Annotated in this window: 58 protein-coding genes and 5 pseudogenes (2 of these 63 running past the window's edge); 47 read left to right on the top strand and 16 right to left on the bottom strand. The window is 45.4% G+C overall.

Annotated elements, in window-relative coordinates; translation table 11 throughout:
• On the bottom strand, positions 1-314 hold the 5' portion of the coding sequence (locus SK32_RS21575; protein ID WP_007372203.1) for a hypothetical protein. The gene continues 193 nt to the left of window position 1, outside the view; 314 of the gene's 507 nt are visible here — the first part of the coding sequence; it begins with the start codon at positions 312-314; its stop codon lies beyond the left edge, outside the window.
• 160 nt (positions 315-474) lie between these two features.
• Here SK32_RS21575 and SK32_RS21570 point away from each other — a divergent pair, with 160 nt between their 5' ends.
• The 3 genes from SK32_RS21570 to SK32_RS21560 all read left to right on the top strand — a co-directional run bounded on the left by SK32_RS21570 (position 475) and on the right by SK32_RS21560 (position 2,400).
• Positions 475-873: a hypothetical protein gene (locus tag SK32_RS21570; RefSeq protein WP_016241897.1), complete on the top strand. Its 399-nt coding sequence runs from the start codon at positions 475-477 to the stop codon at positions 871-873.
• A 112-nt stretch (positions 874-985) separates the two neighbouring features.
• Positions 986-2,176: a hypothetical protein gene (locus SK32_RS21565; RefSeq protein WP_048213848.1), complete on the top strand. Its 1,191-nt coding sequence runs from the start codon at positions 986-988 to the stop codon at positions 2,174-2,176.
• 35 nt (positions 2,177-2,211) lie between these two features.
• Positions 2,212-2,400: a hypothetical protein gene (locus tag SK32_RS21560; protein ID WP_007372207.1), complete on the top strand. Its 189-nt coding sequence runs from the start codon at positions 2,212-2,214 to the stop codon at positions 2,398-2,400.
• A 37-nt stretch (positions 2,401-2,437) separates the two neighbouring features.
• Here SK32_RS21560 and SK32_RS21555 read toward each other — a convergent pair whose 3' ends face one another.
• Positions 2,438-3,412, bottom strand: a complete 975-nt coding sequence (locus SK32_RS21555) for a hypothetical protein (RefSeq protein ID WP_048213847.1) — start codon at positions 3,410-3,412, stop codon at positions 2,438-2,440.
• A 310-nt stretch (positions 3,413-3,722) separates the two neighbouring features.
• Here SK32_RS21555 and SK32_RS21545 point away from each other — a divergent pair, with 310 nt between their 5' ends.
• From SK32_RS21545 to SK32_RS26135, 8 genes and pseudogenes are all read left to right on the top strand, one after another.
• Positions 3,723-4,703: an IS5-like element IS5 family transposase gene (locus SK32_RS21545; protein ID WP_000019402.1), complete on the top strand. Its 981-nt coding sequence runs from the start codon at positions 3,723-3,725 to the stop codon at positions 4,701-4,703.
• Between the two features lie 176 nt (positions 4,704-4,879).
• A pseudogene (locus SK32_RS21540) lies at positions 4,880-5,116 on the top strand (DDE-type integrase/transposase/recombinase); the annotation flags it as partial.
• A gap of 343 nt (positions 5,117-5,459) precedes the next feature.
• Complete coding sequence (gene tnpA / locus SK32_RS21535; protein ID WP_003031976.1) at positions 5,460-5,864, top strand: IS66-like element accessory protein TnpA; 405 nt, start codon at positions 5,460-5,462, stop codon at positions 5,862-5,864.
• The gene (tnpB, locus tag SK32_RS21530; protein ID WP_000612626.1) at positions 5,861-6,208 is read left to right on the top strand and encodes an IS66 family insertion sequence element accessory protein TnpB; all 348 of its coding nucleotides are present in this window, start codon (positions 5,861-5,863) and stop codon (positions 6,206-6,208) included. Before tnpA ends, tnpB begins: the two co-directional genes overlap by 4 nt.
• A 48-nt stretch (positions 6,209-6,256) precedes the next feature.
• Complete coding sequence (locus SK32_RS21525; RefSeq protein ID WP_048213845.1) at positions 6,257-7,795, top strand: IS66-like element ISKpn24 family transposase; 1,539 nt, start codon at positions 6,257-6,259, stop codon at positions 7,793-7,795.
• On the top strand, positions 7,788-8,879 hold the full coding sequence (locus SK32_RS21520; RefSeq protein ID WP_048213844.1) for an IS110 family RNA-guided transposase: 1,092 nt from the start codon (positions 7,788-7,790) through the stop codon (positions 8,877-8,879). The genes SK32_RS21525 and SK32_RS21520 overlap by 8 nt, the downstream gene beginning before the upstream one ends.
• Before the next feature lie 16 nt (positions 8,880-8,895).
• Positions 8,896-9,172: pseudogene (locus SK32_RS25390) on the top strand (IS3 family transposase); the annotation flags it as partial.
• A 114-nt stretch (positions 9,173-9,286) separates the two neighbouring features.
• Positions 9,287-9,439 (top strand): annotated as a pseudogene (locus SK32_RS26135) (recombinase family protein); the annotation flags it as partial.
• Between the two features lie 27 nt (positions 9,440-9,466).
• Here SK32_RS26135 and fghA read toward each other — a convergent pair.
• From fghA to SK32_RS21480, 8 genes and pseudogenes are all read right to left on the bottom strand, one after another.
• Complete coding sequence (gene fghA / locus SK32_RS21515) at positions 9,467-10,303, bottom strand: S-formylglutathione hydrolase (RefSeq protein ID WP_012561110.1); 837 nt, start codon at positions 10,301-10,303, stop codon at positions 9,467-9,469.
• 64 nt (positions 10,304-10,367) lie between these two features.
• Positions 10,368-10,766: a VOC family protein gene (locus SK32_RS21510; RefSeq protein ID WP_012561111.1), complete on the bottom strand. Its 399-nt coding sequence runs from the start codon at positions 10,764-10,766 to the stop codon at positions 10,368-10,370.
• A gap of 43 nt (positions 10,767-10,809) precedes the next feature.
• Positions 10,810-11,919, bottom strand: a complete 1,110-nt coding sequence (gene frmA, locus SK32_RS21505) for an S-(hydroxymethyl)glutathione dehydrogenase (RefSeq protein ID WP_017384070.1) — start codon at positions 11,917-11,919, stop codon at positions 10,810-10,812.
• 34 nt (positions 11,920-11,953) lie between these two features.
• Complete coding sequence (gene frmR, locus SK32_RS21500; protein WP_017384071.1) at positions 11,954-12,229, bottom strand: formaldehyde-responsive transcriptional repressor FrmR; 276 nt, start codon at positions 12,227-12,229, stop codon at positions 11,954-11,956.
• A gap of 113 nt (positions 12,230-12,342) precedes the next feature.
• Positions 12,343-12,624, bottom strand: a pseudogene (locus SK32_RS21495) (IS1 family transposase); the annotation flags it as partial.
• A gap of 8 nt (positions 12,625-12,632) precedes the next feature.
• Positions 12,633-13,784 carry an IS30-like element IS30 family transposase gene (locus SK32_RS21490; RefSeq protein WP_001254932.1) on the bottom strand — a complete coding sequence of 384 codons (1,152 nt, stop codon included), beginning with the start codon at positions 13,782-13,784 and terminating at the stop codon, positions 12,633-12,635.
• Between the two features lie 64 nt (positions 13,785-13,848).
• A pseudogene (locus SK32_RS25840) lies at positions 13,849-14,097 on the bottom strand (transposase); the annotation flags it as partial.
• Between the two features lie 75 nt (positions 14,098-14,172).
• The gene (locus tag SK32_RS21480; protein WP_016241598.1) at positions 14,173-14,943 is read right to left on the bottom strand and encodes a hypothetical protein; all 771 of its coding nucleotides are present in this window, start codon (positions 14,941-14,943) and stop codon (positions 14,173-14,175) included.
• 170 nt (positions 14,944-15,113) lie between these two features.
• Between SK32_RS21480 and SK32_RS21475 the strand changes: the two genes are divergently transcribed.
• The 7 genes from SK32_RS21475 to SK32_RS26525 all read left to right on the top strand — a co-directional run bounded on the left by SK32_RS21475 (position 15,114) and on the right by SK32_RS26525 (position 21,061).
• Entirely contained in the window at positions 15,114-15,530 is a 417-nt protein-coding gene (locus tag SK32_RS21475) for a hypothetical protein (RefSeq protein WP_016241597.1), read from the top strand.
• 4 nt (positions 15,531-15,534) lie between these two features.
• The gene (lepB, locus tag SK32_RS21470) at positions 15,535-16,263 is read left to right on the top strand and encodes a signal peptidase I (RefSeq protein WP_007372211.1); all 729 of its coding nucleotides are present in this window, start codon (positions 15,535-15,537) and stop codon (positions 16,261-16,263) included.
• 6 nt (positions 16,264-16,269) lie between these two features.
• Positions 16,270-16,905: a hypothetical protein gene (locus SK32_RS21465; RefSeq protein ID WP_016241596.1), complete on the top strand. Its 636-nt coding sequence runs from the start codon at positions 16,270-16,272 to the stop codon at positions 16,903-16,905.
• Positions 16,902-17,210 carry a hypothetical protein gene (locus SK32_RS21460; protein ID WP_016241595.1) on the top strand — a complete coding sequence of 103 codons (309 nt, stop codon included), beginning with the start codon at positions 16,902-16,904 and terminating at the stop codon, positions 17,208-17,210. Before SK32_RS21465 ends, SK32_RS21460 begins: the two co-directional genes overlap by 4 nt.
• Positions 17,211-17,669: 459 nt before the next feature.
• Positions 17,670-18,749: a restriction endonuclease gene (locus tag SK32_RS21450; protein ID WP_007372212.1), complete on the top strand. Its 1,080-nt coding sequence runs from the start codon at positions 17,670-17,672 to the stop codon at positions 18,747-18,749.
• A gap of 232 nt (positions 18,750-18,981) precedes the next feature.
• Positions 18,982-20,310 carry a prolipoprotein diacylglyceryl transferase gene (locus tag SK32_RS21445; protein ID WP_007372213.1) on the top strand — a complete coding sequence of 443 codons (1,329 nt, stop codon included), beginning with the start codon at positions 18,982-18,984 and terminating at the stop codon, positions 20,308-20,310.
• A 58-nt stretch (positions 20,311-20,368) separates the two neighbouring features.
• Positions 20,369-21,061: a hypothetical protein gene (locus SK32_RS26525; protein WP_016241592.1), complete on the top strand. Its 693-nt coding sequence runs from the start codon at positions 20,369-20,371 to the stop codon at positions 21,059-21,061.
• Between the two features lie 35 nt (positions 21,062-21,096).
• Here the strand turns inward: SK32_RS26525 and SK32_RS21435 are convergent, their stop codons facing one another.
• Positions 21,097-21,669: a phospholipase D family nuclease gene (locus tag SK32_RS21435; protein ID WP_016241591.1), complete on the bottom strand. Its 573-nt coding sequence runs from the start codon at positions 21,667-21,669 to the stop codon at positions 21,097-21,099.
• A 261-nt stretch (positions 21,670-21,930) separates the two neighbouring features.
• On the opposite strand from SK32_RS21435, the gene traA reads away from it, so the two are divergent.
• The gene (gene traA / locus SK32_RS21430; RefSeq protein WP_007372215.1) at positions 21,931-22,266 is read left to right on the top strand and encodes a TraA family conjugative transfer protein; all 336 of its coding nucleotides are present in this window, start codon (positions 21,931-21,933) and stop codon (positions 22,264-22,266) included.
• 48 nt (positions 22,267-22,314) lie between these two features.
• Here traA and SK32_RS21425 read toward each other — a convergent pair whose 3' ends face one another.
• A complete protein-coding gene (locus SK32_RS21425; protein ID WP_007372216.1) occupies positions 22,315-22,602 on the bottom strand; it encodes a DUF1294 domain-containing protein in 288 nt (95 codons plus the stop codon).
• Positions 22,603-22,777: 175 nt separating this feature from the next.
• On the opposite strand from SK32_RS21425, the gene SK32_RS21420 reads away from it, so the two are divergent.
• A complete protein-coding gene (locus SK32_RS21420) occupies positions 22,778-24,253 on the top strand; it encodes a UvrD-helicase domain-containing protein (RefSeq protein ID WP_007372217.1) in 1,476 nt (491 codons plus the stop codon).
• A gap of 39 nt (positions 24,254-24,292) precedes the next feature.
• On the opposite strand, the gene SK32_RS21415 is transcribed toward SK32_RS21420, so the two are convergent.
• Positions 24,293-25,192 carry a DsbA family protein gene (locus tag SK32_RS21415; RefSeq protein WP_016241590.1) on the bottom strand — a complete coding sequence of 300 codons (900 nt, stop codon included), beginning with the start codon at positions 25,190-25,192 and terminating at the stop codon, positions 24,293-24,295.
• 22 nt (positions 25,193-25,214) lie between these two features.
• Positions 25,215-25,784 (bottom strand): hypothetical protein, encoded by a 570-nt coding sequence (locus tag SK32_RS21410; RefSeq protein WP_016241589.1) that lies wholly within the window; start codon positions 25,782-25,784, stop codon positions 25,215-25,217.
• A gap of 149 nt (positions 25,785-25,933) precedes the next feature.
• Here SK32_RS21410 and mobH point away from each other — a divergent pair, with 149 nt between their 5' ends.
• The 18 genes from mobH to SK32_RS21320 all read left to right on the top strand — a co-directional run bounded on the left by mobH (position 25,934) and on the right by SK32_RS21320 (position 45,348).
• On the top strand, positions 25,934-28,636 hold the full coding sequence (gene mobH, locus SK32_RS21405; RefSeq protein WP_048213843.1) for a MobH family relaxase: 2,703 nt from the start codon (positions 25,934-25,936) through the stop codon (positions 28,634-28,636).
• Positions 28,629-30,605 (top strand): conjugative transfer system coupling protein TraD, encoded by a 1,977-nt coding sequence (gene traD, locus SK32_RS21400; RefSeq protein WP_007372220.1) that lies wholly within the window; start codon positions 28,629-28,631, stop codon positions 30,603-30,605. The genes mobH and traD overlap by 8 nt, the downstream gene beginning before the upstream one ends.
• Positions 30,606-30,607: 2 nt before the next feature.
• Positions 30,608-30,994, top strand: a complete 387-nt coding sequence (locus tag SK32_RS21395; RefSeq protein ID WP_009654243.1) for a hypothetical protein — start codon at positions 30,608-30,610, stop codon at positions 30,992-30,994.
• Positions 30,979-31,629, top strand: coding sequence for an IncC plasmid conjugative DNA transfer DtrJ family protein (locus SK32_RS21390; protein ID WP_007372221.1), 651 nt, complete (start codon positions 30,979-30,981; stop codon positions 31,627-31,629). Before SK32_RS21395 ends, SK32_RS21390 begins: the two co-directional genes overlap by 16 nt.
• Positions 31,630-31,713: 84 nt before the next feature.
• The gene (locus SK32_RS21385) at positions 31,714-32,007 is read left to right on the top strand and encodes a hypothetical protein (protein WP_007372222.1); all 294 of its coding nucleotides are present in this window, start codon (positions 31,714-31,716) and stop codon (positions 32,005-32,007) included.
• Positions 32,004-32,822 carry a DsbA family protein gene (locus SK32_RS21380; protein WP_007372223.1) on the top strand — a complete coding sequence of 273 codons (819 nt, stop codon included), beginning with the start codon at positions 32,004-32,006 and terminating at the stop codon, positions 32,820-32,822. Before SK32_RS21385 ends, SK32_RS21380 begins: the two co-directional genes overlap by 4 nt.
• A 49-nt stretch (positions 32,823-32,871) precedes the next feature.
• Complete coding sequence (traL, locus tag SK32_RS21375; protein ID WP_007372224.1) at positions 32,872-33,156, top strand: type IV conjugative transfer system protein TraL; 285 nt, start codon at positions 32,872-32,874, stop codon at positions 33,154-33,156.
• Positions 33,153-33,779, top strand: a complete 627-nt coding sequence (locus SK32_RS21370) for a TraE/TraK family type IV conjugative transfer system protein (RefSeq protein WP_007372225.1) — start codon at positions 33,153-33,155, stop codon at positions 33,777-33,779. Before traL ends, SK32_RS21370 begins: the two co-directional genes overlap by 4 nt.
• A gap of 159 nt (positions 33,780-33,938) precedes the next feature.
• Positions 33,939-35,057, top strand: coding sequence for a TraK domain-containing protein (locus SK32_RS21365; RefSeq protein ID WP_016241588.1), 1,119 nt, complete (start codon positions 33,939-33,941; stop codon positions 35,055-35,057).
• Between the two features lie 4 nt (positions 35,058-35,061).
• Positions 35,062-36,459: a TraB/VirB10 family protein gene (locus tag SK32_RS21360; RefSeq protein ID WP_007372227.1), complete on the top strand. Its 1,398-nt coding sequence runs from the start codon at positions 35,062-35,064 to the stop codon at positions 36,457-36,459.
• Positions 36,456-37,022, top strand: a complete 567-nt coding sequence (gene traV, locus SK32_RS21355) for a type IV conjugative transfer system lipoprotein TraV (RefSeq protein ID WP_016241587.1) — start codon at positions 36,456-36,458, stop codon at positions 37,020-37,022. The genes SK32_RS21360 and traV overlap by 4 nt, the downstream gene beginning before the upstream one ends.
• A gap of 93 nt (positions 37,023-37,115) precedes the next feature.
• Positions 37,116-38,714, top strand: a complete 1,599-nt coding sequence (locus SK32_RS21350) for a YadA-like family protein (protein WP_007372228.1) — start codon at positions 37,116-37,118, stop codon at positions 38,712-38,714.
• Positions 38,715-38,894: 180 nt separating this feature from the next.
• Positions 38,895-39,659, top strand: a complete 765-nt coding sequence (locus SK32_RS21345) for a DsbC family protein (RefSeq protein WP_007372229.1) — start codon at positions 38,895-38,897, stop codon at positions 39,657-39,659.
• A 27-nt stretch (positions 39,660-39,686) separates the two neighbouring features.
• Complete coding sequence (traC, locus tag SK32_RS21340; RefSeq protein ID WP_007372230.1) at positions 39,687-42,173, top strand: type IV secretion system protein TraC; 2,487 nt, start codon at positions 39,687-39,689, stop codon at positions 42,171-42,173.
• Complete coding sequence (locus tag SK32_RS21335) at positions 42,170-42,442, top strand: hypothetical protein (RefSeq protein WP_007372231.1); 273 nt, start codon at positions 42,170-42,172, stop codon at positions 42,440-42,442. Before traC ends, SK32_RS21335 begins: the two co-directional genes overlap by 4 nt.
• A gap of 10 nt (positions 42,443-42,452) precedes the next feature.
• A complete protein-coding gene (gene lepB / locus SK32_RS21330; RefSeq protein WP_007372232.1) occupies positions 42,453-42,977 on the top strand; it encodes a signal peptidase I in 525 nt (174 codons plus the stop codon).
• Positions 42,971-44,284, top strand: coding sequence for a TrbC family F-type conjugative pilus assembly protein (locus tag SK32_RS21325; RefSeq protein WP_016241583.1), 1,314 nt, complete (start codon positions 42,971-42,973; stop codon positions 44,282-44,284). Before lepB (SK32_RS21330) ends, SK32_RS21325 begins: the two co-directional genes overlap by 7 nt.
• Complete coding sequence (locus tag SK32_RS21320) at positions 44,281-45,348, top strand: TraU family protein (RefSeq protein ID WP_007372234.1); 1,068 nt, start codon at positions 44,281-44,283, stop codon at positions 45,346-45,348. The genes SK32_RS21325 and SK32_RS21320 overlap by 4 nt, the downstream gene beginning before the upstream one ends.
• A 48-nt stretch (positions 45,349-45,396) precedes the next feature.
• On the opposite strand, the gene SK32_RS21315 is transcribed toward SK32_RS21320, so the two are convergent.
• Positions 45,397-46,143, bottom strand: a complete 747-nt coding sequence (locus SK32_RS21315) for an AcaB family transcriptional regulator (protein WP_009653890.1) — start codon at positions 46,141-46,143, stop codon at positions 45,397-45,399.
• Between the two features lie 437 nt (positions 46,144-46,580).
• Between SK32_RS21315 and SK32_RS21310 the strand changes: the two genes are divergently transcribed.
• Both SK32_RS21310 and SK32_RS21305 read left to right on the top strand, forming a co-directional pair.
• A complete protein-coding gene (locus SK32_RS21310; RefSeq protein WP_009653893.1) occupies positions 46,581-47,192 on the top strand; it encodes a hypothetical protein in 612 nt (203 codons plus the stop codon).
• Between the two features lie 62 nt (positions 47,193-47,254).
• Positions 47,255-47,743 (top strand): hypothetical protein, encoded by a 489-nt coding sequence (locus SK32_RS21305; protein ID WP_048213842.1) that lies wholly within the window; start codon positions 47,255-47,257, stop codon positions 47,741-47,743.
• Here the strand turns inward: SK32_RS21305 and SK32_RS21300 are convergent.
• The gene (locus tag SK32_RS21300) at positions 47,734-48,942 is read right to left on the bottom strand and encodes an IS256 family transposase (RefSeq protein WP_048213841.1); all 1,209 of its coding nucleotides are present in this window, start codon (positions 48,940-48,942) and stop codon (positions 47,734-47,736) included. The genes SK32_RS21305 and SK32_RS21300 overlap by 10 nt on opposite strands.
• Positions 48,943-49,444: 502 nt before the next feature.
• On the opposite strand from SK32_RS21300, the gene SK32_RS26130 reads away from it, so the two are divergent.
• The 7 genes from SK32_RS26130 to SK32_RS21265 form a co-directional block, all read left to right on the top strand.
• Complete coding sequence (locus SK32_RS26130) at positions 49,445-50,209, top strand: single stranded DNA-binding domain-containing protein (RefSeq protein ID WP_016241581.1); 765 nt, start codon at positions 49,445-49,447, stop codon at positions 50,207-50,209.
• A 75-nt stretch (positions 50,210-50,284) separates the two neighbouring features.
• A complete protein-coding gene (locus SK32_RS21290; protein WP_048213840.1) occupies positions 50,285-51,841 on the top strand; it encodes a recombinase RecT in 1,557 nt (518 codons plus the stop codon).
• 57 nt (positions 51,842-51,898) lie between these two features.
• Positions 51,899-53,008, top strand: a complete 1,110-nt coding sequence (locus SK32_RS21285) for a lambda-exonuclease family protein (RefSeq protein ID WP_007372239.1) — start codon at positions 51,899-51,901, stop codon at positions 53,006-53,008.
• 370 nt (positions 53,009-53,378) lie between these two features.
• Positions 53,379-53,756, top strand: a complete 378-nt coding sequence (locus SK32_RS21280) for a hypothetical protein (protein WP_007372240.1) — start codon at positions 53,379-53,381, stop codon at positions 53,754-53,756.
• Positions 53,757-53,815: 59 nt separating this feature from the next.
• Positions 53,816-54,895: an AAA family ATPase gene (locus tag SK32_RS21275; RefSeq protein WP_048213839.1), complete on the top strand. Its 1,080-nt coding sequence runs from the start codon at positions 53,816-53,818 to the stop codon at positions 54,893-54,895.
• Positions 54,896-54,954: 59 nt separating this feature from the next.
• On the top strand, positions 54,955-56,310 hold the full coding sequence (locus SK32_RS21270) for a DUF3150 domain-containing protein (protein ID WP_016241580.1): 1,356 nt from the start codon (positions 54,955-54,957) through the stop codon (positions 56,308-56,310).
• A 64-nt stretch (positions 56,311-56,374) separates the two neighbouring features.
• Positions 56,375-57,004: the 5' end (the start) of a VWA domain-containing protein gene (locus SK32_RS21265; protein ID WP_007372243.1), read on the top strand. Its footprint extends 1,284 nt past the window's final position; only the first 630 of its 1,914 coding nucleotides appear in the window; the start codon lies at positions 56,375-56,377; its stop codon lies off the right edge, out of view.

Here is a 57,004-nt window from a genome sequence, read left to right as displayed (position 1 = left end):
GAAACCGCAGCATAAGATTGTGTCTGTCTGAGGTACTGAGTGAGGAATTGAGCAAGATCAACACCCTCATCAGACGTTAACGACCTGGATGTCTGAACCTTTAATAACCTTACAAGGTTATCTATGGCGGTCTGAATAGGAAGAAGTTCTATCTGAGGAACCTTCAAAAAATCAGCTATGATAATACCAAGTAACTGGCTCTGATCGTTCATGAAATTATGGATATAAAGAAAGTGTGAGTCACCGAATCTTTCAGCAGAATCATACTTAAAATTCCATTCATTCAATACTGCACTGTACTTCATTTTATTCATGGTTAGCTCCTCTTTATATAAAAAAAGATTAACGCAACATTCATCGGTGACGAAATTCTAAGACCCGTTAATTTCGCCCCCTATTGGGGTCATAAAAAATTGTCACGCTACGGCCTGTCTGGCAGAATCCCCTGAAACCGATTTGCGATAAGTAACCCTGATGAAAAACCTCATTAATGATGTTGCGACTGAAGCACGGGCATTACTGAACGGTATCCTCGCTGACTGTGATACCGATGACACAACGGGCACATGCCTATTTGCCAGTCTGCTATTAGCTCGTCTGGCACATAGCAAAGGGTTATCAGCTGTGATTAGAGGTGGCGATGGGAAATCTGACGGCGGGTTATTCACTATGTATGGCGGGTTCGGTCATTACTGGTGTGAGATCTCCAACAACGATGAATTCCATATTGTTGATATATCGGCAGATCAATTTGGCTTCGAAGGAGTTATCGTTAAGAACATCAAAGAGGTAGAAGGCTGGCCACGTTACATCCCTGGAAACCAGGATGTCGTAAATGCTGGAGTTGAGGAGCTCTTCAACCACGGATACTAAATGGTCGAGTCTAAGTGCGATTTATACACCTCAAAACGCCCCCATTCTCGATTCAAGAATTATTGATTTACAAGTAATATCAGAAATATTTAGTTCACTCTAAGGCAAGTGAATGAAGAAGAAATTACCGTCATGGTCACCAGCTGAAGATCTGAAGCTTATAAAAGGGCTTAAGGATGGTTACTCATTTGCAGCGCTTACGTCCATTCTTGGATACAATGAAAGGATAATCCAGTTAAGATGTATCGAGTTGGATTTATACCTTCTCATAAGAGAAAATCTCTCCGAGCCTAACGAAATTACCCTCAAGCCTAACTCTTCAATCAGAGTGCCACCGGCTGAACCAGCTTCAGGTATAACTCTTAAAACCCTGCTAGATAATGGATGGGTAGCACACTGCATAAATGGTGAAAATGTTCTGTACTCTCCAGAATGGTGGCGAACAAGAAACACAAGCCTGTTAGTACCCGAAGATGAGGATACTGATCAGCTACATAAGAAAACATCTTCACACCTCATTACCGGTAAACCGTGGACTCCTGACGATACTCGGGCCTTACTTAAGGCGATACAACATGGTATCAGTAAAACGGCACTTGCCGAGCTTACCTTAAGAAGCCATCAATCCACTCTTCAGCAACTTATAGAGCTTGGAATGATTACCGTGGGCGCTGAAGACGATTCATCTAGTACGGTTATATGGTTAAATAAAAAAATAAGTTCTGCGAAATTATCAAAAAAACGTTTTCTTGATGTCCTGCCACTAATCGAATTCGGCTGGCACATTGATGGATTCGACCTTACCGCCCCAGATTGGTGGAGCAAGCATATAGTGCTTAATGAAATTATCTATGAAACCGTACCAGATAAAACCATTTCAAATTACCCGGCCAGAACTGACATTGATTGTGATAGTGAAAAACCACAACAAATTAAGGAAAGATCAGTGCCTGAACGGAACCAAAGAGAACCACAAAAACCAGCCAAATGGGTATGTGGAAACTATAAGTTTTTAATTACACTTCTATCTGAGCATCGTTCAATAGAAGTGATTGCCAAGAAAATGAATAGGACAGATGGCGCGATTAGGTCACGTCTACAGCATATCGGTATAACGCGTTACGAGAAACCAACAAAACCTGGTGAAAAAGGAAGTGTCATTAAAGCTACATCAATTTCTACAGATATCTTCAGAAACCAGCCATTTTTTGTGAAGAGATTACTCATAGATGCCGGATGGTCTGAAAAAAACAATGAATTGCATTGCCCGGTCTGGTGGAGCAATTATCCACACAACGTTTAACGGGCTTAGTCACGAACTCTACCCTGGAGAACTATATGTTTGATTATTTTAACAGACCATTTGACACTTTCGACTGGGCGCTGATTATAGGATGCGGAATCCTTTTTGTCGGGCACTTTATCTGGAAAATCTTCTTCAGCGATGAAGGCCGTAGGAAAATTGATAATGAAGCGCCGCCTCCAATCATGACTCAGAAAGTAGATGATGAAACGGATGGTAAATAAGCACACAAAAATAAAACGCCCTTAAGGGCGTTTTATTTTATTTCGACAGATATTTAATATTAGACTCTATCAAATAAGTAAGCCTACGGCCATTTCTAACCGTCAGCAGTATAATCACCACAAAAATTACGGCAAGTATAAAAAATATTAGAGCAGTACTTTTTATAATATATTTAATATAATTGGATTTAAGATCATTTCCCGACTTCCAAGCAGAAAGAGGATTTGAAGCAAGCGCACCAGACTTGTAACCAATGTCATAAATATGGTAATCAATAGCTTTATAAAGTTGTGAATCAAACAGTGTGTTTTTGTCTTTGACACTATCCTCTTTATATTCAGGCATTAACAAAACCAAGTTTCCAAGATGATTTTTATAATTGCTATCAGATACTTTTTCAGCAGTAATTATTACACCTCTGAGTAACAGGCCATCGATATCTCCCAGTTTTTTTGCAGTAGCTGGTTTAGGATCTGCAAGTGCTTTTTCAACTGACTTTCTTAGTAAACTCCCTCTGTCTCCATAGATTTCATACAAAGAGTCCAAGTCTCCAGTTTTCATAGCAGTACTTATTTTGTCGGTATTGTATTTATAATTATGAGGCTCATCACCAAATGCAGCAATAAATAAATTAAACCCTACAAACAATACTATGCAACTTGTCATTATCTCAAGTTGTAAACCATTCCCATTAATAATTGCCCCTAGTATTACAATCAATATACATACACCCACACCAACTCTTCCATATATGGAAATAAATGATCCAATCGTATCAAAAGCATTTTCAGGAACTAACTCATTGGAGCGTAGAATGTTGAATATATCGTCAGAAACCTGTTTGACTTGCTCATCTACTGGCATGTCTGATGGAATACAAAACCATAATATTAGAAATATAATAGCGAAGATTAGAGATATAGCTAAGGTAAAATATATAGCTCTATCACGCTTCCGTCTAATAGCATTCTCAACATCATCATATGGATTACTTTTTCTGATTCTAGCCATAGCACATCCTCTAAATTTAACTATTATTTGGAAGACAGTTCTTTTGCTACCATAAAACGCTTCTCCTTCCATTGCGCTGCGCGAGCTTCAAGCTGGGTATGTTGCGTCTTGGCTCGGTCGTGGATTTTTTTAATTTCTCGACCGGCCTCATTGATCTGGTTTGATATGTAATCAATTGTCTCAACATCATATACAGTACGATTAGCTGTTTTGGCTACACGAATACTGCTCTCTTTTACTAAGGAAGGTGCGAACAAGTCCCTGATATGAGATCATGTTTGTCATCTGGAGCCATGGAACAGGGTTCATCATGAGTCATCAACTCACCTTCGCCGACAGTGAATTCAGCAGTAAGCGCCGTCAGACCAGAAAAGAGATTTTCTTGTCCCGCATGGAGCAGATTCTGCCATGGCAAAACATGGTGGAAGTCATCGAGCCGTTTTACCCCAAGGCTGGTAATGGCCGGCGACCTTATCCGCTGGAAACCATGCTACGCATTCACTGCATGCAGCATTGGTACAACCTGAGCGATGGCGCGATGGAAGATGCTCTGTACGAAATCGCCTCCATGCGTCTGTTTGCCCGGTTATCCCTGGATAGCGCCTTGCCGGACCGCACCACCATCATGAATTTCCGCCACCTGCTGGAGCAGCATCAACTGGCCCGCCAATTGTTCAAGACCATCAATCGCTGGCTGGCCGAAGCAGGCGTCATGATGACTCAAGGCACCTTGGTCGATGCCACCATCATTGAGGCACCCAGCTCGACCAAGAACAAAGAGCAGCAACGCGATCCGGAGATGCATCAGACCAAGAAAGGCAATCAGTGGCACTTTGGCATGAAGGCCCACATTGGTGTCGATGCCAAGAGTGGCCTGACCCACAGCCTAGTCACCACCGCGGCCAACGAGCATGACCTCAATCAGCTGGGTAATCTGCTGCATGGAGAGGAGCAATTTGTCTCAGCCGATGCCGGCTACCAAGGGGCGCCACAGCGCGAGGAGCTGGCCGAGGTGGATGTGGACTGGCTGATCGCCGAGCGCCCCGGCAAGGTAAGAACCTTGAAACAGCATCCACGCAAGAACAAAACGGCCATCAACATCGAATACATGAAAGCCAGCATCCGGGCCAAGGTGGAGCACCCATTTCGCATCATCAAGCGACAGTTCGGCTTCGTGAAAGCCAGATACAAGGGGTTGCTGAAAAACGATAACCAACTGGCGATGTTATTCACGCTGGCCAACCTGTTTCGGGCGGACCAAATGATACGTCAGTGGGAGAGATCTCACTAAAAACTGGGGATAACGCCTTAAATGGCGAAGAAACGGTCTAAATAGGCTGATTCAAGGCATTTACGGGAGAAAAAATCGGCTCAAACATGAAGAAATGAAATGACTGAGTCAGCCGAGAAGAATTTCCCCGCTTATTCGCACCTTCCGCAGGGAAATAGTCCGACTACGCCCTGCCTCTTACTCTACTCCGCACCTGGCAGGGCTGGCTGTATCTGGCGGTGGTTATCGATCTCTTCGCCCGTAATGTGGTCGGCTGGTCGATGAAACCCACTCTCTCACGCGAACTGGCGCTCGACGCGCTGATGATGGCGGTCTGGCGCCGAAAACCAGACAGCGAGGTTATCGTACATAGCGATAGTAATAATGCCGATGTCAGTCTTTACCACCACTTAGTTTGCCGTTTAACCAGATTGGTGTGATTACTGATGCAGTGAAGACCTTCCCGCATCCTGACTCACACAGCGATCGACCTTTTGTGTCCTGCCCTGGACCCGTCGGTTGCCGGAAGCGCCTTCATGCGAGGCATCTCCTCACCGATGCGCGTGACTCAAGAAGGGCCTGACGGCTTGTCTCGTTACTGTCCTGTCCGGGTTATCTGTCTGGAGATTCAACTCTGTTTCCTCACAGGAGCTCTGTCATGGTTGATAAAGTTACCGAAGCTGCCGTTGTGGGTGGGTAAGCGTCGTCTCAGCACCGTCTGGCAGATCCTGAAATTCCTGAGAGGATAATGGACACCAAATATGGTGGACGCTATCCATGAAATCATTAACCGCAGTGCGTAAAAAAAGCCCTAATTATCCCGTTGAGTTCAAAATCAAAATGGTTGAACTCTCGCATCGACCAGAGATCTCCGTAGCGCAACTCGCTCGTGAGCATGGGATCAACGATAATTTGCTGTTTAAGTGGCGCCAGTACTGGCGCGAAGGAAAACTACGTCCTCCTTCAACAACAGAAAACAACGTGCCTGAGCTGCTCCCGATAACACTTGATGCCGAAGATGTTGTCCCTGCAACCTCCCCCCGGTCACAACCTGTAGCTGCTGCGGCACCTGAATCACTCAATATCAGCTGTGAAGTGACGTTCCGGCACGGATCACTCCGTCTGAATGGCGCCATCAGCGAAAATATCCTGAACCTGCTGATACGGGAGCTCAAACGTTGATCCCATTACCATCAGGGACAAAGATCTGGCTGGTCGCTGGCATCACCGATATGAGAAACGGCTTCAACGGCCTGGCGGCAAAGGTGCAGACGACGCTGAAAGACGATCCGATGTCAGGTCACGTTTTTATCTTCCGTGGGCGTAATGGCAGTCAGGTAAAGCTCCTCTGGTCTACCGGCGATGGACTGTGTCTGCTGACCAAACGGCTGGAGCGCGGCCGCTTCGCCTGGCCGTCAGCCCGGGATGGCAAAGTGTTCCTCACACCGGCACAGCTGGCGATGCTCCTTGAAGGTATCGACTGGCGGCAGCCTAAAAGACTGCTTACGTCACTGACTATGTTGTAGGCCTCTTTATCCTGGTCGACGCTGAATGAGCCTGGTAATATACCCGGTATGAACAGCTTACTTCCTGACGATATCGATGAACTGAAACGTCTCCTTGCCGAACAGGAGGCGCTGAACCGTGCCCTTCTGGAAAAGCTGAACGAGCGTGAACGCGAAATAGATCACCTGCAGGCGCAACTGGATAAGCTGCGCCGGATGAACTTCGGCAGCCGCTCCGAAAAAGTCTCCCGCCGTATCGCGAAGATGGAAGCCGACCTTAAGCAGTTGCAGAAAGAAAGCGATACCCTTACCGGCCGGGTGGATGACCCGGCCGTGCAGCGCCCGCTGCGGCAGACCCGTACCCGCAAACCGTTCCCTGAATCACTTCCCCGTGACGAAAAACGGCTGCTGCCGGCAGCGTCATGCTGCCCGGAATGTGGTGGTGCGCTGAGTTACCTGGGTGAAGATGCCGCCGAACAGCTGGAGCTGATGCGCAGCGCCTTCCGGGTTATCCGGACAGTACGTGAAAAGCATGCCTGTACTCAGTGCGATGCCATCGTGCAGGCCCCCGCGCCTTCACGGCCCATCGAGCGGGGTATCGCAGGACCGGGGCTGCTGGCCCGCGTGCTGAGTTCAAAGTATGCAGAGCACACCCCGCTGTACCGCCAGTCTGAAATATACGGCCGCCAGGGTGTGGAGCTGAGCCGCTCACTGCTGTCGGGCTGGGTGGATGCGTGTTGCCGGCTACTGTCACCGCTGGAAGGGGCGCTTCAGGACTATGTGCTGACTGACGGTAAGCTCCATGCTGATGACACGCCTGTCCCGGTGCTGTTGCCAGGTAATAAGAAAACGAAGACCGGGCGGTTGTGGACGTACGTTCGTGACGACCGTAACGCCGGGTCAGAGCTGGCGCCGGCAGTGTGGTTCGCTTACAGCCCGGACAGAAAAGGTATCCACCCGCAGAGCCATCTCGCTGGCTTCAGCGGTGTTCTGCAGGCGGATGCGTACGCCGGGTTCAACGAACTGTACCGCAATGGACAGATAACGGAAGCTGCCTGCTGGGCTCATGCCCGCCGCAAGATCCACGATGTGCACGTTCGCACCCCGTCAGCGCTGACGGAGGAAGCCCTGAAACGGATCGGTGAGTTATATGCCATCGAGGCGGAAATAAGGGGGATGCCGGCGAAGCGACGCCTTGCAGAACGTCAGCAAAAAGCTAAACCGCGGCTGAAATCCCTGGAAAGCTGGCTGCGTGAAAAGGTGAAAACGCTGTCGCGACACTCAGAACTGGCGAAAGCGTTCACGTACGTACTGAACCAGTGGCCGGCGCTGGCTTACTATACTGACGACGGCTGGGCCGAGGCAGATAACAACATAGCTGAGAATGCGCTACGGATGGTCAGCCTGGGCCGCAAAAACTACCTGTTCTTCGGTTCGGATCATGGAGGAGAGCGGGGAGCGCTGCTGTACAGCCTGATCGGGACATGCAAACTGAACGGAGTGGAGCCAGAAAGCTACCTTCGCCATGTGCTTGATGTTATAGCTGACTGGCCGATAAACCGGGTCAGCGAACTGCTCCCCTGGCGCGTAGCATTGCCAAATGAATAACACATCCCCGTCAATACGGTTCTCGCTGCACGCTTACGTGGGTGGCGTGGATACACATAAAGATTTGCACGTTGCCGCTGTCGTAGATCAGAACAATAAAGTCCTTGGGACTCAGTATTTCTCCACAACACGACAAGGTTACCGGCAGATGCTGGCATGGATGACCTCGTTTGGGACATTAAAGCGAATTGGTGTTGAGTGCACAGGTACCTATGGTTCCGGTTTGCTTCGTTATTTTCAGAACGCCGGGTTAGAAGTTCTTGAGGTGACTGCTCCAGACCGGATGGAGCGACGCAAACGGGGTAAAAGTGACACAATTGATGCTGAATGTGCCGCTCATGCAGCATTCTCAGGCATCAGGACAGTTACTCCCAAAACGCGTGATGGCATGATTGAGTCCCTGCGGGTATTAAAAACTTGCCGAAAAACAGCAATATCAGCCCGCAGAGTCGCTCTCCAGATTATCCATTCAAATATTATCTCTGCCCCGGATGAATTACGTGAACAGCTCAGAAATATGACGCGCATGCAGCTCATCAGGACCCTGGGTTCCTGGAGACCTGATGCCAGTGAATACCGCAATGTAACCAACGTTTATCGCATTTCATTAAAGTCCCTTGCCCGACGCTATCTCGAGTTACATGACGAAATCGCTGATCTGGATGTCATGATTGCGGCAATTGTCGACGAGTTGGCACCTGAGCTGATTAAACGTAATGCTATCGGATACGAAAGCGCTTCACAGTTGCTGATCACTGCCGGAGACAATCCTCAACGGTTAAGATCAGAATCAGGATTTGCGGCACTGTGTGGTGTCAGCCCGGTCCCCGTTTCTTCTGGAAAAACGAACCGTTACCGACTTAATCGTGGTGGAGATCGTGCTGCAAATAGTGCACTTCACATCATCGCCATCGGACGCTTACGAACTGACGCAAAAACAAAGGAATATGTCGCCAGGCGTGTAGCCGAAGGACATACAAAAATGGAAGCGATACGCTGTCTAAAGCGATATATCTCCCGCGAAGTTTACACGTTACTGCGCAATCAAAACAGGCGGATCAACAGTATCCCGATAACAGCTTGACTCTTAGAAGGGCGTCCAGGGCAGCCAGTACGGCAGTGACGACTGGCAGCGCTTCTACCGGGCCAATAACCTGGCGCCGAGCATGAGCCGGCGTGGCAACTGCTGGGATAATGCGGTGGCCGAATCGTTCTTCAGTTCGCTGAAAAAAGAACGGATCAGAAAACGCATATATAAAACCAGGGATCTGGCCCGGGCGGATCTTCGATTACATTGAAGTCTTCTATAACCGGTCCCGGCGCCACAGCCACCTCGGCGACGTCAGTCCGGAGGCCTTCGAACAGGCCTCGTCGTGAGGACAGGATTTGTCTACAGGCGTGGGGTCAGTCCAAACTATAGGGCAGGATCGTCTACCGGGGCGGGGTCAGTCCATCAACGGCTCGGAAGTGTCTAGATTATCCGTGGCTATTCACCGGGGCAAACAGGCCGATCAGGAACGACATAAGAAAGTTCTGTATTACCGACAGGTCAAGAAACTGAGCATAAGAGAAACTGCTGAAGCCACCAGTTACAGTACATCTCAGGTCTGCAGGGTTCAGGCCCTGTTCAGGCCTGAAAATTAAGCACATTTTCTGAGGCTGGAAATCAACTCATGCTGACAGCCTGAGCCTGTTGGCATGGTAAGCAATGTGCTCACCAATAAAGCTGGAAATGAAATAATAGCTGTGGTCGTATCCAGTATGATATCGGAACGACGCATTGAGGTTCATCTCATTGCATACTCTCTCAAGGATTTTGGTGCGCAGTTGCTCTTCATAAAAGGCGTCACTCAGCCCCTGATCAATGAAGATTTCTGGTAATTTTTCACCCTGTAAAATGAGGCTGACTGGATCGTAGGCTTCCCACGTTTTTCTGTTTTCACCCAGGTAAGCGCTAAATGCCTGTTGCCCCCATGGCACCTGAGAAGGCGATACTATCGGGGAAAATGCTGATACGCTCACATATTCACCAGGATTTCGCAGAGCCAGCACCAGAGCACCCAGCCCTCCCATAGAATGACCGGATATAGATTTTCTTGCCGTTGCAGGAAAATGATTCATGACGACATCCGGAAGCTCTCTGAGAATATAGTCATACATCCTGTAATGAACATTCCACGGCTGTTCCGTCGCGTTCAGATAAAAACCGGCCCCCTGGCCAAGATCGTAACTGTCGGCATCCGGGACATTATTACCCCGGGGACTGGTATCCGGGACAACAACGATGACGTTATGCCGGGCTGCATAATGCTGCATACCTGATTTGGTGATGAAATTCTGCTCAGTACAGGTCAGGCCCGACAACCAGTATAGTACCGGCAGTTTTTCTGTTACTGCTTTGGGAGGAAGATACACACCGAAATTCATTTCACAATTAAGGGATTGTGAATAATGCCGGTACACGTTTTGCCAGCCGCCAGAGCTGGCATGCTGCTCAATGAGTTCCATCAGCCGTTATCTCATGGTTATTTCCCCTGACCGAAGCCAGGGGAAGTATCTTTAAATCCGGACGTCAGATAAACGTATACGCCGTGATTTTGTTACCCGCCGGATCCCGCAGGTAGGCAGCATAGGCCCCGGGAAGGTGACCACGCGGGCCAGGTTGACCTTCATCAGCTCCACCGGCGGCAAGGCCGGCAGCATGGAAAGCATCAACCTCTTCCGGGGTGGCAGCAGCGAAGCCGACAGTCACCCCGTTAGCGGAAGGTGCTTCACCGTTGCCCGGACGGGCAATGATAAATGCCGGCTTTTCGCGGCCATAGAGTACCCAGCCGTTGCCAAACGGGCCGAGGTTATTGATACCAAGCGTGCCCAGGACGACATCGTAAAATGCGGAGGATTTCTCGACATCGGCTGCGCCAATGAACACATGAGAAAAGATGCCGTCACCAGAAATTACCGGAGTTGTCATTTTCCACTTCCTTCAGTTTGAGTTGATTAAAATTCTGATGGGATCAGTAATGAATCACTGTCCGGATAGATTTGCCTTCATGCATAAGCTCGAAGGCGTCATTGATTTCATCCAGTGTCATCGTATGGGTTACAAATGGCTCAAGGTCAATATCCCCCTTCATGGCATCCTCGACCATACCGGGGAGCTGAGTGCGGCCTTTTACTCCGCCAAACGCGGAACCTTTCCATACGCGCCCGGTGACCAGCTGGAAAGGACGGGTGGAAATCTCCTGTCCGGCCCCTGCGACACCAATGACAACGGACTGCCCCCACCCACGGTGAGCACTTTCCAGCGCTGCACGCATGACGTTAACGTTACCGATACATTCAAAGGTATGGTCAATACCCCACTTGTTGATATCCAGCAGAACATCTTTAATCGGTTTGTCATAATCATTCGGGTTAATGCAGTCAGTGGCCCCGAACTGACGGGCCAGGTCAAATTTTGTCGGATTAGTATCGATAGCGATAATACGTCCCGCTTTTGCCTGACGGGCCCCCTGTACCGCAGCCAGACCAATTGCCCCCAGACCAAAAATGGCAACTGAATCGCCCGGCTGCACTTTAGCCGTGTTATGGACGGCGCCAATACCGGTAGTCACGCCACAACCCAACAGGCAGACGTGTTCATGGTTCGCCTCCGGGTTAATTTTTGCCAGAGAAACCTCGGCCACAACGGTGTATTCACTGAATGTGGAACATCCCATGTAGTGGTAAAGAGGCTGACCGTTGTATGAAAAGCGAGTGGTCCCGTCAGGCATCAGTCCTTTGCCCTGAGTCTCGCGAACCGATACACAGAGGTTCGTTTTACCGGACTGGCAGAATTCACACTCCCCGCATTCAGCGGTGTAGAGCGGAATAACATGGTCACCCGGCTTCACACTGGTGACGCCTTCACCAACTTCAACGACGATACCGGCTCCCTCGTGGCCGAGAACCACCGGGAAAACGCCCTCAGGGTCATTCCCTGAGAGGGTAAAGGCATCGGTATGGCAGACACCTGTGTGGGTGTTTTTAATCAGCACCTCGCCTTTTTTAGGCGGAGCAACATCAATTTCAACAATCTCCAGGGGCTTCCCTGGTGCAAATGCAACAGCGGCACGTGATTTCATACGTAATATATCCTCAATGTAATAATGGCCTCACCTATTTAAGATAGGCACGAACCAGCTCAATCGTATCGTCAACTGATTTACTGACTTCATGACTGTAGCTGTCATTCTGGTCAAAGGTTTCCCGTATGTGGCTCTCCAGCACCTCTGCCATCAGTCCGTTAGCGGCGCCCCGGACGGCGGCGATTTGCTGGAGAACGGAACGGCATTCAGCGCCACTTTCAAGTGCTCTTTCCAGAGCATCAATCTGACCCCGGATACGGCGAACCCGGGTTAGGACCTTTTTTTTCTCTTCAGGAGTACTGGGCATTGCTTACCTCACTGCTCTGTATTTCTTATACTATAGGGGAGTATTACATTAAGATCAACACATACCCCACTATAGTATAATAAATATATCAGAGCACCGGTAATGACTCCAACTTACTGATAGTGTTTTATGTTCAGATAATGCCCGATGACTTTGTCATGCAGCTCCACCGATTTTGAGAACGACAGTGACTTCCTGCCCAGCCTTGCCAGATGCTGCCTCAGATTCAGGTTATGCCGCTCAATGCGCTGCGTATATCGCTTGCTGATAACGTGCAGTTCTCCCTTCAGGCGTGATTCATAAAGCGGCCAGCCATCCGTCATCCATACCACGACCTCAAAGGCCGACAGCAGGCCCAGAAGACGCTCCAGCGTGACCAACGTGCGTTCACCGAATTGTAGATTCAATCTGTCAATGCAACACCCCTTTCAATTATCTCTTTCGGTGTTTTGAACTTCAGTGTCTTTCTCGGTCTGTTGTTTAGCTGAGCAGCAACCAGATCTAGTTCATGTTGAGTATATTGGGCAAGACATGTCTTTTTAGGAAAGTACTGCCGAATTAGCCCATTTGTGTTCTCATTTGTTCCCCGCTGCCAAGGACTCTGAGGATCGCAGAAGTAAACTTTAACGCCGGTGCTGACAGTAAATTCTAGATGTCTGGCCAGTTCCATTCCTCTGTCCCATGTCAGTGATTTTCTGAGTTCTGACGGTAAACTCAGGAATTTGTCGGTAAGAGCCTGATTTACTGAGACAGAATCTTTGCCCCTGAGTCTAAGGATGATCGTATAACGTGATTTTCGGTCTACAAGTGTGGCTATATGAGAGTTTTTTGTACCTGAGACTAAATCGCCCTCCCAATGCCCCAGAGAGCGTCTGTTATCGATATTTCGGGAACGTTCGTGAATTGGTGTTCCGTTCACTATGTTAATCGTACCTCTTTCGCCTTTGCGGGTATGACGCCTGCCATGGCGAAGGCTATGCGACCGTCGCAGATGCTGTATATTCAGGTGGTGTAGCGCTTCACGGCTACGAAAGTACAGCGTTTTATAAATTGTCTCAGGTGATATTCGCAGCGTTTTTTGACGTGGTTTTGTTCGCCTTAACCATCCTGATATTTGCTCTGGAGACCATTTCATCTCCAGCTTTTCCAGAACAAGCTTTCGCAATGGTAAATTTTGATCCAGTAAGCACGGTTTTGGCCTTTTCGCCATTCTGTTGGCTCGGTTATTAGCATCAACAGCTTTGTAATAGCGTCTGCCCCGATTACGCTGAACTTCACGTGAGATCGTCGAAGGACTGCGATTCAGCGCAGTAGCTATCGCACGAATGCTCATTTTGGCTGACAAACCAGCTCGTATCTCCTCGCGCTCAGACAGTGTCAGGTGAGCTACAGCCCGCTTACGCTCATGGGGTTTTATGCCGCCAGTATCCCTTAACATAGTGAAGATCGTTCCGGGTTTTGAACCCAGGATATTCGCTATTTCACTGAAGCCTGTTCCGTTCTTCCATAGTTCAAAAACAGAGGCTTTTTCCTCTGCTGTAAATGTTCGTCTCATTCAAAAAACCTCCGCAACCCCATGTTTTCACATAACTGTTGCGTTGACCAATTGAATCTACAGCGGCTTTTTTTAATATGTCCCGTTCGTCGGTAACCCGCTTCAGCTCTTTCTGGAGACGGCGGATCTCGGCCTGAGCATCTGACTGTTCTTTATTAGTGGAAGGATCCGGACCGTACTTCTTTATCCAGGCGTAAAGGCTGTGGGTGGTGATATCGAGACGTGTTGCAACGCTGGCAACAGAATAACCGCGATCAACAACCTGTTTGACTGCTTCAGTTTTAAACTCTTCGGGATAACGCTTACCGCTCATGGGCACCTCTCTTTAAGCCATCTTAAATGACTCTGAGGTGTCTGTTAAACCCGTGGCGATTCACTTCATGTTATCTCACCTTATGTTCTTATTTAATTTATTGACCAGCTTCTTGAATTTTTCATGAGCCACTTCATCAATACCACTACAAACACCACTGGCGTTGATGTTCTTAGCCTGCCCTTCCCACATAGGTAATAAATTATCTTTAATATCTCGAAGGCTATCTTTTACATCGACAGCTGTTTCATAGCTCATTTGTGCTTGAACCTGACTTAGTTTTAAACCAACAAGAACTCCCTGAAAGTTATTAACTCTTATCCGTAGCCTGTTAATTGCCATATATTCATTGCTTGTGACACTATAGTCACACTCGTTCTTATTTTTCAGATATGACTCAACAACATCTATGAAAACCTCTAGCTGATGAATATCTTGCGCATAGATTGCCTCCAAACCCTTCGTGATTTCAGCATGAGCGGTTAGCATTTTGAAATGATCAGGTATCCGTTCGCATAGTTTCATAACTACTTTGTTATAAATATCTAGCTGGGCTTTCCGTAAGATTTCGGAACCTGTTAAATGATCGAACATCCGACGAAAAAGATTCTTTTTTCCCTTTGAGAAATTGACTTCCGCTTTTGTCATTGCGTCTATGAGATGGTAAATTTCATCTAAGAGCGACTTTTCAATATCACTCATCTTAACTGCTTCATCAATTGACATTTCATGCCCATTGATGTTGAGGACACATTTTTGATTTGAAATAAGCTCTGGCCCAAATCTATCGTAACTTAATGGGTCTTTAACAAAGGCTTCAACCATCTTAGTGGCATCACTGCTCATTTCAATTCTCCACAAATTTCGATAGAAAAAATTTACCATGTTCTCTTAAACTATCGAAATTCCTGACCATATAATGTCCGTTTTTCGGGGTCGTTTTGCGTTCAAAAAAAGTCGGAGAAAATTTGTCTGTCTATAAGATGGTGTAAACAAGTATAACTATGGTGGATTTCATGGTTAAATTTATACCCATTATGGTGGTAGCGGGCAGAACGCAGGCCAACTCTATTGCCAGGTTTCTACTGGATTCAGTGCTGGTGTGGTCATTATTGTGCTGGCTCAATACAATTATTCCATTCTATGTGCCGTTGGTAATAACCATTACAACATGCACAATTTATGCACGAGTTGGTTATAAAGTATTTTTCAAGCCGTTAACCTTCATGAAAACTAGAAGTTTTTATGTCGATGCTGAAAAACCAACAGTTCAACTCAATTACACATTAGCTGGTGGGCAGGCGAACCAATTTTTCACTTTAGCCCAAAAAACCACCAGCATCCATTTTGTTTACCTTTTCACCTGTCTCGTATACCTGTTTTTGGGTAAATCGCTCTCTAATTACGCAAAAAATATTAAGCGTGGTATATAACTCCATGAAACCGTTAATTATTGTTTTTATCATCTCTGCACTTTACCTCTCTTATCAGCTGATAAGGTCTCGTCGTCCAAAACATTGGTTGATAGTTTCCTCCTCATTGTCGCTTGCGGTTATTGTGTCCTTTCAGTTTCTCGGCGGTGTATTCCTGATCCCGACAGAATCCATGTACCCAACTATAAAACCTGGAGACTTGGTTATCGCTCAGCGTGTAGGTGGTTTATTCGATCATCGCGCTATTAGGCGTGGGGACGTACTCGTTTTTAACGCCCCTTCTGTTCCCGGCGTTTACTATGTCAAACGCGTATTAGGTATTCCTGGCGATACCGTCACATACAACGAAGAGAAAATCTTCTCGATAAACGGTAAACAAAACGGAAACCAGATTAAAAAAGATGGTTTTACTACTCAATACCAGGCAGATACCGACACTGCCGGTCAAAGTTATATCTTCCAGACAGATAACCGTATCGGCTACGTGAAAACGGGTAAGAAATGGATCATTCCCGAAGGATACTACTTTATGGCCGGTGATAACCGAGACCATTCGCTTGATTCCCGTTACTGGGACAATCCCCCTGGCACACCTAGGAACCTCAGAGGTCTCATTCCCCATGATAGTCTCGTAGGGCGAGTAAATTTCAGGATCGTCAATTTAGGCTTTCTGGCGCGTGGGGATTCAGGTGACCGTTCCATTAAACAACGACAGCAGCCGCATCAAAGGTAATCAGTCATGATGATCGAAACCTTTTACAAAACCAATAATGTGGAGGTCAGAAGCACTTACGAGGAGGTACTATCTGCCTACCAATTGTGGTTCAGGTTAACAAACCAGCTCTGTAACGATGAAGGATTCGAAGGTTTTACTGCTCATGATTTTTGTGTGCCTGATTTGTTTCTGCGATCAGTCGAATGCCATATCCAACGTGTGTCTGGTTTCCGTCAATTCAAAGAGCAATGCTTAATTAGCCCCGACAATACTATTCCTTTTGCCCTAAGAACAGACCATGAACATGGCTCTGCGCTATTCAATAGGTTTAATGATATATCGAAGTCTGCACTGACATCGCTGGGTATCGATCCAATACGCTTTGGTAACCCACCATTTGGTTTTGCGAAGGCTGTATTTTCGATTCTGAAAATTCACCATGAAGCAAAATTAAATGGATTAGTTGGGTACAGCCAGTTGTGGGCACTTGAAAACCAGTTCGACGAAATCCTGTTTGTTTGTTCTCTACCCGTAGCAGGCTGCGGGAGAATTCCATTTTATGAGGCTCCAGCCATCCCTCCTTACTGGATACCCATCACGGGAACTGAAGCCATCGACCTCTTTAATACCCACAACACCAAAATGAGGAAGAGAGAATGAAATCTATCACGACTGTTCTTTTATGCTTCCTTATCCTGGGTTGTGGAAGTCGGGATAAATTACCAATTCCCGCAACCAAGGCAATAAACGCGCTTCCAGATGCGATGGCAACCCTTTCTAATGCTGGTCTCTGGAATGAAAATGAACTTTCTGGCGCTGAATTCCTTGAAAACAGTGACAGAAGTATGATAGTTGCGAACTTAACGAGCGTTCCATGCAGAATGGTGTTCAGTTACGTCAAGACTTCAAATCATCCTTATTGGATGCCGAGCCAAATTGCTTGTGAGGGAGATGAGAATGATTAACTAGATACACTGATATGCTTCGTCAATCGCTACACGGTGGTATTCTGTTATACAGGCCTGTAAAGTGTATGAGGAAACCATGAACTCTCTACTCCAGCGTGTTGTGATTTACGCCATTGTGATTCTGATATGTAGCGTTTATTGCGTTCTGTACTTTGTGCCGCTCACTTCCATAAAGACGATCAACGCCATAGGCATTGCAAACTTAGTGGTACTGGCGTTACTCACATGGTTGTTAGTAAGACCACGGTTGTTCCAATTGTGGGGTGGGTATCTTGTACTGTCAGCAATTTATTTAGGTGCGATTTACCCTGATTTTCCATATGTTGAAGAAATCATCGTTTATACATTTGCCCTGATTTGTTTATCAGTCATGTTTTACGATGTATTCATTGATAACTGTAATGGGATACTGAGGCGCACCTTTCTTAGAATTAATTCTGAATGAATGGTGACCATATGGTTTTTAGAAAATTGGCAGCAAAAGGAATGTCCCGATGCGCCAAATTCCAGTGGTGCTTTTTCCTGCTAGCGTCATTAGCTTTATTCTTTCTACATGATGGCCCGTTGGTCATTGCGGGCCTCTTTATTACACAATTGTCTCTCCAGATGTCGATGACCCGTACAGGAAAGGAAGTCTTCGGCGTTATTTTTAATATCCAGTCATGGAGAAACAGTGGTGCTAGCCAGCAAACCTATTTTTTCCGGTGGTATATCGGCTTCCCGATTTCCTGCTTGCTATATATTCTTTCTCTTACTAATTATGTGTACGTTCCAGGCGATTTGTATTATCAGTTTATTGCAAGCAGTACTGATGACCTAGCACTCGTAATGAATCGTTTTGCTGTAGGCGTGAGTAACATACTCCCTGAAATCCTTCGAGGCGCATCTCTAACCCTTTCGATGATGATGTTTGTCGCAACATTGCTAAAAAATGTACAACTTGCTGAAGTACGTCGAATTTACTCCTCCATTCAGGATGGAAATGATTCCCAGAAAATTCTCTCGAATATGACATGGGAGCAATTCGAAAAGATTATAAGACTGCATTTCGAACTCAATGGCTACAAAGCAACTCTGACTAATACAGGAGCTGACGGCGGAGTCGACATTCTGCTGCAAAAAGATGGTCGCCGCGAAATGGTACAGTGCAAATTATGGAAAACCAGCAAAGTAGGAGTCTCGGTGGTCCGCGAAATTTACGGTGTAGTGCAAGCCAATGCATATGAGCGGGGTTATATCATCACCTCTGGGTTCTTTACTCAGGATGCATGGGAATTCGCTCTTAGCGCAAATGTTAAAGGAACATTATCGCTTATCGATGGTTCCAGACTTCTGAAAATAATCAAGGATAAAGAAATCCCCCCGCCTGCCACTGAGATAATAAATGTTGGTCCAGGTGAGAATCAAATATACGATCTTAATGTCATACCTAGCTGTCCCCGTTGCCATAGCAAAATGGTTAGAAGAATGTCGAATGGAAATTATTTCTATGGTTGCTCGGCTTACCCAATTTGTAAAGGAACCCGTAACCTCTAGAAATCTATTTTCAAGAAAACCATCTCATTTTGCGGTCGTTTTCAGGCCGCAAAATTTCGAGAGCTACCTCCCTCAAGATATAATCCGTTTATTATCGCGAGAGCATATTTTCCTAATCAATTCCGGGGCAACCATCTCACGCGATTATGGGGCTTTCCATATCATGCTCACTTTCATATACACCGTGAGTTGGGGCTTCGGCCAGAACGAATAGTGATCAACGAGGTTTTCAATGACGAGTGAAAAACGTGGCACAAGTGCTGAATACGGCCAGGAGAAATTACGCGAACGCGCAGCGCAGAATGCTGGAGATGAAACCCCCAGTGTTAAGGCGCGATTTTCTAAAAAAACCTTGAGTATCCTGGTTGCCGGTATCTTTGCGGTAAGCACATTAGGCGCATTTATTTTAATGAATGGTAAACCAGACAAAGAACCGAACCTATCTATCGTCGAAGTTGCAAAGAGTGGGATCAGCGTTAACCCGGATATTGCAAAACAACATGGTATCGATGTGGATGACGATGACCTTGATACCGATGAGGCTGGGCCTCAGCCAACACTGACACTTCCTATCACAAATAATGAACAGGAACCCGCATCAGCGCCCCCTGATGATGATAAAAGTGAACCTACTGTCACAAAGCAAGATAGCGCCGGTGTTTCCCCTGCATCGTCTGATAATCTTGGCGATCAGATGCTAAAAATGGCCACAACCACGCCACCAGCTAACCCGGATGCAAATTCACCAGTTGTATCTAAGTCAGATCCTGCTACGCAGTCATTGGTTGACTCAATTAAGGCTGAACCTGGGTTTACTGACGGTAGCGAGGTTTCACAAAACGCAGAGCAACCTGGAACGGTTGAGATAACTCCTGCACAGGAAATCGCTAAAAAAGCACTATCTGGGGCCACTAGTGAAGCCCCGGCTTCAGCTCCAGTTACAGCAGAACCAAATCAACACGCTGCGGCGCAGACCAACCCGGTTCAAACACCGCCATCACCTACCACACGTGATATTGCAGGTGTTGAAAATATCACTAAAGATACCTCTGGCCATCAAATTGACCCAGCTGAGTTCGGTTATACGGAACCCACTAAAACTACTGCTACGTCAGACTATAAAGCAGCATCAGAAGGCTATACAGCCCAACAGTTTGTTGTTCAGGAGAAGAATGCGCTTACTGGCGCTGACCTGGACTATAGTGGGCACTTTAAAACTGTTGAATACAATTCGCAGGGACAAAATACGGTATTCGTTTATTCAACCTTTTCATCAAAAGTATTCTTGTTACCATCGAAAGGTAAGGTCAACGTATACCTTTCTGATGAAAAAGGTTGGTCAGTCTCACTCCTCCCAGGAAATATCCTGCGGGTACAGCGTTCTGAAAACAAGGGGGCATGGTCGCAGGCAACCGACCTCTTTGTACTCAATGGCGAAAACTCCTACTCGTTGATTCTTCAGGCTGTTGGCGATCCTGATAAACGAACCGATTCCCTCAAATTCACAAAAAAGGAACTTTCTAAGCAAACGGACAAGTTGGCCAAAAAATCCAAAGCCTGACTGTTGAATTGAAAATACGAGCGCATCTTTGGTGCGCTTTTTTTTCGGGAGAAGTTACATGACAGATTCATGCATCGACGGCTTAAGGCTGGTTTCGACCAGTTACCACATTGGTTTACCCTGGATTGAATGGTCAGAGGCGAGATCCTACATCGTATGCCGAGCACTGGTAGATCAGGGCGTAATTGCCGGAACTGCTACTATAGGAACACGTCGAAAAAAGGTCAAAGAACGCATCAATCCAGGAGATCGTGGGTTATACCAAGTCACTGAAACTCAGTACGGATGGATAGCACTTAAGGGTGGTGGCGTGATCGATCCCTGCGGCTTTCTTGGTAACTCTTTTTCCGGCCCGGAACCCCAGTTTTGTATCCTTGAGAATGATGAGTGCTATATCAGGGGTATAAATCCTGTTCAGTGCCCGAGAACTCACTTACCTGAACATCTTGTAAGTGATGAGTTATTCCCGCTAACACGCGGTGTTATGCGCGATACATGCAGCCGTCTGCTGGGTTACAGGTTGCATATACAGGGATTGACTATGTCAGAGGCAGCATACCTTCTGTCGAGACCGCTTACCGATTTTGACCGGTACAGCCGCCTGGTATATGAATACTTTATTAAAATGGGACTAAGCAGCATTATGCCATTAAGCAACATCAAAATGCTGCATCCGAATTTAGCCCGTAAAGGTTGGCGTTCATTTTATAACGACCTGGATATGGACGAACTTGAAGCGTTTCTTAAATGATAAAATCAGGGTTCATCCCGAACCCTGATTAAAATTCAATAATTAGGTATGTAATCCACACCACCAGTCCAACGAGATTCCCAGTGGGCCAGATACAGCGCTGTAACATCTGGTGCGTTATAAAGTACAAGGCTATTTTCACTATTTTTATTGAAAGCCGAACTTGAGTAATTATAACTACCGGTTTCAACAGATATCCTATCAACACACAAATACTTATCATGGTGCAGAAGAAATTGATCATTCGTCCGTAACGGAATGCCCGCGTTAACTACTGTATTCATAGTCGAGACTGCATATCGGTTATTATTTTGCCCTTTGTCAACTACGATCCTGACATCTACTCCCCTTCGGTGAGCATTAATTAATGCTTTCGCAATTACGGGTGACGTAAAAGAGTATGCCGCCATACGGATTTCCTGCTGAGCTGAATTGATCAGATCCAGTATTGCTTTCTGTGCAGACCCTTCAGGTGAAAATCCGACAACGACTCTAACGCCACCAGCCGGTAGCATTACTTCTGTTGGATTATCAGCCTGTGCAAAAGTAGAAAAAAATAATAATCCCAACGATGTCAACGTACTGACCAACACCTCTGATTTCAACATATCCACCTCGTTTAAATGTGACACTAGTAAAGTTGGCTTTCATACTCAAAAAGAAGTTTTCATCCAGATTTTCATATATGTTAATAGACACGGATAAATGTCACCTTATATCACACATTGCTATTGTATAACGCCCTGCTTTAACAATGAAATCAAACAAAACAAATTTTATATTAATAAAGTTCCCGGCTCAAACTCGTTAAATAGCTGGAGAACATCCAAAGATCGAAATTATTAAAACTCGTTATTAAGGATGTTTAAATGAACGCTATCAAATTTGAGAAGTTTAAAACCCCGCTGGTGATCACCGGCATTCTGATTCTTGCCATTGTTACCGCTCACGCTTCTGGTTCAACCCAGGCAGGTTTTGACGATGTATGGCTCAAAATCTCTGATTACATGCAGGGTTCTCTGGGTAAGGTGCTGATCGGTCTTATCGTTCTGGTTGGTCTCGCAGCTGCTGTTGTACGTCAGAGTCTGATGTCACTGGCGGTTGCTGTTGGTGGTGCGATCTCCCTGTACTACTCACCGGACATTATCAATGGCATGATGGCCGCATCCCACGCAGTGCAAACCACTTTACCGGCATTCATGTAACCATCATGGATGTAAAAAAAACCGGCTCTGGCCGGTTTTTTTACATCTTCATATTTTATTTCCCGCCCATAGAAAATTCCATAATCCGATGTAAAGAACTATCCAGACCGCAACGATAACCCGGAACCGACGTTGGTAAGCACTGCGTGTTTTGTGTTTAAACATTCGTTGAGCAATGAAACAACCTGGCCACCCGCCCAGCACAATGAGCGCATCCAGCGTCAGTTCATCCACACGGTACTCGCCAGCAGTCGCGGCCTTTTTATCTTTGTAATAGATGTAAATCGAAATCAGACTCCAGATTGACATCCAGACAAAGGACGATAAATAAAACATAGATTACCTCCTGTTGAGGGCCGCAGTAATAGTTTGATGGTACTATCTTATTGTATTACTCATGAACAGATAAATTTGTATTCTTAAAAATGGGTACAATTTGCCCCCATTTTTAAATCATTCGCGCCGTGTCAAAAGGTACTATGAAACGATATCTAACATAAAGGTAATTCTGATGCCGGTAACTGATGAACAGAACGTGATCATAGGTTTCAAACCTACACCTGGCAGTATTGTTTCAGTACAGGCATACGCGGGGTCTGGTAAGACCTTTACACTAAAAGAATTCGCGGATGCAAACCCCTCACTCAAAATTCTCTATATCGTTTTTAATAAAGCTATTAAAGATGATGCAAAAAAGAAATTCCCAAAAAACGTCGAGTGTAAAACATCTCATGGTTTGGCCGTGACCCGGTACAAACACTTTGCTCATAAATACAGACAGTTTATATCCGTGAGCGAATACCGCGCAATGATGGGTGAAGATGACTGGAGAGTGGTTAAGCTTGCAATAAATGGGCTTACCCATTTCATGAATTCAGATGAACACGAAATTACTACTGAACACGTACTTAAAGACTTAAGTAAAACCGATAAAATATCTCAAAGCAGGTTGGATCAAGCGCTACGTGCAGCAAAACGTACATGGCAAATGCAATCTGACCCACTCAACGATGCCTATTGCTCACCGAATACCATCCTCAAGTTGTTCCAGTTATCGAACCCAGCCCTAGACCAGTTCTACAATGTCATTCTCTTCGACGAATCGCAGGACGCAAATCCGGTAACGATCGATATCGTTCTTAGAAACAACTGCTGCAAAGTTTTTGTCGGCGACCAGCACCAAGTGATAAACCGCTGGCGCGGTGCGGAAAACGCCCTTGAGATTGTTGAAGACCACGGGGCTCAGGTTATGCGCCTGACTAAGTCATTCCGGTTTGGGCCTCTTGTTGCAGCACTGGCCAACGTTGTGCTGTCAATGAAGGGTGAAACGTTCCCCTTGGTAGGCCTGGGTAGTCTTGATGCTATCGTTGAGCCATCGGCGATACAGGATCAAAACTTTTACGCCATCATCAGCCGCACCTACATGGGAGTCATACAATCTGCCTACGAGTCGATTATGTGGGGCAAACGGGTGATGTGGAATGGAGGTATTTCAAAATACCGTCTCGACGAGCTCCTTGATTTACATGCGCTAAAAACAGGTAACATTGCTGCTATTAAAAATAACCGTATCACTACGGAATACGGGAACTGGGCAAATTTTTTAGAGATCGCAGAAACCACCAAGGACGTGGACATGGTGCGGGCGATTAAGTTAATGGAAGTCTATGCTGATATCCCCGGGATGGTTGAGACCATGAGGATGAATGAAGCCAGAACAGAAAAGGAAGCTGATTTAATTGTTACCACAGCCCATACCTCGAAGGGAAAGGAATTTGACCATGTCATCATCAATGACGACTTCCCATCCATTATAGAAGCCGTTGTGATGAAGAAGCCACGGGAAGTAATTATTGACGAACTTAATCTGCTGTACGTAACTATTACCAGAACCAAGAAATCTGTAAACATCAATACTTCGTTAATGGAGCTATTAGAAGAATACCGAAGTCGTATTGAGCGAAATGTTTCAGTAGTGATAATCTGACAAAAAAAGCCCTGGTTAATTCAGGGCTCTTTTTTATTTCTATTTATCTTGTTGAGCTGGTGAGGCTTCGCCTGATGTGTCTCTCTGAGAATCGACAACCATAGACTGGATCACTTCAACGAATTTTGAGAAGGGCTGTGCGCCTACAACAGAGACTTCTTTACCGGTGACATTATCACGCACAATCGTGGTTGGTGTACCATCAACACCGGCAGCTGAACCGGCCTCCATATCCTGCTTAATGCGCTTAATCACTTCAGTACTGCCCATACAGGTATCAAATTTCGCCTGGTCTACCTCAAACAGTGCTGGGATGCTGTCCGCATCCTTAAAACCTTTACCGTTTGTTTCAGTATGGTTAAACCAATAATCAGTAACGGCCCAGAAAGCACTCGGCCCTTTCTGCTCCGCAATACACTCAGCAACAGCTGCGCCCTTCGATGCGACCGGCTCATGGAATGACATAGGGTAATGACGCCATTCCCAGTTAACAGCCCCGGCTGTCGCGGTATCAACGATATACTTCGGCGTTTCTTTGAAGCGTTTGCAGAATGGACACTCCAGATCTTCATAGTTGATCAACGAAAACCGAGCGCCAGGCTCGCCATAGATATAACGGCCATCAGTATTTTTATTTGCTTTGTCCCAGCCTTTATAGAGTGCCTTTCGTTCTTCCGCGAGCTTTTGGTCGGCGATAGACTTAAGAGCACCCTTTACTTCGTCCTGAATATTTCCGTTCACTCCCTGTTGAACTGCGGGGTTCTTGGCCAGCGATGTACTAATTTTATCCAGCAGTTGATTGGTCATCACCTGGGTTTTGTACGAGATAAAACTAATTACCATCAACCAAACCATTCCGATTACAACAACGATTCCCCCGGCCCAGGCAAAAATTGTTTTATTTCCAGAACTGCACTTTTCATTTCTTTGCTTATCCATTGTACCCTCGCATTTTGATGGATTAGGACTTAGGTTGTTGGTTATCGATCTGCATCTGAATTCGATATTTCCGCAGCTCTTCCGGTTCACCACTGGAAAGCACATTTAATTCGTGGGCACTTAACCGATAGCCAGGTGTTGAGCAGTATTTATCTTTGATACGGAGGTATTCAGCCCTACTGGCGTTCTGTGTGTTATTAGGAAGGAGAAAGGTATTTTCCCCGCAAAATGCTGGGGTCTGTGTGAACGTGCCACGCGGCCCATTGGCATACTTTGTGTTTGCCACTGAAGTGAGCAAGACCTGGGTGTAATTGTCATGTGCCACATATCGCTTCCCGGATGGATCATTGATGGCATACGGACTCACGAGCGTATGCTCATACCCAGGGTAACGTATAGCCGCGCCACCGCGTTCTGTACCACGCCAGGATTCGGAGTACTGATACTGGTAGGGGTACTCGGCCCTGGCGGGGAGATTGCGCGTTTCGTCGAGGTAAGTACGTTGTGGCTTACCTGTCCCACTGCAACCGCTGGTGATTACGCCGGTAATAACCACCAGCAGGGGCAAAACAATTTTATTCGCCAATTTCATTGCTTAGTCTCCAATTGGATAGCAACGTCATTATCTTAATTTCTCACCCTTGACGTTATGTTTTATGAAGACAAAACGTCGTCATTTTCCAGCACGATTTTTTTCTCAATCGGTTAACTTACAAGGTACTTAACCGGAGAAATCTTTTAATGCTGAGACACATTAAAAATATTCTGAATACTTTTTTGCCTGATAACAAAAAGGCTACCACTGATCTATTCGGTGACGAAATCGATATGTCAGTAGATGAAGAAATCGGGAAACTCATTTCATCACGAGATAATATGCGCTATCCGGCAAGCGAAATCGGATTCCCGGCTCAAGTACCGGGTGAGTACGTATTACGTCATTACCAGAAACCACTTGTGATGGCGATTAAACGAGAACTGGATATTAGGGACTCTGAGTTTAATCAGCTTATTCTTCCTATGCTGATAAATTTCGCTAACTTTGTTCACCTCTTCCCGGCATCCGAAAACCATCATCACCGTGCTGCAACCGGATTGTTGCGTCATTCATTGGAAGTGTGTTTCCAGTGTATCCGGCGTTCTAAAAACATCGAGTTTGATTCAATGGCGGTTCCCGTACATAAATCAAATCGTGCATTAGCATGGCGACTTGCAGTCGCAGCTGGTGGGCTACTTCATGACCTCGGGAAACCATTTACCGATTTTGAAGTATGGAACGAAGACGGGAAAATTCACTGGCCTCCAGGCCATGAACCAATCCATGTCTGGGCAAAAGAGAACAATGTAAAAAGATACTATCTTGTATGGAAACCAGGCCGTCACCGCCAGCATACCTCCAGCACGAGCAATATGTTGTTGATGATCATGCCAAAAGAAATGCATGTTTACCTTCTTAACGGCGGGAATGATATTTTCAATGAATTGACCCGGGCACTGAATGCCAGTGCGCAGCTCAATGCAGAAAAAATCAGTGGTCAGGACGTCAAAAACAAGATCCTCACTACCATTAAGGCCGCCGACTCAGCATCCGTTAACTATGATATGCGGCAATACGCCGGTGATGCGATTCGTGCAAGCCAGTCAGGTGTACCTGCGGTTCAGCGTGTAGTTGATGCCATGCGCCATAGATTGAAAAAAGGAGATTGGATTCCCAACAAGCCAGGAAGCCCTGTATGGGTGACTACCTATGGCGTATTCATCGTCTGGGGTGTTGCGGTCAAGGATATTATTGAGACCGTTAGGAACTCCGGCGCTGTTATTCCACAAACCCAGAATAGTCTGGCTGACCTGATGCTAAGTTATCATCTCTGTCGACCAAACGTTCACCAGGACGATGACACTGCATACTGGCGTATTGCCCCTCATATCTTGAATGATAAAAGTTCAAGAGAAAGCAAAGACCCTAAAGTTGCGTTGAGCTGCATCCTTCTGATATCTCCAGAAGTACTATTTGTCGATACTGTTGACCCTCTACCATGCAGCAGCCGCATCCGTATTGAAGGTAAATGGGTGGAATACCTGACCGGGAGGCCAAACCAGCCAAAACTCGTCGAAAGCGAACCCTACATTGGTCAGAAGCCGGTTCCGTCAACCGGAATACCGAATGAGGTCGACCGCTCAGTTTTACAGGGCGGAACAATCATTGCTGATGAACAGGAATCTCCACTGGAGAGTATTTTTGGAAACCGACAGGTTACGCCGGAAAACGCCCACGAACTGCTGCATAAGCTCAATCTGCTTTCTGATGAGGACTACAATCGTGTAAAGGAAAGAAATACCAGTACCAAAAATCAAAAAGATTGTCTGGATGACACTAATTCACCAACAACTGAGCTGGCGGGCAGCGGGGAATCAAAAGGGCTCAAAGATAATCAACCAAAGCCAGTGTCGGAGAATAATGAACCCAAGCGCCGTCTTTCCCTCAAAGAAACCCTGGCATCGGCACAAACAGAGATTGAGTTCTCTGTACCCAGTTCACTTATAAAAGAACCAAACCATAAAACTCTGAACGAAACCCTTGAGTTTCATTCAATCATCAACTCGTATAATAGCAACGAACCAACTTCAAGCGATGCATTGGATCAGACCCAGCCCTCACCTACCCGTCAGGCATTAAAGGAAATTCAGCTGCACCAGGATGCTGTCGATACCGGCATTCAGTCTGGTGAGGTAATTGATGATTATTCAATTTACGAAGATTATGATTCCATGTGGCAGGATGACATGAAAGCTGATAACGATTTTGGTTACTCGGCTCATGCGGATACTTCGGCCAACATACCGGCTAACGTAAAATTTTACGATAAATTTAGTCAGCTATACGTATCTGGTCTTGAAGCGGCCAAAGAATTTCTCGTTAAATATGTTACCGACCACTCAGACGATCTTTTCATTGAATCAGGCCACTTAATCATTGCTATTGATAAAGATTTTGATGAGCGTAATTATGCTCTGCTTCAGGACTCCAACTGGTTATGGCAAAGGTTTATGGAAGCCCCAGCCCAGTATTATTTCCATCGTACTCAGAAGTGCTTATATCTCAGAAAAGAACTTAATAATGATATCGACTTGCTGATGGATGGGAAGTTTAACGATCTGCTTTACTCTGCTTTAACTGATGTTTCTGATAAAGATTACAACATTACAGATTTATGCAATGAAATGATTTCAAAAGGTATGCTGAAGCGAACCTATTCTGGAGAGCCTGTCATTGCCGTAAGCGTTGCCTTAAAGCGACGTATTGCGGATGAACTCGGCATTGATATTACTCAATTGCAGAAGATTATGCTGATGCACTTTGATTTCTATTCAAAGACCGGTGTTGACTACATTCTTCCTAATAGTGAACGAATGCATAATCAAATGGTGGATAAAGATGAGTGAGTGGAAATATAACTTACGTTGGCGCACAAATTTTGAAGGCCTTGAGACTCTTGGTTGGACAGCAGGTATAGCCGCAACTATCGGGGTTAATACACTGTTTAACATGCCATCTCTACCCTGTTACCTCTCAGTTGCAGTCCAGGCTGCTTATGGTATTCGTAGTCTCCCGGCAGCATGGGATATTTATACGCACAAACGCCGCCTGAAGCGAAAACCAAAACCACTCGTAATGGACATGAAATCATTTATCGAACAGATGATTCGTGAGCCTGACAGCTATCTTATTTGCAGAGGCTTTGAGTGGGGCCAGAATGAGGGTCAACTGGCATCTGAGTTGATAAAGCGTGACATAAAGAAATTTGTAGCCAAACCATCCAAAAATTTTATGGGCCTCGGCTGGATTCATGCGCTAGGTAAAAAAAACGAATGGATCGGAATTTCTGAAGAACTTTTATCGTTGCATACGCTTATAACTGGCACAACCGGCTCAGGCAAAACAACATATTTTAAACTACTTATTCTTCAAGCCGCACTAAAAAAACAACCACTAATCCTCATTGACCCCAAAAATGATGAAGAACTGGCTGAATGGATGAAGTTCTGTCTGGAATTGGTGGATCGCTCAACGAAATATAATTACGTTTCATTGGCGCATCCTGAAAAATCAGCTCGAATATCTCCAATTACTAACTACACTCAGGCTGGCGAGGTAGCTAACAGAATTACATCGGTTATTCAACGTGCTGATAGTACGAGCGATCCGTTTGTTTCATTTGGTATTATGTCATTAACTACGGTTGTTGAGCTGATGAAAATCTGTGAAATCAAACCGACTTTACGCAATATTAAATCACAACTGAGTGCTGACATCTCTTCATTAGCATCTCTATTGATTATGGCCATCACTAAATTCGGCCACAAGACTTTAGGAGAGTCCGATTTCGACATTATTTTACAGGCGAAAATTGACCGTTACTCGTCTAAAATTAAAGGCCCAAAAGAAATAGCAGAAATATGTGCAGACATTTACCGAAATGACATTAAAGGTAATAAAGGGAAAGGCGATACTTCAATTGAAGCCGGTATTGATATGTTCGGTCATCAGCGCGAACACTTCCAGAAAATGATTCTGAACGTGATGCCAATTCTTAGTCAACTAACTCAAGGGTTTATGTCAGAGTTGTTATCCCCTGACAGTGCTGATGAAGATGAACTGAATGATACTCGTCCAATTTCGAATATTCAGGATATCATCACTACCGGGGGAATGTTGTATTTGGGGTTAAATTCCCTTGCAGATGCTGAGACTGGATCTGCGGTCGGTTCTATTTTCCTGTCTGATATAACATCTGTTAGCTCGACTGTGTACAATTTTTTAAAACCTGGTGGTCAGGACTTGGCTTCTGTAATGGTGTTAATCGATGAAGCAGCTGAAGTTATTAATGACCAAGTTATTAAAATGTTGAATAAAACCCGTGGTGCTGGGTTCCGCTTATTTATTTCGTCGCAATCGACTTCCGACTTCGAAGCCCGTCTCGGTTCAGAAGCCAAAATGAAGCAGGTTATAACCAATACGAACCACTTTACGGCGCTACGCACACCAGATCCTGATGCCCAGGAAGCAGTCATGAAACGAGTACCACCGACAAAGTTCAAATATATTATGCGTGGTCATGGCTCCAGCGCAGGTGCAGATCCTGAACAAATCACCGGCAGTGTCGGGGAACGATTGATGGAGGAAGAAGGCGAGTTATTTCAATCTCAACTGCTAGGTTGGTTACCCAACCTCGAATGCATGGCCATAAATCAGGCTAATAAAATAGTAAAAGGTAAAGTCCCCGTCATATTAATGCCGAGGAATGAGTCCGAGTTAAGCGATGTCCGAACTATCGCTAAAAAGTACCTTTCAATCTACGAACGTCAACAAAAGGTTCGTGGTGAAAAATCACGTATCAGCGCCGAGGGGTAAATATGATTAAAACCAAAACTCTATTAAAGCGTAAAGATGATCAAGCCTCATATGACGGTTTGACCATGATCTGGCCATGTGTTGATGGCATCACTGGGCAAATGTTAGCTCTACTGAAAACCCTTACTCCTGATGAACGCGTTGGTGCAGCAGTGAGCTCCGCTATCAAAGCTTATCATCAGGACAACGAGCAGGAGCTGAATGACTGGGAGCGGCTTGCGATCTATATCATTGAGCTTGGCTTGTTCGTTTGCCGGGAACTTCAACACACGTTGAATTTCTGTGAAATTACTTCACGGATAAATCTCCCGAGAAAGCTAACCAACGAACTGATTATCCAGGCTGGGAGGAAGGCGAAGATTGGGGATATCGAATGTCTGATAAGTTGAATGAGGAAAAGTGGCCTAAGACGATAAAGACACTGATCATCTGGAGTTCGACGATTCTCCTTTTTATCTCTGTCTTCTTTCCGGTTGAGTATTTTAAGTCTAATGCTCTGAAAGAAATCGCATGGGGTCATAAAATGATAGGCGAAAAAGATTTCGTCATGGTATTGCAAAAGGCTCGCGACAATTATACTGAAGCATTTGTAAATACGGGGATTGATAAGGCGTTAAAGGATTTTTACCAGCTTCCTCCCAGCGACATGGCCAACCACGGCGGGCCACTGAAATACTTTGTTGGGCTTTTCCAGAACATTGCCGAGAACCTGAATTATTGGCTCTACATGATTATGTATCGTTTAACACTTGATATGTATTGGTTACCGTACATGGCCGTGGTCATCATCCCGTCTCTGTTTGCAGGGGTAATGCGGTGGATGGCAAAAAGATATAACTTTGGATATGCCAGTCCGTTTCTTAACCGTCGTAGCATGGTATTGATTGGCTGGGGTGTATATAGCGTTCTCCTGTCGCTTTTTATACCGTTACCTGTGCCTCCAATGATCGGGGCACTCATAATGATAGTAATGATTCCTATTGGTTCATCTCTACTTATTTCAAACCTACCAAAACGTATTTAACCTTAAGAAAAGCACCTCAATTTGCGGTGCTTTTCTTTTTCCTCAATATTTCATGTTTGTTAAATTAGCTGTGCGAGGTGATGCATGACTAATTCGAAACCATTTATTCTTTCTGCCCTGCTCTGCCTGACGTTTACCGTAGGGATGATTAGCTATTTGCTAATTTCTGATGTCCCAGAAAAAATCCGTATCCTCAATCAGAAGATCACGGCATCAACTTACCCTCAGTCACGGGATGTCCTGAACAAAGACATGGCTGAAATCATACTGCCCTATCTTAAAAAGCAAAAAGCTGCTGAGGCGTCTCAGGTCAAAGTCCAAAAGCCAAACGAAATCTATACGCCGGAACAATTGCAGCAATCAAGAGGCTACAAATGAAAAAGAACATTTTGAACTCTCTTATATTTGGAATTCCGCTCATGGTTATGGTAAGCACGGCTGCATTTTTTACTTACCAAATCGATAGACAGTCCCAACTTCTTAATGACCTAGCGATCGTTGCTGAGACTCACAAGCCCGTAGTAAACAACAAAAGCGAACTACTGGACGCATTTGCAAAATACATTAATGCAGCGGGCCTAAAACCTGAATCGCAGAAACAATCCAATGTCGGTTACCGGACTGGAAACAAACCCGATACCGCCTATGCGCCTTCTACGGACAACGAACGTATTTATGGGAACCCGGATGCTCAGTTCTATATCATTGAGTATTCCGATTTTGAATGTCAGTACTGCAAACAACATTTCCCAATCGTTATGGATCTCGTGGATTCATCACAAGGGAATATTGCGATGGTTTTCAAACATGTTCCTGTTCACGGGCAGGCTTCCCGTACTGAAGCTTTAGCAGCGGAGTGTGCTGTTGAGCAGGGAGGAAATCCATCTTTCTTCCAGTTATCTAAAGCGTTATTCCGCTACAGCCAATCTGACGGGCACGGTCTTAGCGCACCGCTAGACCAAATCGCCCGCGAAACTGGTTTAGACCCGAACCGCTTACTTGAATGTATCAATGCGGCCAGGCCGTCCAGCAAGATAGCCGACGACGTTCGTGAAGCAGGTCAGCTTGGTATCCAAAAGACCCCTACAAACATTGTTGTCTACGGTGATAAGTCAGCCATTGTTCAGGGCGCAGTAGATGGAGCAGGCCTTATGCAAATGATGGCTCAGCTTGCAGGCTCTGGTCAGAAATAGGCGCATTTTGTCGTCAATAAATCTGAAAAAATTCATATGAGAGGTCATCATGGAACCTGTTTATATTTCTCACTCGATTGACGAACCACCAAAGTTATTTTTTTGGTCGATTGATGAAGCCATGCCATTTTTCGTTGCTCTCGCGGTTGGGATTATCACTGGACGATTATTACCGATGATAATTCTGGGTGTTGTAGTTTCACGTGTTTATGGCGGTTTTCTGGCGCGAGCTTCTGAGAAATATTTTATGCACCTCTGTTACTGGAAATTCGGAGTCACATTCGGTGGTGGCACTTTTGTACCTGAATCCTTCGACCGGGAGTTTATTGTATGAATATCCATAATTTCAAAAAAGGGTTAGTTGGACTTCAGTTAGAAAACAAAAGTTTCAAGTTAATCTCTGCCTCAATGATTCTGGCAAACCTTGTACTTGGTTATGCTCTGTTAGCCAAAACACAACCCATCACTATTATTCCGCCAAACCTTACAGAAACAGCCTGGCTGGATGAAAAAGCCGCCAGCAGCTCTTATATGAAGGCATGGGCGTTATATATAGCCGACAGTTTTGGAAATGCTAACCCAGCCACTTTAGATCTACTCAAGAATTCTATCGGCCCGTTTCTTGACGCTTCAATTTACACAAAAGTTATGAAAGCAATGGACGACCAGATTGACCAAATTAAGCGCGACCGAATCTCGCTTTCTTTTAATCCGGTCGGGGTTATCACCGACCCGTTAGCAGTTGGTACTTTTTATGTCACCGGTAACCAAACTCTCGAAGGTATCACCGGCAAACCATCGACCACGCCAGTCTATTACGAGATTACTGTTAACGTAAAAGGCTACCGGCCCATTATTACGTTCATTGAGATAAAGAGTGGCAAACCGTTGCTGCCAAGTGAAGAAGATAAACACAAAGGTCAAAGGCAGAAATCTTCGGCAGCTCGAACTTCCTGACAGAATTTCGTTAGTTGATTTAACCGAGATATAAATCTTTAAGCGAGAGATTAATAAATCAGCAATCAGTAAACAAAACGGATGTGCCGAAATGAATTTTCTGATTGGTAATAGCCAATTTAAAAATGAACGTAGTGTTGCCACTTATCGGGGGGCTAAATGTTGAATAGTAAACGCATAATTATCCTGTTGCTTACCGCGTCGTCCACATTAGCGACCCATAGCGTAACGGCGGGCGAAATGTCTGTTGATCAAGGCATGGTATTTGAGCAGCCTGATGCGCAGTCGCAACCCAAAGTCACTGCAAAACTCGCCTCTCGACCAGCATCCTCAACTCAGGCAATGCTCAGCACAGAAACACGCCCATATCCTGACAACTATACACCACCAGCAAGTAACTCTATCAATGGCGGGAGTGAACCAGCTATTGATGGCCGTAATATTCAACCAGTACCTGCTGCAATTGCCAGTCCCGTTCCACTCACAAAAGAAGTCATTCCTTCTCGGCTGGAATATATCGTTGCGCCTGGCGTGAACACCCTCGTACCGATTTCGATTAACCAGATCAACCGGCTTGTTACACCGTTTGAACACCCTGTAGTGCAGAAAGTTAAACAGGAGGGTGTAACTGTAAATGTAAAAGATAACGCTCTCTACGTTTCCACCTCAGACAGTAACCCGGCAAGTCTCTATATCAGTGAGAAAGGTGACGAAAGTGTAGCGATCTCCGTGTCGTTAGTACCTCAGAAAATTGCACCGGTGCAAGCCACTCTCATGCTTTCACGAAAGCTGAACAACACGAGTACTTCTGGTGTTATGCCTGCGGCATATAACAACTATGGTGGAAGCGAAGTCAAAGCCAGGCGATGGGAACAGAAAGATAATTACATCGAGACGATTCGCAACATAATGCGAACCATCGCGCTTGGGGACATTCCACCCGGATACTCTCTGGGAAATCTCTCTTCAGGAGTTGGTATCCCGAACTGTAATTTCCGCACGGGTACTGACCAGGATCAGATTCGCTACTCCTTTGCAAATGGCCAGTATCTTCAGGGTAGTCAATTCAGTGTCATCATCGGCGTTGCACAAAACACTGGTTCATCAACAGTAATGGTTGATGAATCACTCTGCACCCATCCTCAGCTTGCAGCAAGAGCACTATGGAGTCGCAACACTCTCCAGCCTGGCCAGCGAACTGAAGCTTACTTCGTTATCCGCAACATCCAGCCAAACGAACAAGCTAACGATTCCATGCGCCCTAAACTCGCGGAGTAAAATCATGCTTATCCCCTTAAAAGAGAAATGGGCCTCAATTTCAGCAAAGCATAAAAAATGGGTTTTATGGGCTGGCGTATTTACTTTCGCCGTTCTTTTTTTGCTCTTGGTTATACCCGACTCAGCTGGCCCCCGAAATCGAGCGCCACAAGAAAAAGTGATTGCCAGCGTCCTTACCGATGGTGATACCAATGGAGTTAGCCAGAATGCTATTGCGGCGCGAATTCGCGCACTCGACAAGACCATTAAAGAGCAAGGTCAACTGATTAAAACGTTAACCGAGAAATATGGTGCTGATCAGACAGCTCAGCGTCTTAGCAATCTGGAGAACAACCAGAAAAAATCAGGCGCTGAGGTTGCAGCTATTAAGAAACGCGTTGATACCGTCTCTAACCCTGTGCCTTACTCACAACAGTCTCGCGGAGCGACACCACTGGCTGGAAACGGCCAACGTAACGTCCCTACTCTGTATAAACCTGAAGAGATATCTGCCCCTTCAGTTGCGCCAAGAAACTCAGGAAGTTTCAATAACGGGAAAACATTACAGCGCGTATACGAAGATGCGGCCCCCCCTGTCGTACCGGAACCCGCAGCAAACCAGCGTCAGCAGAAAGGGAAGGATGGCAAAGCAGTACCAAGCCAGGCAACTCCTGAAATCATCACTGTACAGGAAGATATTGAAGCCGCACCCGTTGCTGACGAAGATGATAACCCCGAGAACCAGACCTACCTTCCTGCAACGTCGATCATAAGTACTGTTTTGATTGCGGGGATGGATGCACCAACATCTCGTGATGCACGAAAAGACCCTTATCCGGCGCTGGCCAGGGTGAAAAAGGATGCAATTCTCCCAAACCGTTTCCGTGCAGATATACGTGAATGCGGAATGCTTGCAGCTGGGTTCGGTGATTTGTCCTCCGAAAGAGCTTATTTCAGATCGGAAGTCATAACGTGCATTCGGGATGACGGTGCAGTTTTTGAAGCCCCACTCGTAGCCTACGCTGTTGGTGAAGATGGTAAATCAGGTGTTCGTGGTCGACTGGTTACCAAACAAGGGCAATACCTGGCACGAGCCCTGACCGCTGGCTTCCTACAGGCTGCATCTCAGCTCTTTAACGTACAGAGTATTCCGACAATCAGTATTAAACGCGATGGAGATAGTAGTGACGCTACTCCTTACCAGCAGGTTATGAGCTCTGACGCACTCCAGGGCGCAGCAGTTTCTGGCGTAGGTGGCGCATTGAATCGTCTTGCCGATTTCTATATGCAAATGGCCGGTGACCTTTTCCCTGTAATTGAAATTGATCCAGGCCGTAGTGTTGATTTTATTGTGCAAAAAGGGGTCATGCTGAAATTCACACGTGTTACTTCAAAAACTCAAACCGTTGGGGGCAAGAAATGATGACGAAGAAAATTGTATCGGCATTGTTTTTAGTTAGTGCCGGTTTTGCGATGTCGGGTTGCTCACTACTGGGCCAGAACGATGAATATGGATGCAAGGGAATGCCCAATTCGGTCACATGTATGAATGTCCGAGATGTGTATGCCCTGACCGATGGAGATGATTACCAGGAGCAGATTGACACCGCATCTGAAAACCAACTTTCGGGAAAGCCTGTGGAGGTTAAGCGGCTGCGCACTACAGCCGGGAACGGTGGACGGAATACTGCCGATGGTGGTCGATACGTCCCTGTGCCTGCTACTGCTGCTGATCCTCAACCCATCCGAACGCAATCTATCGTCATGCGGGTGCTGGTTGACCCCTATGAGACCGCAGATGGAGACCTTAACGTCCCTGGCTACGTCTATACCGAGATTGAGCCGCGTCGTTGGGAAGTCGGTGCAAGAAATAGTGCCACATCAACTGCTGTTATCAGACCAATGTCTGCACCGGTTGCCGCTGCTCCAGCACAATCCCAGGGTGAGACATCACAACCTCCTCAGAAAGGGAGTTACATTAAATAATTGTCCAGTAGTACCGGTATACCGGTACTACTTTTTTCATGTGCTGTATTCCTTGGTCGTCTTTTTAATACCCATCACTGAAAAGGTAAGCACATGAAACAAAAGTCATTATATATTGCTATTGTTCTGGCACTTCATTGTGCTGTAGCCGTGGCAGATAACTCAATCGATAGCACCCAAATTGACGAAGTTACTGTAAATGGTGATGGCAATAACATTTCAGGGCTAACACCCTGTGCAACCCCATCAAACTGTAAATCACCACTCGGCAACTCAAGTGTTTCAGGGAATAACAACACAATTACTTCGTTAACAAACTATATTATTACCGGAAGCAATAATGACTTATCATTTAGTTACGACCCAAGCCAATTCTGGAATGACTACGCCAATAGTTTCAATGTTTACGGGAATAATAATACTGGCACTGGTCTTTTTGATTTGAATCTGGTTGGGAGTGACAATAAAGTTCTAGGACAAAACCTTGCCGTTATGGGTTATAGCAATAACGTTTCAGGAAGTGCATTGCAAGTAATAGGCTCTTATAACGAACTGGATATGGTAGGTATGGGAGCAATTCTTGGTTCCAGAAACACTGCTACTAATTACGCTGGTTCTATAATGGGTACATTCAATACGGTGAGTGGTGGTTCCTACGCTTTGACTATCGGTTCCTTAAACAATATTACAGCTGCACCGATTAATGACCCCTCTGCTGTTTTTAAATTTGGCAACATCACAATCGGCACAATTAATACCATTGATTCCGACGAATCGATCGTGCTTGGCAACTACAATACTGTATCCGATGATAACGCAATTGTTATTGGTAATTATGCTTCTGCTTCAAATGGAGGTATTTCCATTGGGAACGGTTCATTCTCCAATAGTGCTGATACCGTATCGTTTGGTTCAGCTACGGTACAAAGAACACTGACTAATGTTGCTGATGGTTCCAGCCGGTATGATGCGGTGAACTATGGTCAGCTCATGAATTCCGTTAGTTCACTTCAGGCGTACACTGATAGTGCCATCAGTTCGTACCTTTCATCCATTGGCTCTGGCTCTAACACAACGCCACCTACTACAGGCGGAAATAACAATAACGGTACGGACGGCAGCGGGACAGGAAGTGGTACAGGGTCTGGTAGCAGTAACGACAATAGCCAGACTGCCACGGATACTAATACTTATACCGACGAGCGTGAAGTGTCGATCAACGCTCGTACCGACAGTCTAATTGCAACTGAAAGCGCATCCCGAGTTGCTGGCGATGCTCAAACTCTTGTAAGTGCAAACAGTCATACGGATGCCCGTGAATCTGTCATCAACTCAAGGACTGATTTCCTTGTCGATACTGAGCGCCAGTCACGGATTGATGGTGACCGACAGACCTTGGCTTCAGCTAATAGCTACACAAACCAGAAGTTCTCTGACCTTAAAAAGACGGTTGACCGTAATGATAAAAGAGCAAAAGCAGGCTCAGCAAGCGCAATTGCTATCGCTTCAATTCCCTTCCTCAATAACGTGTCGGGTTTTGGCATGGCGATGGGCGCGTACCGAGACCAGGGGGCAATTTCGGGAGGAGCGAATTACGCTATCAATGAAAAAGTAAACGTCCGCTTTAGCATGTCGGCTGATACAGCCGGTGGTGTTGGAGCTGGTGCAGGATTTGCGGTTGGCTTCCAGTAATAATAAAGCATAAATAAAAAGCCACTTTTTTGTGGCTTTTTATTTGGACTAATTGAGTAATTAAAACCGATATTAACATTTCATCACTTCCTTTTTTTGGGGACAGTTTGCAGCCCTTTTCCCTGCGGCAAAATAAATCAATATGTGAAAATGAAACCTCTCTCATTTGGAGCGGTTACTATGAACTTTATCAAACATGTCGCGACTGCGGCACTTTTGGTGGCACTTTCTGCATCAGCTTCTGTATTCGCCGATACAGTAAAAACAAACACCGGGAATATCGATACGATTTTCAATGAAAAAGCGTTCAAGAACATTCCTCAGAATTCGCAGGAAGTAAAACGTTTTGTCGTCCCTACTAACGGCATCATCGCACTAGAGATTGATGGGAAAGTTAATTTGCTGTCTTCTAATGGCCGCTTCGTTATACAGGGAACGCTCTATGACACATGGGCTAAAAAGCCTCTGACCACCATGAGCGAAATAACCAAGAACGCCAGCATCATTCCGATGAAAGAGCTGAACCTAAATATCGCGGACTTGCGCCCAGCCGTATGGGGCGATGGGCCTAAAAAGGTCATGATATTTACCGCACCTGGTTGTGAAGCCTGTGCAGCCCCACTTTCAGCACTTGCTGACCTCGACCCGAAAGAATTCACCGTTAGCGTTCTGTCGCTCGGAGCTCTGGGCCCGGCAAGCCAGCAGCGAAATATTGAATTGTATTGTGCATCCGACCGCTACCGCGCAGACCGCGCAATTATCAGCGGAAATTCCACTCAGAAATTCGACCAGGTAAAGAACTGCGATATGCAGGCTCTGGCTCGACGTGAAGTTACGGCTCAGATACTAGGTGTCAGCATGATCCCTTTCATTGTGCGTGATGACGGCTCCTACGTACTCGGCTCACCAAAACAAGGCCTCAAAAACTTTATCGAGAACAAGTAACACTTTCTTGGGAATCCTGGAGGCATTATGAGTGAATCTTTAATTTTTCAGCGACTCAAAAACCTGAAGCGTTTTTCTGACTTGTGTCCTGTACGTGCATATGACGAATCCAATCATTTGTTTATGTGCGACAACAAATATGTTGGTTTCGGATTTGTTTGTCGTCCCTTAAGCGGGACAACCGGCAAGGAGATGACTAACCTTCAAACGTTGCTGTCTTCCAACTTCCCCGCCAAAACTATCGTTCAGTTTGACCTGGTTGCAAGCCCAAACATCGTACAGAAAATTAACCGGATGGACGTATTGCGTATGGATTGCCGGGACGCAATCCTGCGTAACGCAATTTATAACCGCTCTAAATTCCTTTTGAAAAGCACCGAAACGCCGATGAAGCGAACCGGGACTCGCGTCCGAAATTGTGTGCTTCTCATTACAGTAAAAATTCCGATCAAATATAACTATGAAATGCGTGAAGAAGAATTCAATCACGTTAACGAGCTGCGGAATGTGTTCGAAACGACGCTGAGCATCACTGGTTTGTGTCCCGGTGCATTGACGCGTGAAAGTTACATCGATGTTCTGAGCTCCATTTGCAACCAGGGTGAAAGCGCCTCCTGGAGAGACCGGACGCCGGTACAGCCACAAGAAGACAAGTACATTTCAGAACAGTTAGTCGACCACGATCGCATGTTTTTCATTAAGAAAGACTATTGCGGTTTTGGTGATCCGACAGATTCCGAGCTTCGTGGAGAAGCACCTACACCGACAACGTTTGTGAAAACATTGAGTGCGCGAAAATTCCCGAAAAGATTCTTTCCCGGGCAAGCGCAATACTTTCTCGGCGATATGATGAGTGGTGTTACTGGAATTAAATCATCCTGCATCATCTCAATGAGCCTGATTTTCTTTGATCAGCAAAGTGAAAAAACTAAATTCACCTCGAAACGTAACTGGGTTGTTCAGCAAACCAGTGGCCCATTAATTAAGTGGGTTCCATCACTCATAAACTTGCGTGAGGGCTTCGATCTTCTTAGCGAAAAAGTTGATAACAACGACCCAATTTGCAAAGCCAAATTTACGGTATCAATCTTCTCTAACTCAAAAGATGGCGTGTTACGCGCTGCTCAGGAAGCTGCAAGTTATCTGAACACCTATCAGTTTAAGATGATCCCAGATACCTACTATGTTGCGCCAATTTTCCTGTCAGCTCTGCCAATGTTTAACGAAGCATCAGCAGAAAAGTCCATTGGCCGATATCGAACAATGGCACTCAGTGAAGCGATGGTACTTTCACCTCTCTATGCAGATTGGCAAGGTACAGACAAACCCGCCTTAATGCTGACATCGCGCTCTGGCCAGATCCAATCACTGGACTTGTTTGATTCTGATACTAACTATAACGCCTGTATCGCAGCTGAGTCGGGGTCGGGTAAGTCATTCCTGACAAACTACATTATCACCGCCTACAGAAGCCTCGGGGCTAAAGTCTGGTGTATTGATGTAGGTGACTCGTACAAAAATATCTGTGAGACCTACCAGGGCGATTATCTCGACTTCAATCCCAAAACCAGGCCATGTCTTAACTTCTTCGAACTGATCGAAGACTATTTCGGTGAGTCTGAAGATGATGACTCCAGTGGCGGTGAAGAAGATCTGATCATCGGATTGTTATCGGTGATGGCAGCTCCTAAAGAAGGTCTGAATTCATTCGAAGAGTCTCGACTTAAACAACATGTAGCTGATCTTGTCCGTGTACACAAGAAGCTGACCACCGTTGATATGGTTGCTGATTCACTGCTGAAAGATGAAGATAAAGACATTAAACGTATTGGCCATCAGCTCTATCCGTTCACGAGTGCGGGCCAGTACGGGAAGTACTTTGTTGGTAAGAACAATATCGACTTCAAAAATCCGTTCACTGTACTTGAACTTTCCCGACTGGAAAGTTCAGAACACCTTAAACAGGTTGTCCTCCTTCAGCTGATTTATCAAATCCAGCAGGACATGTTCATGGGCGACCGTAGCCAGATGAAGCTGGTCATTATCGATGAGGCCTGGGCATTGTTATCAGGAAATATCGGGGCGTTCATCGAGAAAGGTTATCGCCGGTTCCGTAAATATAACGGAGCTGCAATTACCATCACCCAGTCTATCAACGATATTTACAAAGATAGTATCGGGAAATCGATCGCAGATAACTCAGCCTTTATGCTCTTGCTGGGGCAAAGTGAATCCGCAGTGAACGAAGCTGAAGCAAATAAACGTCTGGCGCTGGACGAGGCTGGTTACCGGTTCCTTAAAACCGTTCGTTCCACGAAAGGTGTCTACTCAGAAATCTTTGTCATTTCTAAAGCGGGCCAGGGTATTTGCAGACTTGTGGTTGACCCATTCAGCTTACTTCTCTATTCGACTGACCCGAAAGACGTTGCCGCGATCAAAGACAGAAAGTCCCGGGGGATCAATACCGAAGAGGCTATCAACGAAATTCTGGTTGAGCGGGGGTTAGCCGCATGATTAAAACCGCTGCAATTGCGCTGCTTTTTGGTTTCATCGGAGCCGCCCTTTTTGGGCGGTTATTCCCACCAGCCTCGCCCTATGACTATGTTGCAGTCATCAACTTTATGGACGATAAAGGTCAACCGTTAGGTGAAGCCCAGTCAAGGCTGGTATTAGCCCGCGCTGAGAAACTGTCAGAGGCGGGGTATCTTGTGCTCAATGCCTCAGCCCTTTATAGCTACCCTACGGGGCTCAAGATCCCCCAGACCATCAACACTCAGCAATAGCGGTGGGCGAATGAATACACCCAAATCAGTATGGAGCTTAATATTTCGTAAAAAGCGAAGCTGGAGGCAACATATTGTTTTCAGCATCGTTGTTATTTTCTTAACCGCACCGCTGACGCTATACGTGCTTAACCGGTATGAGATTGGTATCGATCCACAAAATAACCAATGTCTTCCTCCGTACCGAATATATCTCGTCGATAAAATGGACAAATCAATCGTCAAAGGGAAAATTTACGCCTTTCATTCTGAGCTAATGCAACCATATGGCAAAGGGCTGAAAATTGTTGATGGCATTGCGGGAGACACAGTCTCCGTTGATCCCGAAGAGACTGCAATTAACGGCTCTATGGTCGGTGAGGGACTGGCATTAGCAGCAGAATCTGGCCATACCGAACAGGAGCTAACGCGTAGTGGTGTCGTACCGAATGGTCGCCTGTGGATGATGGGGCGCACCAGATACAGTTTTGATTCCAGGTACTGGGGATCATTAGACGAGTCACAAATTATAGGCCGAGCGTATCCATTATGGTAAAAAAAACACCTTTTCGACTTTCGATATTGGCATTTGTAACCGCTGTTGTTTTCACTCCAGTCTGGGCCGAAAACACTGGTATCTATTTAAGTGATCTGCCGTCAAGACCGGTATCCAACTTAGATAATATTCCGACAAGACCGGCTAATAACTACTCAGTCACTGACATTCAAAAAGCTAAGCGTCAATTATCTGCAACTGAAATGAAAGATATTGACAGTCTCATAAAAGCGGCTCGTGATAATCAAAATGCCACTGCCGACCGCGCTACTGACACGGTTAAAGATAATCGAAAAATGATGGGTGAAATGCCCGAGTATAAAAATACAGATGAACTAGTCGATGATGCGGTAAGAGGAGCGTTAGCAAAGTCTGATATGACTAACGAGAAACAAAATAAGCCAGCCGGTGATTTTATTTATATTCTCGTCTCCGCGTCTCTCAGCGATGCTGAAATCACCGACATTCTCAAGTTATACGATGGACGCACGGATATCGCTCTGGTTGTCCAGGGGGCAAAAGATAAAAAGAACCTGCTTGATGAACTTACCCACTGGCAGAAACTTTCCTTCGACTCCAAGTCTTCTCTGGCCGTAAACCTCGATCCAACTGTATTCAAAAACTACAACGTTAGTTCTGTACCGACCATTATCCATGAAAAAGATGGTGAGCTGGTGGCCAGGGTGACAGGCATCTATGACATCGCGTACCTGAAAGACAAGACCGGCGACCTTGGTGTGGCCGGGCCCGCTGTTGGGGTCGTAGAGAAGAACCTTATTGATGAACTACAGGAGAGTGTCGCTAAACTCGATTTTGATGGCATGAAGAAAAAGGCCATTGATAACTACTGGCCCCGCCAGGTTTTCCAGGAATTCCCGGAAGCGACAAAGCGAGCTACCAGAACCATCGATCCGACGGTCATTATCCCTCAAAACATTACTTCACCTAACGGCGATATCGTTGCAAAACGGGGGCGATTTAACCCGCTAACTGTGATGCCATTTACCATCAAGCTAATCTTTTTCGATGCACGTGAAGAATGGCAACGCCAGTTCGCCAGGTATCAGTTTGAACATACACCAGCCTCCCTCACGCCAATACTGGTCACGACAAACGTGTATGGTGATGGCTGGCAGACCTTCCGTGACACCAAGAAAGAATACGGTGACTTCGCAAGGCTATACATGATTCAGCCAGGCATGGCCGAACATTATGGTTTGATAAACGTGCCCAGCGTTGTGACAGCCGACAGTAAGCGATTCATTAATGATGAATATTCACGCAAAGATTTTGAGGAGCTGAAATGAAAAAAATTCTCTCAGTTCTGAAATCACCCAAGACCCTGGTGCTCGCATGTCTGGCTTTTACTATGCCGGTTTTTGCGGCTGACGTTTCATCACCCGTACAGAACAAGGTCTGTCATGATAACCAAGTCTTATCAGCGAAACTCATTACGGATGTTTGCTGGAACTGTATTTTCCCGATAAAGCTTGCCGGTATTAATCTGTCGATGACAGGTACTGCACCTGACAATGCAGCATCAGGGACAGTATGTGCCTGTAAGGATGGATTGAACGTCTATCACCCGGGTGTATTGACCGCGATGTGGGAACCGAGAAAGCTCATCGAGTTAACGAGAACACCCGGGTGCATGTCATCCCTAGGAGGGGTAACACTCGACCTTGGTAATGATTTGCAGTTTGGCCCGCAGACCGATGGAGCAGCCGAGGAACAGCGGGAGCGTTTCTCAATAAGTTTCTACAACGCACATATGTATGCTATGCCGTTATTAAGAATGTTGGATATGTATCTACCCGGTCAATGTAATGCCGACCCATACAGCGATTTTGATATCATTAATTTCACGGAGATTGACCCGACCTGGAATAATACGATGCTGGCATTCTTCCAGAACCCGGAATCAGCAGCTGTGGCTAACGTGATAGCAATGCAGGCTTGCGCCGGTGAAGCAGCGGCACAATTTGCAGGTAAACAGCCAATAGACTCACTTTGGTGGTGTGCCGGTTCCTGGGGTGGGCAGTATCCTTTAACTGGATCGGTACGGAGTATGGATGCCCCCAGAACAACCAGCCTGGTCGGGATCCGTATGCTGGCCGCAGAACATCGTCGTGGACTGGCCTACCGTTCGATGGGAAACGATACTGTTTGTCGCTCCAAGATTTACCCAACGTTGCCAAAGCAACAGTACAAATTGAATATGTTCTACCCTACCCCGGAGACAAAAAACAGTCATGAGGTCGGTGAGTCCCCATACCAATGGCAAGGTGGGCCTTTCCGTTATCCAACCGGTAAAGGCCAGGACAGCACCTACATGATTTTCCAGTGGGTAGATTGTTGCCGCACAATGTAATAAAAAAACCCTGCAATGCAGGGTTTTTAATTTCTGTTTTTCGTTGAATTAAGCCTGCCGTTTAATGGCCTCATTCTGATCATCATTCGCTTCATTACTGGCATCCTGCAACACCTTTGTTTCCTGGTCTACCTGGGTAGGTTCTGTCTCAGTGCTTCCAGCCAATTCTTTTTCAGCGGCCCGGCCATTGGCCTGATTAAGCTCATCAGCAGATGCCTGCGCGTGACGTTTGAGTGATGCTGCCAGATCACGAATGAGATTATGAAGACGAGACTTAAACTCCTCGACCTCATCCTGATTAAAACAGTTATTTAACCAGAGGGTATCGATGATCTGGTGCAATTTATCAAAGTTCTGAATAATGCGGATAACCCGCAGCGCTTGCGGCGTTCTGATGCGAACCTCATGTTCTTTTGGATGGGTATACCCGACTTCATTGAGGCTGCTGCGTTCTTCTTCTTCTTTTACCGCACGGTTCAGAATAGCAATGTTATTTTCCAGTTCTTTCTCAGGCATGTCGATTACTTCGTTAACCGCCTTCAGTGTACGTTCAATCGCACCACTGTATTTAGTGCCAAGCCGTTCAAGGGCTCGGCTGTTATTGGTCAGATTGAAGAGAGCCTGGGAGATAATGTTAAAATTACGGGACTGTACCCGAATACCTTCCTGGGTGTGAAGAGTAAATTTCACGACAGCTTCAGGATTGGAATATTCGACACGAGAGTTAGGGGTTCGGTTATCCTGAGCCCCACTCTTTTTAGCTTGTTTTACGGTTTGTACCGGTGCTTTAGCCATAACAGAACCTCGGAGTTAATTTGTATGCCAATTGATTAGGCCAAAACTCAGGATAGTTGTCATTGAAAAATGGCTGCAATATGACCATGAAAAACCGACTTGAAAAATTAAACCAATATGCTTAAATGAATAAGAACCGAGCTGACGGACATCAGCACAACTTCCTAGTTAATTTCGCGCTCAACCAGCGCCCACCGGATGACCTCCTCCCGGGTTAACTACGCCTTCTACAGGCCCGAGCATCTCTGATGTGTTTAGGTTAAACCTGACATGTCTCTTTGCTTACCCAAACGGGTATTTTGGTTCTCAATCCCAAACAAAAAAAATTGTTAATCCTTTTAACTCCAGCGAATCAACAGATGTGCAGTTTTGTGTACATCCGTTTAGTTTACCTTTTAGGTAGCTAAATTTTCGCATTCTAAATTTATAGGTGATCTATGTCTGACCCAATCTCATTAATGGCAGGTATCGTATTTTTTGGTGCTGTGTATTACCGTGCCGAATATATCAGATTCCTTGGCCCAATCTGGCTGGCAATTTTTATAACGGAACGCGGTTTACTGTTCACTGGTCTCGGTTTTGTTACCGCGACTGTATGTGTAGTTGTTGCTTTACTCGTTATTTATAATTCATTCTTTACCAAGTCTGGGAAAAAATCTAATGAAGCAACTAATGGAAACATGGTTGAAGGTGTTTCTCGGGCTGGGTCAAATAATGACAAAGCCAAATATGCAAACCATCGTTTTGAAGGAAAGCTTGTTTACCACGGTCTCGAAAACTGGAAACACGATCCTAATAACGATAAATCGTATTTAGTCACAATACGTAGTGGTGGGAAAGACCATGAAATTTGGGCTGTTGGGCTCAAAAATGCTGTTGAGACTTGTGGAGCACAAGTTGGTGATATTGTTTCAGTCTGGAAAGAGTCTGAAGTAAGAACCGACAAAGCACAAGTGTTTGACGAAAGCGGTAAGGTTACAGGGTATCGTACTCTCCTTAACGAAAAACGTCGCGGCATTTGGGTTATGCAAGTACTCGCCGAAAGCTAAAATATTCTTAATTCAGGCTATAAGCCTTAACTTTTTAATCTTTTAAATATATGAGGTATATTATGACAATTGTCTATGGTAGTAGCATTGAGCCGGGTGGTATGGAACTGGATGATTACACAATGATTGCAGAGTGTGAAAATTGTGGGAAAGACTGCCGACATCGGATTTATGAAGACTGTGTTGCAGGGGCAATAAACCAGAGATTCTCTTATACGTGTAATCACTGCGGTTATCATTCCTGTAACGCTGAAGTATGTGACGTATGCGATAGCATCGAATGCGAAGAACATGCTGGTCGTTATCAGTCTAATATTTTCTTCGAAATGCATGAGCTCATTGAGCTCATGAAAATAGAGGGAGATATACTGGCAATCAGAGCAAAAATCAATGTAGGCGCTCACGACTTTGGAGATCTTTCAAAGTTAGATGATTGCCTGCATAGGCTCACCTTTCCAGGTTACTATGAACGGCGAAATACTGATCTCTATAAAGAGATATCAGATGGAGCCTGTACACCATTCTGTGTAAATGCCTTTTCTCAGAAGTGACCGCTCAGGCGGTCACCGAACTCGATGATAAAACGGCTCATTGCCATGCGCCAGTCCCTCAGCGGCATCGTCCATTTTTGTGAGGCGGCCTGGATTGCCAGCCACACGACCTTTTTCACTGACTCATCCGTCGGGAACACCTTGCGCTTTTTGATCGCATGCCTGATCACGCTGTTCAGTGACTCAATGGCGTTGGTCGTGTAGATGACTTTGCGGATATCTGCCGGGTAGGCGAAGAACGTCGCAAGGTTCACCCAGTTTGCCGTCCAGCTCCGGCTTATCTGCGGATAGCGGCTGTCCCAGGCGCTGGCGAACGCTTCCAGCGCCTGCAGACCTGCTTCTTCCGTCGGCGCCTGGTAAATCGCCTTCAAATCGCGGGTAACGGCCTTGTAATCTTTCCAGGAGACGAACCGCAGGCTGTTGCGCACCATATGTACGATGCACAGCTGGATGCGGGCCTCCGGATATACCGCGTTTATGGCGTCCGGGAAGCCTTTCAGTCCGTCGACACAGGCGATGAGGATGTCGTTCAGGCCGCGATTCTTCAGTTCTGTCAGCACATTCAGCCAGAACTTCGCGCCTTCATTTTCGGCCAGCCACATACCCAGCAGTTCCTTCTGGCCTTCGATGTTGATGCCCAACGCCAGGAACACGGATTTATTGATGACGCGACTGTCCTGCCGGACCTTAAGGACAATACAGTCAAGGTAAACAATAGGATAGATTGCATCCAGTGGCCGGTTTTGCCACTCAACAACCTGCTCCATGACGGCGTCAGTGACTTTTGAGACCAGCGCTGGCGAGACATCCGCGTCGTACATCTCTTTGAATGCAGTCGCTATCTCGCGGGTGGTCATCCCTTTGGCGTACAGGGATAAAATCTGATTATCCATCCCGGTGATGCGGGTCTGGTTTTTCTTCAGCAACTGAGGCTCAAAGGTGGCTTCGCGATCCCGGGGAGTACGCAGTTCAAGTGGACCATCCGCAGTCGCTACGGTCTTTGTTGAGTAGCCGTTGCGGGTATTGGAGCCCGGTTTAGGCTGATTTTTATCGTACCCCAGATGGTGAGACATCTCAGCATTGAGAGCCGCCTCAACGCTGATTTTCTTCAGCAGACGATCGAACTGGCTAAGATCGTCGGGAGTTTTGAGATTTTTGGCCAGTTCATTAGCCAGAGCCTGCAACTGTTTTTCGTCCATAAAGTAACCTGCCTTTGATGTTGAATTGAACATATCAAAATCAGGCAATTACACAAATTTATGTACAGGCTCATCAGATGCTTCAACCGACATGGCAATCCAAACATGGAAGCGTCTGGAACGCTTGTTATGCTAAACCTCCCTATAAAAACCCAGCGAAAGCTGGGTTTTTTTCTTTTCTGGATTGACCAACCAAACGTCGTATCATAATCTTATATCGCGGGCATCCCGCTTAACTTCTTTTAACACTCTTTATTTCGGCAACGCGCCATCCCTGAATGAATAAGTTCATTCGCACGGCTTCCCTACGCCCATAGAATTCGACACACGGTGCATCATGCATCGTGTTTTCTGCGCCGTCGAAAAAGGTGTTTTTCCTCTTGTTGAGGATACAGTGAGTCCAGCACTCTAACTGGATGCTTCACAAATCTTTCTAATTTTTGTGCCTATAGCACTAAATCATTTTAACTTTTTTAATTTAAAAATTTATGAGGTATAAACTATGCAATCCAGAGCAAAGGGTATTGTTGCGATAGAACCTAAATATGTGCCTGCATCTAACAATGCAGATTCATATATTTATTTCCGTTTGCGCTGTGACATGTCCATTAGCGGCAAGTCTCAGACCGAGTTCTATTCGATAAAAGCATTTGGTAAAGTCGCGGATTTTCTACGCGATAATATTCAAATGAATACCGAACTGTATATCGAAGCATTAGCTCGATCATTCCGTTATACAAAACATGGTATTGACCAAATGAGGACTGAGTTTCATGTTTTCATGGCTCGAATCATTCAGACTGGTCAATCAATAGATACCCGTGCAAATGAAACTGTAAAGCCACCATCTACATCAACCGTCACTTCGCTATCCCCTCAAGTAGCGCAAAAACTTAAGGACGATATGAAGTGGCAGAAAATGTCTGATGAAGAGGTAAGAACTGCTTCTGAAAAATGGAGAACAGTATATGCCGAGCAAAAGCAGCTGCACCCTGGAAAAGAGTCTGTATCACCAGACAACAATAAAAATTCAGTAGAGAAGATACCAGAAGCTTCGCCGAAGCTGGATGCTAAGAATAGAGCCGTGCAGACATCACGTCCGCAAGCCGCAACCTCTAAGCACCCTGTCAACATGCAAGCCTGGACAAATCTGCCAGCCGATAATTCGACAGCAGCCGTTATTGTAGCTCGTATGAAACTTAATGAAAAATTAAGCTCCTCCGGGCAAGTAACTTTAACTAACGCATATTCATCAGTTCGCGGTTGATATGACTGGTTGCTGATTCCTCAGCAACCTTCTTCTTTTTTAATCTTATAATTTATTTAATTTAATGAGGTATATATGTACTCAAATAAATCACGTAGTTCTGGTTCATTCTCAAACAACAATAAAGGGAACACCGATATTGTCGTTAAGATAGACAGCATTGCTCGACATATGTTGTCGCTCGAAAAGATGTTTGCATCCGCAGGTTCCAGTTCACCTCACATCTCATTCGAACGTGAATGCGTTTTTGCAAAACATATTGTCAACAATAATAACTACTTGGCTGACATAGCAGTTAATAATCCAAAGTCCTTCGAAACAGCATTCCTTCAGCTTGCAAGTAGCGGCCTTACTCTTGACCCGGCGCAGAAGCAGGCTTACCTGGTTCCACGCGATGGTCGTGTCATTCTTGACGTGTCCTATATTGGGCTCAGCAGGATGGCCACCGATGAAGGTTTATGCGAAGACATTGTGGCTGAATTAGTTTTTGAAAAGGACTCATTTAAAACCAATGGTCGTCGTTCCAGCCCAGACCACGAATTTGACCCCTTTGCTTATAAAGGGGGACTCGTTCTCACAAACACCGATCAGGGTGCTTTAGGAGATCGAGGCATGTTCAGGGGGGCTTATGTCGACTATTTAATGAAGGATGGACGTCATCTGGTATTTTTCATTGACCTTCAGGATTTAGCTCAATCTCGGGCGAAATCCGAATCTTGGGCAAAAGTGGAGAAACGGCAGTATTCACCGTGGACTCAGTTCCCTTGGAAGATGGTGCTCAAGTCAGCTATTAAGCAGACCATACACTTAATTCCTGGTAACCGTACTCGCCTGAGTTCAATGATTGAATATCTGAACACTGCTGGTGGTGAAGGTTTCCGTACAGCAACAATACCCGTCGCAGCTGCTGAAGCTGAAATGGAGGTTAGACAAGAAGCCAGGACGGCTGGTAATACGGATACTACAATCCGAACTGCAAAGTCTGATGATAAAGTTATTGAAGGTGAGTTTAATAAGCTCCCTGAAGAACCTGATTCAACCGAGCAGCAGGACATCAAGAGCAATACACCAACCGATGTTTACGATACGGCTGATGGAAATACACCTCCAGCTGACGTAAATGGTTCGGCTGATGATATTCTCCCTCCACCCGGAGAAACCAATGGGCAGTCCAATGAAGAAATGTCTGAGCATCCCGGGGTCAGAAAATGGGCTGAACGCAGAATTAAAAAGTTAGTAAGCCGGGCAGAAAAGACGCTTGGATACGAAACTATTTTAAACGATGCAAAAAGCAGTTTCGATCTGAATGAAAGTGAGCTGGCATTCGCTCGCTTATCTTTAGAAAAATCCCGTCGGTCACTTCTCAAAAATCATTTAACTAACGCAGTAGGTAGCTTCGATTTTACTCAAGTACTTAACTTCATCGAAAAAATGGGTAAGGGTGAGTTTAAAACCGACGCGGCCAAATGGGTCGGTGAAGTCCAAGCCGAATCAATGGAAATACACAAGTTATATCTTGAGGCTGTTAATACATCTGATTTTGTGAGGCTCAATGCCGCTCTCAACAATGTGACATTTCCCCCTCTAAAAGAAATGGTAGAAGGTCTTATTGAAGATCTTCTGGCCGCTTAACTTATCCGGCAGGAAACTGCCGGTTTAACTTTCTAAATTTATCTTAAGGTGATCATTATGTCTGACATTTATGAAGTCGTTGATGTTGTGCAGGGCTCAAAGGAATGGCTCGAATGGCGTAAAACTGGTGTGACAGCAACATGCTCCCCTATTCTGTTAGAGGAGGCTGGTGCAACTAAAACGCCCTACGAACTCTATTTGCAATACGCTGGCCTGATTAAGGCAGAAGACCTTTCTGTCATTAAACAGGTTGATGCTGGTAAAAAGCTTGAAGCACTTGCCAGAAGTTACTGCGAAAAAGAGATTGGACAAATCGCCCTGCCTTTCTGTGTAAGGAACAAAAAGTATCCTTACATGATTGCTTCGCTGGATGGGCAGTTCGACGATGGTTCAATCCTTGAGATAAAGAATCTTTGCGAGAGCAAACATCTTTCTATTCTTCAGCTTGAAACCAAATCGCCAGAATTCCGTTATTACTACTGGCAAGTTCAGCACCAGCTGCTGACAACAGGCGCACCCCAGGCGTATCTTGTGTTTTGGTCGGCCACTGACCAGACCAAGGTCTTTAAAATTATGCCTTCGAAGAAAGCGTTTTATCGAGTCCAGGTTGCCTGCGAATACTTCTGGAATAAGGTTCAGACAAAAACAGCTCTACCGTTTGATAAGGAAAAAGATATTTTGCTTATCTCTGACCCTGAAATCATGTCTCAGACACAAGGCTTTAAGCTTCCAGACGACCTCGAAGCTCGTGTGGTAGACATAGCCAGACAAGTTGGAACATTGCAGCAGATGGAGAAAGAGTTGGCTTTAAAGAAAAAGCAGTTCGAAGAATACCAGAACGCGGTCAATTTATTGATCCAGGGTCTAGGTGCTTCTATTGGCTTTTCCTATAACGAGCTGGTTAGAATCGATGGCTTTGGCTTTCGTTTTCTTCAGTCTCGCGTACCGGAAAAACCGAGCTACAAACGAATCTGCGATAAATTATCTATTGACCCCAAACATCATCCAGAATGTTACGGTCAGTCATCGGTACGAAATTCGTTAAGTACCTATGAATATAAATCAACTCTGACTGATACTGTCTACATTCCTTTGGATGACACTTCCGTACTGGTATCTCCTGGTGCAGAAGAGACAGACTCAGCCCAACAATACGTTGTTTTTTAATTATTGAGCCCAGTTTAAAACTGGGCTTTTTTTTGCTTGACCAATTACACATCCTTTATTATCTTTAAATAGCGGCTTAGTCCGCTTAACTTCAGGCAACTGCCTTTAAACACCTTCTAAATTCGGCGCTCAAGCCACTCCTGAATACCTCCTGGTATTCACAAGGATTTCTTTCGCCTAAACAAATTCGATAGCCTGCGGCTCTCATAAGCGGCAGGCTTTTTTGTCCGTCGAAAAAGGTGTTTTGTTGTCACGTAGACAACAACAAGTGCCTCAGTCACTCCCAAACTGAAACTAGTACCTAACTTCAGCCTTCATGCAAGGCCTAATTCATCTAATTCACTAATCTTTTTAAATGAGGAGTCTGATCATGTTTCTTGTAAATATGACTGCATATCTTGCATCCCCAGAACAACGGGAAATGGGCGTTATTGATGTCGATCAGCAAGTATCACACGCATTACGTGAACTGTTGACCTTTAATACCTGTCCTTCAGAAGATGTTATGACCGATAAAGCTAAAGAATTTGCTGAAATCGCTACATCACTCTGTAATAAATATAAGGCTGATGGTGTACTTGTTTATGCCAAAACCTATTTTATGCCTGTTCTGGTCTCTGCATTGAGAGCCAGAGGCATCGTTTCTTATGTAACGTATGCACCAAAGGTTACCAGTGTTGATAACAGTGGCAGTGTTAGCCGCAATTATAAGCATGTCGATTTAGTACGTGCTGATATTGCTGCATAACATCATTCTTCTTAATTAATTTTTAATTTTTAAATCTATCTAATTTAATGAGGTATATCATGACTACTAATTTCGCAAACCTGTCTGTTGAAATCATGGCGCGCTCTACACCTGTCCACCCTTCTGTATTTGGTATTGTTGTTCCAGATCATCAGATGGATAAAGTTAAACCGTTCCAGGGATTTGACTCAGCCAATCCATTTAGTGCATTCGTGCCTAAACAGAATGACGACTATGTTTTTGAAGCGTATTTGCGTTCATCTGTACTGATGTGGATTAACTATCCACAAAATCAGTCTCTGTGGATCTCTGGCCCAACAGGTTGTGGCAAAACCAGTGTTGTCGAACAAGTAGCAGCAAGACTTAACTGGCCTGTCATGAAAACTACAGCTTCACAAGACCTGGATATTAACAATCTCATTGGCGGTCTCCGGCTTCAGTGTAATGAACTGACCGGTGATACCAAGACTGTTTTTGTTCATGGCCCACTGACGCTGGCGTACAAGTATGGACTGATTTTCCTACTCGATGAGTACGATCAATTAGACCCATCCTGTGCCAATGCCTTTAACGCCATCCTCGAAGGAGGGAATTTAGTTATTCCTGAAACCAACGAGGTAATTAAACAGCACCCGAACTTCAGATTTGTTGCAACGGCTAACTCAATTGGTCAGGGCGATTTTACTGGCGTTTATGGCGGTGTGAAAACATTAAATGTGGCCAACCTTGACCGCTATATGTTTATCACTGCTGACTATATGCCAAAAGAAACCGAGACTAAATTGATTACCAAATATATCCCCGACACCAAAGTCGCGGAGAAATTTGTTGACGTTGCGAATATGATTCGCGGTCTTTTTGTAGGCAAGAATATCACCGGTGAAATTGACACTAGTGTCAATACTAACAGTGCAAAACTCCCGGACGGTGTTCTTCCCGACACTCGTTTATCAGTAACGTGTTCAACTCGTTCGCTGGTGGCCTGGCTTGACCGCTACTCAATGATGAAAGCTGCAAAGATGCCACGTGCATTATTAACAGCTTTCGATTATCAGATTGGTAATCGTGCATCAGCAGATGATAAAAAATCTTTGCATCTCATCGTTGAAGCTGTATTCGGTTCTGAAGTACTTAAATAAAACCCCGCTTGGGGTTTTTTAATTCTTTTTAAATCAATTTTAAATTAATGAGGTATGTCATGACTATCAAATCCAATGCCACTCAGGTTCTGGAACAACTTATTCTCGTTTCTCTTTCTGATATCACCAGTATTAGTGGTCGTCGTAAGCTGAAAAGAGAAGATCTTGGTAACAGTGCTGATTTGCCACCTGATGTACTTGTTTCATTAGGTAGCAAGAAAATCATTGACCCACAACTCATCAATCCATTTACCCGCAAGAAGAATTCAGCTCACGCTTTATGTCTTGAAGCGGGTATTAAATTTATGGGAGGCTATGCAATTCCAGCCGACAAGGTTAATGATTTAATTGGTAAACTGAATGTACTTAAGGGCGAGTTTTACGATTACAAAAAGGAATTTATGAAAGCTGATTTTAATAGCTGGATTAATTCTTTTGAAGAAAAGTATCGCTCTATACTTTTGCGTGATGCTGCGATCGATTTGTCTTATATGGATAGCCAGATACAATTTGGCTTTACTGCGATTCATATCACACCTTATGGTAACAGTGTCATTCAGGATGGTTTAACTGGGCAAGTTAAAAGTTTAGCGGATGAAGTTTATGAGGATGTGGCTGATGTTGTTGAAGGTTTCCTTAAAAACAGGAACCCCGATGCGTTTTCTCAGCACACACTAAATCCTTTACGCCGCTGCGGCGATAAACTCGCTTCCCTAGCTTTCATCGCACCAAGCGTCCAGTCTCTTAGCGACTATGTTAATCAGGTAATGAAAGACATTCCGCTAACCGGCAAAGTGACGGGCAAACCTTATAACGACATTCTCTCTCTCCTCAATAACCTACGCGACCCAATTCATGCAAAACAGTTTGTAGAACTGCTGTCATCAGCCAGTACTACAGATGGTAACGATGCGATTGACCCATCACTTTCAATGAACCTTATTGGAGATGATGATGCCATGACTTTAGCGGCCATTTCGGCAACTCAGGTTCAGGTAGAAACGCTTCCTCCTCCGCATACAGATGCGTTTGCATCTGCTGTGGTAGTAGAAGATCCGATCGGATTGCAAAGCGTTGATTCACTCGCTGAAGCCCCATCTGTTCTGGTAGAAATCAATGGTTCAGCTGATACGTCTTTGGCAATCGAACCGGTTAATACGTCGGCTGATACTGACGTTAACGACTTGTCCGATACCCAGGAGCATGGAATTGTTAATGACGCTGTAATACCGGCGTTTAGTGCGGTTATAGTCGATGATGATTCATTTTTGGGCGGTGATTCGATTGTACCCCGCTCTCTGCCAGACTCAGCTCTTATTTCGGGTTTGGATTCTGAAAAAGTCATTGATGGAAAAGAGCCTGAAATTGTAATTTCGTCTTCACTCGATGATGACGAAACAATAATGGTGTTTTAAAAATAAAAGGCCCACTCCGGGCCTTTTTTCTAATTAATCTATTTAAATTTATTGTGAGGTATATATGGGTATTTATAATTCCCTTCCTATTGTCGCACGTGCATTAAGCTCTCAGATTGGTCTTAATGTTTCTGTTGGCGGCAATGAAGCATATGCTACGGAGACTGGTGCTGGTTTTCTTATTAACCTTCCATTCTTCAAGGACGCTGAAATGTTGGCAAATCCGTTATTAGGGTATGCCGTACATGAAGCAGCACATATCCGTTTCACTGATTTTGGTGATCTTAAGATATTCATTCAAGAGCATATGGAGTCGGATAAATACAACGTTGAGGTACTTAGACACCTGGTCAATCTTTGCGAAGATTTGCGCATTGAACGTGCGATGAGTTGTCGCTATCCAGGTACATTGAAGTATCTCAATTCACTGAATCATTTTTTGTTCAGTGAAGAAGCGGAATCCTGTGATAAAGCTTCATCGGTATTTCTGGATACCCTGCTTACTTGTGGTTTGAACCGCTTCAACGGTTTAACTATCCCAACAAAGCAAGTGCGTGAAGACTTTGAACGCATCTTCGGGCTGGAGCTGTACGACAAAGCTATGACGGTTATGGCTGAAGCAGTACAAGCAACCTCGATTAAAAAGGTGTTTGAAGTTGCATGTCGGTTATATGACCTCGCAGTAGATGCATTT

The sequence above is a fragment of the Citrobacter sp. MGH100 genome, assembly GCF_001034465.1.
GTDB lineage: Bacteria > Pseudomonadota > Gammaproteobacteria > Enterobacterales > Enterobacteriaceae > Citrobacter > Citrobacter youngae.
The sequence above is the reverse complement of the archived record's forward strand: the minus strand, read 5'-3'. Positions and strand labels throughout refer to the sequence as shown.

Excerpts from the sequence above, each read along its gene's own strand:
- SK32_RS21460 (WP_016241595.1), top strand. The coding sequence starts at position 16,902 with ATGAAATCTATCACGACTGTTCTTTTATGCTTCCTTATCCTGGGTTGT.
- SK32_RS21450 (WP_007372212.1), top strand. The coding sequence starts at position 17,670 with ATGGTTTTTAGAAAATTGGCAGCAAAAGGAATGTCCCGATGCGCCAAA.
- frmR (WP_017384071.1), bottom strand. The coding sequence starts at position 12,229 with ATGCCCAGTACTCCTGAAGAGAAAAAAAAGGTCCTAACCCGGGTTCGC.
- SK32_RS21525 (WP_048213845.1), top strand. The coding sequence starts at position 6,257 with ATGAACAGCTTACTTCCTGACGATATCGATGAACTGAAACGTCTCCTT.
- SK32_RS21320 (WP_007372234.1), top strand. The coding sequence starts at position 44,281 with ATGAAAAAAATTCTCTCAGTTCTGAAATCACCCAAGACCCTGGTGCTC.
- SK32_RS21350 (WP_007372228.1), top strand. The coding sequence starts at position 37,116 with ATGAAACAAAAGTCATTATATATTGCTATTGTTCTGGCACTTCATTGT.
- SK32_RS21475 (WP_016241597.1), top strand. The coding sequence starts at position 15,114 with ATGGTTAAATTTATACCCATTATGGTGGTAGCGGGCAGAACGCAGGCC.
- SK32_RS21565 (WP_048213848.1), top strand. The coding sequence starts at position 986 with ATGAAGAAGAAATTACCGTCATGGTCACCAGCTGAAGATCTGAAGCTT.
- SK32_RS21305 (WP_048213842.1), top strand. The coding sequence starts at position 47,255 with ATGACAATTGTCTATGGTAGTAGCATTGAGCCGGGTGGTATGGAACTG.
- SK32_RS21325 (WP_016241583.1), top strand. The coding sequence starts at position 42,971 with ATGGTAAAAAAAACACCTTTTCGACTTTCGATATTGGCATTTGTAACC.
- traA (WP_007372215.1), top strand. The coding sequence starts at position 21,931 with ATGAACGCTATCAAATTTGAGAAGTTTAAAACCCCGCTGGTGATCACC.
- SK32_RS21345 (WP_007372229.1), top strand. The coding sequence starts at position 38,895 with ATGAACTTTATCAAACATGTCGCGACTGCGGCACTTTTGGTGGCACTT.
- SK32_RS21545 (WP_000019402.1), top strand. The coding sequence starts at position 3,723 with ATGAGTCATCAACTCACCTTCGCCGACAGTGAATTCAGCAGTAAGCGC.
- frmA (WP_017384070.1), bottom strand. The coding sequence starts at position 11,919 with ATGAAATCACGTGCCGCTGTTGCATTTGCACCAGGGAAGCCCCTGGAG.
- SK32_RS21385 (WP_007372222.1), top strand. The coding sequence starts at position 31,714 with ATGACTAATTCGAAACCATTTATTCTTTCTGCCCTGCTCTGCCTGACG.
- SK32_RS21560 (WP_007372207.1), top strand. The coding sequence starts at position 2,212 with ATGTTTGATTATTTTAACAGACCATTTGACACTTTCGACTGGGCGCTG.
- SK32_RS21415 (WP_016241590.1), bottom strand. The coding sequence starts at position 25,192 with ATGGATAAGCAAAGAAATGAAAAGTGCAGTTCTGGAAATAAAACAATT.
- SK32_RS21480 (WP_016241598.1), bottom strand. The coding sequence starts at position 14,943 with ATGAGCAGTGATGCCACTAAGATGGTTGAAGCCTTTGTTAAAGACCCA.
- SK32_RS21445 (WP_007372213.1), top strand. The coding sequence starts at position 18,982 with ATGACGAGTGAAAAACGTGGCACAAGTGCTGAATACGGCCAGGAGAAA.
- traL (WP_007372224.1), top strand. The coding sequence starts at position 32,872 with ATGGAACCTGTTTATATTTCTCACTCGATTGACGAACCACCAAAGTTA.
- SK32_RS21370 (WP_007372225.1), top strand. The coding sequence starts at position 33,153 with ATGAATATCCATAATTTCAAAAAAGGGTTAGTTGGACTTCAGTTAGAA.
- SK32_RS21335 (WP_007372231.1), top strand. The coding sequence starts at position 42,170 with ATGATTAAAACCGCTGCAATTGCGCTGCTTTTTGGTTTCATCGGAGCC.
- SK32_RS21270 (WP_016241580.1), top strand. The coding sequence starts at position 54,955 with ATGACTATCAAATCCAATGCCACTCAGGTTCTGGAACAACTTATTCTC.
- SK32_RS21280 (WP_007372240.1), top strand. The coding sequence starts at position 53,379 with ATGTTTCTTGTAAATATGACTGCATATCTTGCATCCCCAGAACAACGG.
- SK32_RS26525 (WP_016241592.1), top strand. The coding sequence starts at position 20,369 with ATGACAGATTCATGCATCGACGGCTTAAGGCTGGTTTCGACCAGTTAC.
- traC (WP_007372230.1), top strand. The coding sequence starts at position 39,687 with ATGAGTGAATCTTTAATTTTTCAGCGACTCAAAAACCTGAAGCGTTTT.
- lepB (WP_007372211.1), top strand. The coding sequence starts at position 15,535 with ATGAAACCGTTAATTATTGTTTTTATCATCTCTGCACTTTACCTCTCT.
- traV (WP_016241587.1), top strand. The coding sequence starts at position 36,456 with ATGATGACGAAGAAAATTGTATCGGCATTGTTTTTAGTTAGTGCCGGT.
- SK32_RS21510 (WP_012561111.1), bottom strand. The coding sequence starts at position 10,766 with ATGACAACTCCGGTAATTTCTGGTGACGGCATCTTTTCTCATGTGTTC.
- SK32_RS21395 (WP_009654243.1), top strand. The coding sequence starts at position 30,608 with ATGATTAAAACCAAAACTCTATTAAAGCGTAAAGATGATCAAGCCTCA.
- SK32_RS21570 (WP_016241897.1), top strand. The coding sequence starts at position 475 with ATGAAAAACCTCATTAATGATGTTGCGACTGAAGCACGGGCATTACTG.
- SK32_RS26130 (WP_016241581.1), top strand. The coding sequence starts at position 49,445 with ATGCAATCCAGAGCAAAGGGTATTGTTGCGATAGAACCTAAATATGTG.
- SK32_RS21365 (WP_016241588.1), top strand. The coding sequence starts at position 33,939 with ATGTTGAATAGTAAACGCATAATTATCCTGTTGCTTACCGCGTCGTCC.
- SK32_RS21425 (WP_007372216.1), bottom strand. The coding sequence starts at position 22,602 with ATGTTTTATTTATCGTCCTTTGTCTGGATGTCAATCTGGAGTCTGATT.
- SK32_RS21290 (WP_048213840.1), top strand. The coding sequence starts at position 50,285 with ATGTACTCAAATAAATCACGTAGTTCTGGTTCATTCTCAAACAACAAT.
- SK32_RS21275 (WP_048213839.1), top strand. The coding sequence starts at position 53,816 with ATGACTACTAATTTCGCAAACCTGTCTGTTGAAATCATGGCGCGCTCT.
- lepB (WP_007372232.1), top strand. The coding sequence starts at position 42,453 with ATGAATACACCCAAATCAGTATGGAGCTTAATATTTCGTAAAAAGCGA.
- traD (WP_007372220.1), top strand. The coding sequence starts at position 28,629 with ATGAGTGAGTGGAAATATAACTTACGTTGGCGCACAAATTTTGAAGGC.
- SK32_RS21315 (WP_009653890.1), bottom strand. The coding sequence starts at position 46,143 with ATGGCTAAAGCACCGGTACAAACCGTAAAACAAGCTAAAAAGAGTGGG.
- fghA (WP_012561110.1), bottom strand. The coding sequence starts at position 10,303 with ATGGAACTCATTGAGCAGCATGCCAGCTCTGGCGGCTGGCAAAACGTG.
- SK32_RS21390 (WP_007372221.1), top strand. The coding sequence starts at position 30,979 with ATGTCTGATAAGTTGAATGAGGAAAAGTGGCCTAAGACGATAAAGACA.
- SK32_RS21420 (WP_007372217.1), top strand. The coding sequence starts at position 22,778 with ATGCCGGTAACTGATGAACAGAACGTGATCATAGGTTTCAAACCTACA.
- mobH (WP_048213843.1), top strand. The coding sequence starts at position 25,934 with ATGCTGAGACACATTAAAAATATTCTGAATACTTTTTTGCCTGATAAC.
- SK32_RS21435 (WP_016241591.1), bottom strand. The coding sequence starts at position 21,669 with ATGTTGAAATCAGAGGTGTTGGTCAGTACGTTGACATCGTTGGGATTA.
- SK32_RS21310 (WP_009653893.1), top strand. The coding sequence starts at position 46,581 with ATGTCTGACCCAATCTCATTAATGGCAGGTATCGTATTTTTTGGTGCT.
- SK32_RS21520 (WP_048213844.1), top strand. The coding sequence starts at position 7,788 with ATGAATAACACATCCCCGTCAATACGGTTCTCGCTGCACGCTTACGTG.
- SK32_RS21380 (WP_007372223.1), top strand. The coding sequence starts at position 32,004 with ATGAAAAAGAACATTTTGAACTCTCTTATATTTGGAATTCCGCTCATG.
- SK32_RS21410 (WP_016241589.1), bottom strand. The coding sequence starts at position 25,784 with ATGAAATTGGCGAATAAAATTGTTTTGCCCCTGCTGGTGGTTATTACC.
- SK32_RS21360 (WP_007372227.1), top strand. The coding sequence starts at position 35,062 with ATGCTTATCCCCTTAAAAGAGAAATGGGCCTCAATTTCAGCAAAGCAT.
- SK32_RS21490 (WP_001254932.1), bottom strand. The coding sequence starts at position 13,784 with ATGAGACGAACATTTACAGCAGAGGAAAAAGCCTCTGTTTTTGAACTA.
- tnpA (WP_003031976.1), top strand. The coding sequence starts at position 5,460 with ATGAAATCATTAACCGCAGTGCGTAAAAAAAGCCCTAATTATCCCGTT.
- SK32_RS21465 (WP_016241596.1), top strand. The coding sequence starts at position 16,270 with ATGATGATCGAAACCTTTTACAAAACCAATAATGTGGAGGTCAGAAGC.
- SK32_RS21285 (WP_007372239.1), top strand. The coding sequence starts at position 51,899 with ATGTCTGACATTTATGAAGTCGTTGATGTTGTGCAGGGCTCAAAGGAA.
- SK32_RS21555 (WP_048213847.1), bottom strand. The coding sequence starts at position 3,412 with ATGGCTAGAATCAGAAAAAGTAATCCATATGATGATGTTGAGAATGCT.
- SK32_RS21300 (WP_048213841.1), bottom strand. The coding sequence starts at position 48,942 with ATGGACGAAAAACAGTTGCAGGCTCTGGCTAATGAACTGGCCAAAAAT.